Here is a 57,671-nt window from a genome sequence, read left to right on the forward strand (position 1 = left end):
AATTTTCCTTTTCCTGGAGATAGCGAAACCTCGATAGACAGCGTTTCTCCCCCAACCGAAGTGTAAGCAAGTCCAGTTGCTGTACCGATTTGATCCCTCAACTCAGCAACGCCATGCCTAAATATTGGTTTGCCGAGAAAATTCTCTAACGTATTTAACGTTATAGTGACACTTTTCTGTTCACCTGATACAATTCGTTTTGCTGCTTTTCGGCAAATTTTGGCGAGTAAACGATCGAGACTTCTGACTCCTGCTTCTCTTGTATATTGACTTATTAACGTTTTCATGGATTCCGGCTGAATTTTTAACTGACTTTTTTTCAAACCATGTGCCTTTAACTGCCTTGGAAAAAGATGTTCTAACGCAATATGTTGTTTCTCTTCCTCTGTATAGCCAGATATATTGATGATCTCCATCCGATCAAGGAGTGGCCCAGGAATGGTTCCGATATTATTTGCTGTTGTTACGAACATGACGTTGCGTAAATCATAGGGTTCTTCTAAATAGTGATCACTAAAGTTGCCATTTTGTTCAGGGTCCAAAACCTCTAACATCGCCGCAGATGGATCGCCGCGAAAATCATTGGACATTTTATCAATTTCATCCAATAAAAAAACAGGATTAATGGTGCCAGCTTTTTTCATCCCTTGGATAATACGCCCCGGCATCGCTCCTACATACGTGCGCCTATGTCCTCTAATTTCTGCTTCATCTCTCACGCCGCCAAGAGATATTCTGACAAAATGACGATTTAGCGACTTAGCAATAGATTTAGCTAATGATGTTTTACCAACACCTGGAGGACCGGCTAAGCATAAAATAGGTCCTTTTAATGATTGGGTTAACTTTTGTACAGCTAAGTACTCAAGAACACGTTCCTTGACTTTATCCAAACCATAGTGAGCTTCGTCTAGATATTCTTTTGCACGTTCTAAATCAATAACATCTTCTGTTTTTTCGGACCAAGGAAGCTGAAGAAACCAATCTATATAGGTACGTATAATGCCACTTTCTTGTGACGTTGGCGGCAATTTTTCATACCTCGAAATTTCTTTTAATGCCTTTTCTTTAACAGATTCCGGCATTGCAGACTTCTCGATTTGAGATCTTAAGGATTCCACTTCACCTTCGCGTCCTTCTCGCTCACCAAGTTCTTTTTGGATAGCCTTCATTTGTTCACGCAAGTAGTACTCTTTCTGCGTCCGCTCCATGGACTTTTTCACTTGCTGCCCAATTTTTTTCTCGAGACTAAGAATTTCTTGTTCATCGGCAAGCAACGATATTAATTTATTTAATCGTTCTTTAACATCGACAGTTTCTAATAAGGCTTGTTTTTCCTTGATTTTAAGTGATAAATGAGAAGCAACCATATCAGCAAACCGGCCAGGTTCTTCTATATCTGCCACTGCAGCATAAGTTTCTGGTGTTACTTTATTTGAAAGTTGAATATAATCATTAAATTGATCAAGTGTTCTTCGCATTAATGCTTTTGTTTCTATATCTTGTGTATCTTCATCTTCTAAAACGTCCGCACTTACTTCAAAGAAATCATCCGTATCCGTAAATGAAGTAATCCGCGCACGTTTTTCACCTTCAACTAAAATTCGAATGGTTCCATTTGGCAGCTTTAACATCTGCTTAACCAAAGCAATGGTACCCACTTCATAAATATCTGATTGCTCAGGCTCTTCCAGTCCAACATCTTTTTGAGCAGAAAGTAAGATACGATGGTCGTCCTTCATAACTTTCTCAAGAGCTTCTACAGACTTTTCTCGTCCAACATCCAAGTGTAAAACGACTGATGGATATATGAGTAGACCACGCAATGGAAGAAGTGGGAGCATTACATTCTTATTCTCAGTCATAAAACCTTCACCTCCACAACTTAACCTCTGTACAATTCTATCTTAAGTCGTTACATGTGTCTATTCATAAACGACAAGATCTAACAAAATTAGACTGACTGGGATGGAAGTTGACCATCAAATGGTGTTGCCTGAATTGACGGAAGACTCCAATCTACTTTTGGCTGTTCAGTAAATACAGCTCTGAGGACTTCTGTAAAATGACTTACTTGAATAATTTCGATCCCCTCAATACTTTTCAACATATCTTGCATGTTTGCTTTTGGAATAATGACACGTTTTGCCCCAGCTTCTTTAGCCGCTTGGACCTTCGCGACGACACCACCGATGGGTTTTATCAAACCGTGAATACTTAATTCTCCTGTCATGGCAACTTCAGAATCAATTGGCATTCGAGTAATAGCGGAATATACCGCAACAGCCATCGCAATACCAGCAGATGGTCCATCAACTGGTACACCCCCTGGAAAATTAATATGGATATGATAGTGATGAGCATGGGCTCCTAACTGATTAAGTACTGTAAGCACATTGTCAACAGAACTTCTTACCATACTTTTTCTTTTTATCGATTTTTGCTGTGATCCAATGCTTTCTTCCTCGACGATCCCTGTCATAGTAACTGTTCCAACTCGTTTACTTCTTACAGCGGTAGCTTCAATTTCTAATAAAGCTCCTCGATTTGGACCATAAACGGCTAAGCCATTGACGACTCCAATAGCGGACCTGCGAGCTATTTTATTTTTCATTCTTGGAGTAAGCTGGCTAGATTGAATAACCCACTCAATATCGCTTAAAGTTATTGCTTTGTTTTCTTCATTTTTGGCCTTTACAACGCCTACAGCAATTTGCATTAAATTAACGGCTTCTCTTCCACTTCTCGCATATTCGGCAATTTTTTCGATACAGCATTGAGGAACCTCCACACCGATTCGCTTTGCAGCTTTGATGGCAATGGATTCTATATCTGTCTGTTTTAACTCATTAAAAAAGACTTCAAGACATCTGGATCGAATAGCTGGTGGTAATTCTTCCGGTGAACGTGTGGTTGCCCCAATCAAACGAAAATCTGCCGGCAAACCATTTTTAAAAATATCATGTATGTGAGTCGGGATTTGTGTATTCTCTTCACTATAATAAGCACTTTCTAAAAAGACTTTTCGGTCTTCTAATACCTTTAATAATTTATTTATTTGAATGGGATGAAGCTCTCCAATTTCATCAATAAATAATATTCCACCATGGGCATTAGTCACAGCTCCAAATTTCGGTTGTGGGATACCCGCTTGCCCCATTGCTCCTGCTCCTTGATAAATAGGATCATGAACAGAACCAATTAATGGATCAGCAATTCCCCGTTCATCAAATCTTGCTGTTGTTGCATCTAATTCAACAAATGGGGAATTGAGATTAAACGGAGACGACAAATGATTCTTAGCCTCTTCTAATACAAGACGAGCTGCTGCGGTTTTCCCAACTCCAGGAGGACCGTAGATGATAACATGTTGTGGATTTGCACCGCAAATGGCTGCTCTTAGCGCTTGAATACCATCTTGTTGACCAATAATATCCTCCATCTTTTTAGGCCTTATACTTTCTGATAAGGGCTCAGTTAAAGCCACTCTCCTCATATCTTTCAATCGATTCATTTCTTTTTCTGACTCTTTTGCTACATACGTTTTTTGATTACGCTGATTTCTCAATAAGCTCCAAAAATAGAGTCCCACAATCATCCCAAAAAATACTTGAACAACGACTAGTAATGGCATCCAATTCATCTTTTTCTACTAACCTCCCGATTTATCTTCTAAAGACAGTATCTCCGAGGAGACTTATCCCTAAACGATAAAATGGAAAAAGATGCTTAAATTTGGATATCCACTTTTTTGATATAAAAGCCTTACTAGGGATGCTTTCTGGAAGATCATAGGTGGATCTGATCTGAACTTTGAGGCTTGATTGCATTACTTCAGACATTAGTTTTGTTGCTTATAAATGGAGTGTTTTTAATTGCGGGGCTTAATTGCGCCACTTCTAGGCTTAATTGCGCTACTTCTAGGCTTAATTGCGCTACTTCCAGGCTTAATTGCGCCACTTCCAGGCCTAATTGCGCCACTTTGGGGCTTAATTGCGCCACTTCAAGGCTCAATTGCGCCACTTCAAGGCTTAATTGCGCCACTCGACCAACGAATTGAGCTACTTTTGAATTAATTGAGGTACTTCCCTCTGAATTCAGGATTCATCATCAAATTCAAAAACTTTTCCTTTAGTCGACATCAGGCTCCGTATTTTAACCAAAAAAAATCGCGATGATCAAATTTGACCATCGCGACATTATCAATCAGTGTTATGCACTTTCTTTAGGTGTTTCTTGGTTCTTGACGACCGTTCCATCACTCGTAATCAATGTTGGTGGTTCAGTTCCTTTTGTGGTTTCTTCCGTAATGATACATTTTTCTATATCATCACGTGAAGGAAGATCATACATGACATCTAGCATGATGCCTTCGATGATGGATCTTAAACCACGAGCACCCGTTTTTCTTTCAATGGCATGCTGTGCAATGGTTTTAAGTGCTTCATCTGTAAACTCTAACTCAACATTATCAAGTTCGAGTAATTTTTTATATTGTTTAACAAGAGCATTTTTTGGTTTAGTTAGGATTTCAACAAGAGCAGATTCATCCAACTGTTCAAGATTCGTAACAACTGGCAAACGACCAATAAACTCTGGAATCAAACCAAATTTTAATAAATCCTCAGGAAGAACATGTTTAAGATACTCTTCACGTTTCAAATCTTGTACATTTGTTGCAGATGCGCCAAATCCAATGACTTTTTTACCTAAGCGGCGTTTAACAATTTGTTCGATCCCATCAAAGGCACCGCCACAAATAAAGAGGATATTCGTTGTATCAATTTGAATAAATTCTTGATGTGGGTGCTTACGCCCGCCTTGAGGTGGCACGCTTGCAACTGTACCTTCTAAAATTTTGAGCAAGGCTTGTTGCACACCTTCACCAGATACATCTCGTGTAATTGACGGATTTTCTGACTTACGGGCAATTTTATCAATTTCATCGATGTATATAATTCCTTTTTCCGCCTTTTCAACATCATAATCAGCAGATTGAATTAATTTAAGTAAGATATTTTCAACATCTTCGCCTACATACCCAGCTTCAGTCAAACTCGTTGCATCAGCAATGGCAAAAGGTACATTTAAGATTCTAGCCATAGTTTGTGCAAGTAACGTTTTCCCACTACCAGTTGGTCCGATCATGACGATATTACTTTTTGCTAATTCAACATCATCATTTTTTTGGTTCGTATTAATTCTTTTGTAGTGATTATACACCGCTACCGAGAGATTTTTCTTAGCATCGACCTGTCCAATCACGTAGTCTTCTAAGATGGCTCTGATCTCTTGAGGTTTTGGAATATCTTTAAATTCAATTTCTTCTTCTGTTCCTAATTCCTCTTCAACAATTTCCGTACAGAGTTCGATACATTCATCGCAAATATATACACCTGGTCCGGCAACTAATTTACGAACTTGATCCTGTGTCTTTCCACAAAAAGAACATTTTAATTGTCCTTTTTCTTCGTTAAATTTAAACATATATTTTCACCCCTCTAACATTCTGTCTTTCTTCTTAAAAGCAGACATGAGCGAAGCATTTTTAATTAGAAAAACTTAAGCTTAGCCTCAATTTTGCATGGTACAAGCCTTTATCTTTTGTCACTTTTTAAAGTTAATTCATGACAATGGATAGCTTATTCATGATGTCCATGCTCGTTACAATTAATTATAAATTTTATACCCATTTTAGGATATAAAAATCATTTTACCAAAAAGTAACGTCAAATAAATCATATGACTTTTCGTTTATGTACGCATTGTATCATAAAAAATCTCTCGGGGTAAGTTTTAAGCTTTATCGTTATGATATGTATGATAATTGTAGATAAAAAAGAACAACGATCTAAGGAAAAGCTAAGTTGTCATTATTTGTAGAAACAAGGCACGATCTCTCGCGCCTTGTCATTCAAATGTATTAAATACAGTTATACTACAAATTATTCGTGTACTTTGTCGCCTTCTACACCATTCTCAACAAGGAAGTCAACGGCTTTACGAAGTTTGATATCACCTTTAATCACATCTGTACCACCTTGAGCGGCAAGTAATGTTTTGATTTGATCAACTTCCATTTTATATTGTTCTGCCATTTTTTGAAGTTCAGCATTCACTTCTTCTTCACTTGCTTCAATATTTTCAGCTTTAACAATAGCATCTAGAGTAAGGTTAGCACGTACACGTTTTTCGGCGTCAGCTTTCATTTGTTCTCTAAGACCTTCTTTATCAGTTCCTGAGAATTGATAATACATATCAAGCGTTAAACCTTGAGATTGTATGCGTTGTTCAAACTCACGTTCCATCGCGTCAAGCTCATTTGTGATCATAACTTCAGGTAGATCGATTTCAGCATTATTAGTTGCTTGTTCAACTACTGCGTCACGATTATGGCTTTCAGCATGTTCAACTTTGTGATCTTTCAAATGTTTTGCGATTTTTTCTTTAAGTTCAGCTAATGTTTCAACTTCTTCATCGACATCTTTTGCAAATTCATCATCAAGTTCAGGTAACTCTTTCACTTTAATTTCATGAACTTTTACTTTAAATACAGCTGGTTTTCCTTTTAATTCTTCCGCATGATACTCTTCTGGGAAAGTCACGTTAACATCTTTTTCTTCCCCAATGCCCATTCCTATTAGTTGTTCTTCAAAACCAGGAATGAAAGAATTAGAGCCTACTTCTAGAGAATAATTCTCAGCTTTTCCACCTTCGAATGGTTCTCCATCTACAAAACCTTCAAAATCAATAACAACTGTATTTCCTTCTTCAACTGTTCCTTCTTCTTTAACGCTAAGCTCTGCAAAACGTTCTTGACGTTGTTTAAGTTCCGCATTAACCTCTTCCTCGGTGACATCTAGGTTATGTTTTACAAGTTCTAATCCTTTGTATTCACCAAGTTTAACTTCTGGTCTAACGGTAACGTCTGCTTTGAAGATAAATTCGCTTCCTTTTTCCACTTTCTCTACATCAATTTGAGGGCGATCAACAGGAGAAATGTCAGCCTCATCAACAGCTTTTGAATAAGCTTCTGGAAGAACGATATCGATCGCATCTTCATATAAAGCTTCAACTCCAAAACGTTGTTCAAAAATCATACGAGGAACTTTCCCTTTACGAAAACCTGGTACGTTGACTTTCTTTACAACTTTTTTGAAAGCTTGATCTAATGCTGAGTTAAAGCTTTCTGCATCAACCGTTACAGTTAATGTGCCTTCATTTCCCTCTTTTTTCTCCCACTTAACATCTACATTCATTTATTCTTACCTCCAACATGTATCTTCATACAAAGCTTTTTTTGCTCAAACGGTATGGCTTTTTTATTTTAATAGTCCATAAGACAAAATGCGTCCCTCTGAACAATCCTATATGTGAAAGTTATGTGTTTTCACAACGATTCTAGAAAATTTAAGTATAAGCATATCATCCGTTTAGAACATTCCTGATTGCAACCACTCCATTATAGCATAATGAAGAATTATGTAAAAATCAAATAATAATTATATTAATTTTTTGCACTCGATTCTTCTTCTATTTTACGTATAAACTGACTTGGTTCCTTCATTAATGGTGAAGAAACTTGAAACAATCGAGAAATTTCTGTTATATTTTTGTCCAAGCCACTCATCTCTGCCGCATAAAAACAACACGCACTGGCCCATAGTTCAACATGTTCTGGTTTAAGCGGCAAAGGATAAGCAGCAATAACAAAATGTCCCCATACTTGCTCTGCCAAATCGCACAATGTTGGATTATCTGAACCTAGAATTCGTATAAGACATTGTTTAACATCTTCTGCAAAGGCTCCATAGAAAAGTTCTTCTGAATTTAGATTAACTTCGCATGTTTGGCCAAATTTATAAACCTTAATTAGTGAGTTAAATTGTTTTTCCTGCATCACGTTCAGCAGTAAACTTTTGATGAAAGGATCACCATTTTTTGATAGTAAATAATGTTCGACATCTGGTAAGTCTTCTTTAACCATATCTCGTTGTAAATCCTGTATGGCTACCCATTGTTGTTCTGGCGGTTGTTCTTTCAACTCAGATAAATACTTCGACATATCTAAGTTTTGAATTGGCCCATCGTCTAGGTGGCTATCTTTTTCTCTTAATCTTAACCGGCAAAATGCAGCCAAATGATCTATGGTTTGCTGCATGTCTTTTGGAAGTTCCCCATCATTTAAAGCTTGATCCATCACCTCGAGCGCTTTTTTATATTTTCTTTTTTGAATTAGAACCGTTAAATAAAGGCGGAGAACATCAGGTTGATGACCTTCCTTTTCTTCTAGCATGCGTTCTGTTAAATGCTCTGCTCGATCGTAATCTCCGAGCTCAACGTAACATATTGCTAACCCATATTTTGCTTGAGGGTGACTTGATTCAAGGTAGTTTAATTGTTCGAAACACTCACGAGCATTTTCGAAACGCTTTTCCTTTAAAGCTACCACCCCTTTTTCAAGAAGGCGGTCTTCTAAAAAGGGAAAAAGATAAACATTATCTTTTTGACAGATCAGCTTTCGACTTTTCTTCATATAACGCCCACCCTATTATGTATACTTAAATTAAATATTATCAATTGAGGTCACTATAATCAAATATGAAACCATGAATAAATGATCCTTTTAGAGGTTGCTTGAAAAAGTCACCAAATGATAAGCTGCGAATCTCTGCGCCCGCTCGTTTTTCCGGTCCTCATGTATCGAATACAAGAGGATCGCTGGCTAAAACCGCTCACGTCCTGTGGCGGGCGCCTGAAGCTACCACATCCTGCGGAATGCCGGTCCTCAAAACAGCGCCGCTATTCTCCTTCTTGCTTTTAATTTGTCACCTTTTTGAACACGCACTTTTATGTACATTTCTGTTAAAATTATTACAAATAAAATAATTATTTTCATATACCCCTTTTTTTCTTATTAAAACATTAAGACAAACATCTTAAACTCATGAATGAAAACGCTAAGAATATAATTTTTATAGGATATGCGAGTGGGTTTAAGATAAGAATAGAGGTAACTAGCTGGTGCCGGGACTAACTAAAGAAAACTTGCCGATTACGGAGCCTATAAGGCGCTGACATAGGCCTAGCTGCAACTATAAATTTTTAAACTTTCTTAAAGCATGAAAAAACACCGACCATCCATTCATTTGATGATCGGTACATTTTTTGATCAATTAGTTTTTATGATTTATTGTGCTAATTGGATCATTTTTTGATAATCAGCTAACCATTAGTGGGGATGACGCAGGCTAAAAACGCGACGTCCTGTCGCAACGCCTGCACTAGCACATCCTGTGCGTCGAAAAACCCCCACTGATGGAAGCTTTACTTTATCCCACGGGCAGTAAAGTGCCCCACCTCGAGACTTTGAGTATTCAGAGAATCATACATTTATTGGATTCCTCCGTCAAATCAGCCCTGTTTTTTTCAATCGTTTACGTCAAACGATATTCGCTTCTTCGTCAATTAACTATTCTTGAACCAGTTTACAACGAAATTGCACAAAACACTGACGGTAGAATGCTTTGACAACGGAGTTTTGTCCCAGCCTTCTGCTTTTATTCTGCCTGCATTCTAACGATAATCTTTCCACGTACATGACGGGTTTTTACTTTCTTTAAACCGTTAGGCAATTCTTCTCGCGGTAGCACTTCACTTATCATAGGATCCAGTGTACCGTTTTTAATCCGGTCCATTAATTCCTTAGCCATAAAAGACAGGTTTACTCTTGCGCGAATAGAGCCGCTGCTGTGCGCTGCACCCAGTGCTACCTCATGTATAGACGGAGAAAGGGAAAAAGGCTTCACGTTAGACAAATCAGGAGACCCGGCGACATATGCCAAATGACCGGAAAAGGATAACCGTTTTAGGTCTTCTGTTGCTTCACGTGATCCGACAGTATTAACTATCAGATCCACTCCTTCTTGGTTCGTTTCTTCTAAAATTCGTCTTGTTACATCTTCTGTTTTGTAGTCAATGGTTATGTCCACTCCCAGAGACTTAACCCAAGCGTGGTTCTCAAAAGATGCCGTTGTAAACACTTTTAATCCTAGCTCTTTTGCTAATTGAATAGCAAATCCGCCTACTCCACCAGCACCGGCATGAATCAATATGGTTTCTTTTTGAGCATGATTCAGTTTTTGATAAACCGCCTGATAAGCAGTCATTCCAGCACAAAGAATTGCTGCGGCCTGGTCAAAAGAAACACCTTCAGGAATTTTGGCAGCAGTTTCAGCACGAATTACTGCTTTCTCTGCAAACGATCCTCTTTTATTCAAATCAGTATGACAGGCCACCTGGTCGCCAACCTTGAAATCAGTTGCATCTGGTCCTACTTCAATCACCTCTCCAGCCAGATCCACTCCTGTGACATGAGGATAATTCCAGTTTCTGCTTCCGCTTTCAATCATTTTATAATCTACAGGATTTAGAGCTGCGCTAATGACCCTTACTACAAGCTCTCCTCTACCGGCACTGACATCTTCTGTTTCTTTCCAAACAAGATTGTCTATACTGCCAGGCTCGTTAATTAACCATGCTTTCACAATATCTGCAGCTCCTTTTAGAAGTAAAATTAGTTGTAACTAGATTATATTTGAATAAAGAAAGCGGCGCAAAATATCCCGATAGAATATTCTCGCTCCAAGTACCGCGGCGATATTTATTCATTTATTATTCATGTAATAGAGGTTGCTTGAAAAAGTCACCAAATGATAAGCTGCGAATCCTCGACGCCCGCTCGTTTTTCCGGTCCTCATGTAGCAGATATAAGAGGATAGCTGGCTAAAATCGCTCACGCTGGCGCCTGAAGCTACCACAACGCGAGGAAAGCCGGTCCAAAGAAAACAGCGCCGTTCTTAGCCTCCGACGCCCAAGACGGGCTAGTACTGGCGTTTCTTGCAGGATTCTAGCGTACTTAGCCAGTAACCCTTTTCATTTGTCACCATTTTGAACACGCACTAAATAAAACGTCAAGTCAATTTATCTTAAACTCATGAATGAAAACGCTAAGAATATATATTTTTATAGGATATGCGAGGGCATAAGAATAGAGACAATTAATTTAAATAAGGTCGGTGTTTTTATGTTAAAAATGATTTACACTTTAGCGATCTTTTTCTATATCTTATCTTCTTTGTTTCCAGTTGCATTATTTCATAATTTGATGGCTATTTTTGCCTTTCTTTCCGTTTCCTGCAGTTTATTCTATGTAAGGGGTCCGGCCCTTATCTTTGGTCTTCTTTTCTTAATATTGGGTAGTTTTTTACTTATCTTCCATCACATTAATCCCGCATTATTTATTCTAGCATTCGGAGACATGCTGCAAGTTCTTATTGTTTTTGCTTTAGTTCCTATTCTTTCTTTACCTATCCAACTTGGCGGTTATGCCCGCGATATACAAGACATGATTTCTCAAAAACTGAAGCGACCGACACAGTTATATTCATTAACGTCGATTTTATCTTATGTCTTTAGTTCTTTTATGAATCTCGCTGCTCTGCCCATTACATACTATGCGATCGAACCTGCAACGTGCCATTATCCCATCTTGAACAAGTCACGCTTTTTAAATCGGGCCATAACTCACGGATATGCCATGCCGTTATTATGGGCTCCGGTCACACCGATTGTTGGTGTTGTTTTAGAATTAACGAACGCTTCTTATACAAGCGTACTCCCTTACTTAATCACATTAAGTTTTATTGGACTTGGATTAGATCTCGTCATTGGATCGTTTACATCACGCATCCATCAATCAATAAAGTCACAGAGTAAACAATCCCAAAACGAAACTGCGGCAGCCATCGAAAGGAGTGAACAAACATCAAAACGATCCTATCGGTTTTTGCATGTCATTGTGGCTATCTTTATGCTGAATATATGTATCGCTCTATTTGAAAAATGGACTCCTTTAAGCTTTTTATTTTTGGTGAGCCTATTGATTATTCCATTAGCCCTTTGTTGGTGTTTTATACTTGGTCAAACGAGGCCCTTTTTCACGGGTTTAAAAGATCACTTTAATCACCATTTATTCAAAATGAAAAATCAATTTTTTATTTTTCTCTCCGCTGGCTTCTTTATCACAACCCTGCACATGACTCATACCGATCAAGTGATCAGTCATTGGATAAGCGAGATCGTTAATTTTACCGGTGTTACTTACTTTCTTTTGATCCTTCCACTCATTCCTTTAGTTCTTGCCTTTGTTGGATTACATCCAGCCATTAGTCTTGTCCTTATTGCCGAAGCTATCCACACAAATTTGGCACATGTCTCACCTATTATTATGACTTTAACGATGTTAGGTGGAGCTATTCCCGCTTTTCTTATGGGACCATACAACGGCACACTCGGATTAATGTCTACGATTATGAATGAAAAACCAACAACGTTGTCAAACTGGAATTTTATTTATACGATGGTCTATCTCTTTGTTCTTATTGCAGGCATCCAGATTTTACTAATTTTCTAAAATATTATCCGAGACTTTGTCAAGGGTTATTTTCTCGTATGGTTGGCTTAGAATTGGTGACTTGCTCAGGGGGATTAAGACATTTTGATATATAAATAAAACCGTACATGGATATCCCAGTGATCGTCCAACTTAATATTTGCCTTAAAATTAATCCTTTATCAAAAGACTGAATACCATACTTTTGTATTAACCAAATTTTTATGGTAGCTAAAAGAATGTCTCTTAACGCAAACCCATAAGTCATGAGTTTGAAAATAAACAAGATTTTCTTTTGATAAAACACCTTTTTCATATGTTCTCGAGTGTGTCCCTGCATCTCCACAAAATCCAGTGAGAACAACAAGAAAATAGGTTTATTAATAAGAATCGTTACGATAAATATAAGCGCGACAATATAAGAATAAAAGACCTCGTTCCAGAGCATTTGTATCGCCGATCCTGCTAAAACATCAATTAAAATTCCTACAGATAAATTGCTAATCAAAGCGACGCCGAATAAATTTATTTTTTTCAATAAGATAAAACGAATAAAACTATATACGATTCCAGGTACAGAGGAGATCAGCATTGCATAATAATCATCCATATAATTTTTAAAAACATTCCATATGACAAGTGGAAAAATTAAATAAAGAATCAAATCACATATGATAATGTTTTTATTCATTATGTATCACTCCACTCCAAATTTTCGATCACTCATCACGGTAAGTTCACCAACTGGAAATTTATGATAAATAAAGAGTATCATATAAAATGATTTATATTCAATGGCTTTTCTAACTATTTTGAATTTTTTTATCCTAACCGAAAGCAAACAAAAAAAAGTCTCAAAGAAAACTTGCCGATTGCGGGGCCTATACGGTGCAGGCAGAGGCCCAATTGCACTTTATACCTTAAATTTTTTGCTTTCTTAAAGTGTGCATAAAGAACATTAATTCATTCCCATTCTTTTAGAGGTTGTTCAAAAAGTCACCAAATGATAAGCTACGAATCTCGGCGCCCACTTGTTTTTCCGGTCCTCATGTAGTAAAAACCTACATTCCGGTCCTCAAAACGGCGCCGCCTTGATCTTCTTGCTTCTAATTTGTCACCTTTTTGAACACGCACTTTTAAGAAACTTTCTAAAAAAATTCGATTTTTCTTCTTCAAATTCCAGTGGAAAGGCTAAGAAAAAATCGTCTATGCTTTCTATAATATAGGGCAAAGTTTCGATGTCTAAGTTTATGGATATTTTCAACGAATCATCATTATTTAAATTGTTATAGCCAACACTCAGTATTAATTCCTTATTTTTATGAGCTCGAAAAACAAACTTTAATTCACATGTATCTGATTCTAATGTAAATAAAATCGAATTAGGCTGATGATTTTTTTCTGACCTATAATATTCTTTCATACTTTTATAAAAGCCGTATACCGATCGACTAGTAAAATAAAATGAATTTATCTCGGTATTAAATCCATTACGCTTTATTTTTAAAGCCGTTTCGAATTCATATCCTAAATCATAACCTTCTGCCTCTGTAAAATCGATGAATTCCAAATTTAAAATCCAATCCTGCTTTGAAATAGTCAATACATCCATATCGTCCTTCTCCTAACGATTCAATTGTAACTTATGTCATTTTTCATCAATGATATATATTCTGACATATGTTTTCGACCCTTACTCTTATATGTTTTACAAATAATGATGCTGGGTAGTGACCTATATGTAACAGTTTAATTTACTTTACCAGTATATCTAGACACTTGTGTTCTGATTACATTTATTGCATTGACTTGGAATATTCCATACTGAAATACGGAACTCGGAAGCTTAATATACATACTTAATAAGGAAGGTGATTTGATGCCGTTCATTAAAACAAACGACGGTACGAAAATTTATTATGAAGAGCAAGGAAGCGGTCAGCCCCTAGTTATGATTCATGGTTGGTGCTTCTCCGGACGATTTTTTCACAGAAATATACAGGCTCTGGCTGAACATGCACGTGTGATTACCATTGATCTTCGTGGTCATGGAAACTCTGATAAACCATCACACGGATATCGAGTTCCGCGATTAGCAAGAGATCTGTACGACGTTCTTGTTCATCTAAATTTACAAAACGTGACGGTTCTTGGTTGGTCGCTAGGATGCCCTGTCATATGGAGTTATCTCGAAATATTTGGAAGAGAAAGACTTCATCAAGCCATTTTCGTTGAGCAATCGCCTAGACAATATTATGCACTCGATTGGAAGTATGCACATGCTACATGCTATGACGACGCAACACTCGCTTATACTCAAGCTCAAGTTGAACTTGACACTTCTAATTTTGATAAAAATCAGATTAAGACCATCATGGCGACCATGCCAACCATCATGGAGCGAGAATTATTCCTATCCGAAATGGCAAAAGCGCCTGCTTTTGCTAGGAACGCTATAATGGCCGACCATACCCGTTATGACTGGCGTGATCTATTGCCAAGAATTGACCTACCAAGTTTGGTGCTTGTCGCTTGTCAAGATAAGGTATTCCCTTGGCAAGGACCTGCTTATGTTGGTGAACACATTCCAAACGCTCAGACGGTATTTTTCGAGAATAGTAGTCACGCCTTGTTCCTTGATGAACCAGAAAAATTCAATGGATCGGTTATTCGTTTTATATCTAATAAAACAGGAGGTGTACGATGATTCCATCAACTTTCCCTTTTTCATATGGTGTTAATGAGTTCACTACACAGCCTTGGTCTTTTGAACAAGATATTGTAAATTATAAGAGTCTTGGCGTTGATACTATCGAGTTATGCGAAATCAAACTCGACCCTGCTCGTATGACCAGTCAGTTAGAATTCTTAAGGAATTCGGGTTTGAAAGTTAGTTCCGTTCAACCACAAGTGCGAACAGCGGTGCCAAGTATGGGTCAGCCTCATCCAGAAAGAATAGAGGATCGTATTAAACGTTTTCGTCAGTCGATTGAACGACTTGCGCCCTATACACCCGGTGCAGTGTTCGTCACCAATACTGGCCCTGCACCTAAAGGCAATATGGTAGAATCAATCCAGGAAGTCGTCAAATATCATCAGGAACTTTCCAGTATTGCCGATTACCATGGAGTAAAACTTGCCCTTGAACCATTGAATCCGATATTACTCAATCTGGAAACTGCGATTTGGACTTACAAGCAAACTCTGAATTTGGTTCAAATGATAAATCGGGATAATGTCGGTATTTGCCTTGATTTGTGGAACCTTTGGCAGGATGCTCATCTTATTCGAGGAATAAATTCATCACCAGAGCAAATTTTCTTACTGCAAGTGAGCGATTGGAGGACCCCAATGTCTAGCGCCGACCGTCGTAGTGTCGGTACCGGCGAGATACCTACCGATGAGTTATTACATGCTGTGTACAATGCAGGTTACCGTGGTCCGTGTATTCTTGAAATTTTCTCTCAGAATGTACCTGATTCCCTTTACAACACAGATCTAAATAAATTAATCCTAGATAACCGTGAAGCTCTTGAGCAGGCATGGAAATCTCGCTTAAAAGTATAATACCAGAATGGAAACATTCCGATAAAGTAAAACTTCCATCAGTGGGGGTTTTTCGACGCACAGGATGTGCTAGTGCAGGCGTTGCGACAGCACGTCGCGTTTTTAGCTGCGTTATTACCCACTGATGGTTAGCTGAACCAATCGGACCTTTACGGGCAGTTGATCACCCACCTATCTTCTTTGAATACTCAGAATCTTGAGGTGGGGGTCGCTACTAGCCGTTAAGGCAGATAAAAAATTAAATTTTAATTCACGAAAAAAGCTTTAGAGACATTTTCGCTCTAGAGCCTTTATGTATAACTATTTATCTGATCTAAGCTAGCGCTTGAATTACTTGGCCTGAGTCCATAACTTGTCCAAAAAAGAGGTCAATATTTTCAAGTGTCATGTGGTGAGCTTTTTCGGAGAAAGCCGCTGTACAGTCAGATAGGAGAATAATATCGTAATCTAACATGAATCCATCTCGGGCCGTGGACTCCACACACACATTAGTACTGACACCTGTCATGAGGAGTGTTCTGATTTTAAGCGTACGAAGAATTGAATCAAGTCGTGTATTTATGAACGCACTGTATCGATGCTTGATGACGATAATATCATCTGGCGTTGGCGTTAGTTCAAAGAATTCACTGCCCCATGTATTTTTGCGGCAAACATTGGCATGGCTTTTATCTTTCAGCCGCCTAATCCAAGTTTCCGAATCCGTACTCTTTTCATGAATGGTCTGAATGAAAATAATAGGAACATGGTAATCTCTTGCTTGTTGAATTAATTGTTTCAATTGCGGTATCATTCCTCTGGCCATACTTGTATCTAAACCTTGTTTTGCCATACTTCCTTCCTCATGGCAAAAATCATTTTGGACATCAACGATAACTAGGGCCGTATGGGCTGGATCTAAAATATCTTGAGAAGTCATTTTAATGCATCCCTTCATTGGCTTTTAAAAAAGGCTTCTCAATCAAGTGAAGATCTCCTCCACTTGATTGAAGGCAAGCCATCCTAATTGTTTACTTTTTTGCTTTTTCAAAAAAAGACATGTTAACTAATTGGTTATACTTATAGTCTTTTGTATAGATACCCGTTTTATTCACCACATCCATCGGTTTTGCGAGAGCTTCTTTTGAAATGTATCCGTCTTTACTCCATAAATGATCTTTGTAGGCGCGGTCCATAGAAGCTTGGAGGTTTTCTTCCGGTGTGCTTGGAAATTCTTTTTTCAAGACTTCCATAGCGAGTTTTTTATCATTTTGGACTTTATCAAGGGCTTTGATCATGGCATTAACGACTTTTTGGACCGTTTTTGGATCATCTTTAATTGTGGACTGTTTGGTACTAATAACAGAGTAAGCATAATCACCTAAGCTTGTGAAACTGTAAAAGGGTTCATTCCAAATACCTTTTTTGATCCCATCATTAATTTGTGGCTCAGCTCCATTAGCCATATCGGCTTTCCCGCTTTGAACAAGAGAAACAACCGCTGCCGCATCTGCGGGTTCATCGAGTTTGACATCTGTTTTTGGATTTAAGCCGACATCCATCAAAAGCCAGCGTGTTAAAAGATTTGGACTTCCACCATAACGACCTGCGGCGATCGTTTTACCTTTTAAAAATTTGGCTAACCCTTCTTTGCTTGTATCCGTTAATTTGAGTTTTTTATTCGCCATCAGATAGACATTAGCACGGTTAACCACATTCACGACCGACTGAATCGGATCCTGACTTTGGGCACTCCCAATCGCATTAGATTCAGGACCGCCAATATTTCCCCAAACATCACCGCTAACAACAGAGGTGACATGAGCACCACCCGTGGCTGTCGTTACCTTAACATCTAGACCTTCATCTTTAAAATAGCCTTCATCAATCGCAACATATAACGGAAGGTAAGCGATTAAATGCACGGGTTCCGCAATTACTATTTTTTTCAAACCGCCTTTAGCTTTTTTCTCTTCATTAGATGAACCACACGCAGAAAGCAGAGAGATAACTAAACATGCCATAATAAAACATCCGACCCATTTTAATTTCCTCATGAATGAATCCCCCTTATTCTTCTGACACTGCCTGTTTTAACCAATTAAATAAAAGACTCCCATTGATCAACTTTCTTGTAAAAGGATGACAAATAAATAAGATGGTTCCAATGACTCTAGTGTCCTTTTAATAACCATTTTTCAAGGTAGAGTGTCCCAAAATACATCACAATCGATAAAATGGATAAGACAACAACACCGACCCAAACGAGGTTGATATTCATCACCTGGCCTGCATATAAAATCATGCGCCCAATCCCATGTTGTGCACTAATAAATTCACCAACGATCGTCCCAGCAAGAGATAAAGCAATGTTAATTTTTAAGCTGCTAACAATCCATGGCATCGATGTTGGAACGACGACTTTTGAAAAGACATGATAACGTTTGGCACCCAATGAATATAATAATCTTTCAAGATCTTGATCAACAGCCTTGACACCACTATAGGCTGCAAGAGCTGTCACAATAATAGTCATCATAAAAGCAAGAACGACCTTTGAATTAAATCCAATTCCAAAAAGAATCACGAGAACCGGGGCTAAAGCAAGTTTGGGTATGGCATTAAAAGCAACCATATAAGGTTCAGTGATACGTGAATAGAGAGAGGACCACCAAAAGGATAACCCTAAGATAGCTCCCCCAATGGTACCTAGGATGAATCCCAATATAGTAGCTCCAGCTGTATATAAGAGGTCAGTGTAGAGACTCCCTTCTTTCAGTACTTGAAGACCGGTCTGAACAATGAGACTCGGACTGCTCCAATAATAAGGATCAATGACTTTCAGCCTTGTTAAAATCTCCCAAAGAGCGATGATGACAATTCCTAAAACAATTTGACCAAATAAGGCAACACGTTTTGTTTTTCTAGACTTTTTCGTTTCATCTTCGATTTCGAGTTCTGTTTCAATTTCTTTATCTGGCTTAGATATAAATTCAATCTTGGACTGTGTTAAGTCAACATGTTCATCATTTCCATCCACTTCTTTAACCTCCTTTCATGTAAATCAACTTAATTTAAATGTTGGAAACTAAGTTTTAATAGGCTCATTTCATGCACAAAGTGATCCATTAGGTGACTTGTTCTTCCTTCAACATAGCTAACAAATCTTGTTTTAATTGGATAAAGGAGTCATGAGATAGCGTTAATTCATTTCGAGGTCTTGGTAAATTAACCGTGACTTTAGCTTTCATTCGGCCCGGTCGATGGGACATGACATAGATTTCATCTGATAAATAGATCGCTTCGTCAATATCATGTGTGACAAATAGAATCGTCTTTTTAAAATCTTCCCATATTTTCAATAGCCAAGTTTGCATCAATAATCGGGTTTGTGCATCTAATGCACCAAAAGGTTCATCCAGTAAAATAACATCTTTATCATAAAGTAGCGTTCGTAATAGGGCAGCTCTTTGTCTCATTCCACCAGATAATTCATTTGGATAATGACTTTCAAAGCCTTTCAACCCATATTTTTGTAACATCGGTAAGGCCCGTTTCCTTCCGTCCTTCTTTGAAACACCTTTGACTTCAAGCCCAAGGATAATATTGTCTAAGATTGTGCGCCATGGGAGAAGTAAATCCTTTTGCAACATATAGCCAACATAACCACTTTTTCCGACAATATCATGACCATCCAAAAGCACATGACCCGTCGATGGTTTAAGTAATCCTGCAATAATGTTAAATAAGGTCGATTTTCCACATCCACTTGGGCCAATAATACTGACAAACTTCTTATCTTCGATTTGCATATTCGTTTCCTGCAAAGCATAAATGGTTTGCCCATCTTTTTTAAAAACTTTACTACCCTTTCTCACCTCGAGTTTGGCCATCCAATTCCCCCTTTTTTATTTATATATATGAATCAAAAAACAACCGTTAGAATAAAATCAAAGAATTTTTCTCGAATCATATTCTAACGGTTGTCCTGATCTCATATAATGTAAGCTCATTTTCCACAAGCTATATCGTCTTTCACATTTCTATTTGCATGATCGCTTGTTTGAATTTGCCTAATGATTGTGGCACTTGTTGGGTATTAGATATTAATCCCATTCACCTCATACACTGGTGATTAAACACCCTTCTTTTTTTCTAATGTATATTCAACTCTTAGTATTATGAATGATAATTTTTTCACTTATCATGAATAGACAAGCTTTACATAAATTTTACCAAAGTCGCATACGCCATTTATATTCTTTTTTTAAAATAATAATAGGTTGGGTAGCACGAGGGGCTATCATGGTATTGGCGATGGCGGGGCCAATGCTTTTTTACATTTTAAGAAAAATTTAAGATATAAAGTATCAGTGCGGGCTAAGGGACCTGTCTACGCCATAAAGGCCCCTCAATTGGCAAGTTTTTTATCTTAAATATTTTCCCATTCTCTGGTGATGACGACATTTTGATCAGTAATAGTAATAAGAAAAACATCTGGATTGCTTAAATTCAACCATCCTTCGAATCCAAAGTCACGTTGAAAATAACGAATGATAAGAGCCATTAAGTTTCCGTGAGTAACCACAATGGTTGATTGATAAGATTCTTTCAAAATGTCATTAATGACTCCCATACCACGATTCATGGCTTCTCTACTTGATTCACCACCGCTATAATACACATTCATGTTGTTAAACGAAGCTTCTAATTTTTCCAACCAATCAGGTAAGTCTTGATTACTGAGCTTTCTCTCTACTAACCGATTATCTATGTTTATTTTAAGAGATTTTCTTTCCGCTAATGGCTCAATCGATTGAAGGGCTCGTTTATAAGGGCTCGTTATCACATGATCTATTTTCTTTTTAGGAAATAAATCGGCTAATCTTCTCGCTTGTTGCCGGCCCAAAGTAGTTGCGGACACTCAGCACCTTGCCCTTCTGCAGCACAATGCCTGACTAAATAGATTAATTTATTCATCTCGATTCTCCTCCTTTATTTATTGGATCACTTAATTCTAAAATACACGATTGATCCTAAATAAGGAATCTTCTGAGTTCAGTTCTTTACAGACTACTGATCAGCAAAATAACTATAAAAAAAATAGACCTCATATGAGATCTGTTTAAAAATTGGATATAAAGGGAGTGAAATAGGAAACTTTAATTGAGGGTATCTTTATATTAGCAATGAATTATTAAGATACTATTAATAGAAAGTAAATTTTTATGTTAAATGAACTAGAAATATAGGGTTTGAGAAACATGATTACCAATACTTTTATCTTGTCTAAAATTGAAAAGATAATCCAATAACAACAATAATATAATATAAATCAATATTTATTTATTGCAAAACGATAATGATGTGTTAAATTCAAATTGAATTAAATAAGTGAGGTGCTTTTTATGAAACATGGTTCAACACTCTTTTTAAAGATCGCTGTTTTTCTTATTGGAACTCCAGTTCTTGCTTTGTGTATATTCGGGTTGATTAAATTAGCTAATAATCCAGTAAATCCAAATTATGCCCATATACTCTATCCCATTTTGATCGGTATGTATGTATCAGCGGTACCGTTTTACATGGCATTGTATCAAGCTTTTAAACTTTTAAGCTATATTGACAAGAACAAAGCTTTCTCTGAATTGTCTGTTAAAGCTCTAAAGAATATCAAATTCTGTGCAATGACAATCAGTGGTTTGTATGTGGTCATGATGCCATTTGTTTATCTCGTAGCAGATCTAGACGATGCACCAGGTCTCATCATAATCGGAATGGTCCCTATCTTTGCTTCAATGGTCATCGCCGTATTCGCTGCTGTTCTTCAAAGGCTTTTAAAAGAGGCGATAGATATAAAATCAGAAAATGATTTAACGGTCTGAGGTGAAAAAAATGGCAATTATAATCAATATTGACGTGATGCTGGCTAAAAGGAAAATGAGCGTAACAGAACTTTCTGAGAGGGTTGGAATAACAATGGCTAACCTTTCTATATTGAAAAATGGAAAGGCAAAAGCGATTCGATTATCCACTTTAGAGGCAATTTGTAAGGCCTTAGAATGTCAGCCTGGAGATATTTTAGAATACCGAAGTGATGAAGACACTCAAGGGCAATAAAGTAGGAATATATAACATTGAAAGGAAAAGAAGGATTTTTTTCCTTTCAATGAATCAAATTCATAAAAGGGGAGCGACTTATGAATTTAAACCATTCAAAAATGGAGACACAAACCATGAGAGCACTAAAACAACTCGTTCGTTTTGGCTATGAGCAGGCCCTGTCATGTTTGTTTCCTGTCGTTATTTTTTCCTCTTTGGCTTTTACACAAATCATGCCACTTCCCTTCCTACCACGGTATGACTGGCTGCTCATCATCTGCCTTCTTATGCAGTGGTGGATGGTGCATTCTGGGCTTGAAACACGAGATGAACTAAAGGTTATCACATTGTTCCACCTTATTGGACTTGCTCTTGAACTTTTCAAGGTACATATGGGTTCCTGGTCTTACCCAGAGGAAGGAATTTTTAAAGTTTTTGGCGTACCTTTGTATAGCGGATTTATGTATGCGAGTGTCGCGAGTTATCTTTGCCAGGCGTGGAGGAGGTTTAAGATTGGATTGATTAAGTGGCCACCATTTTCGGTCGTTGTATCTCTTGCAGCTGCGATTTATTTGAATTTTTTCACCCACCATTATTGGATTGACGTCCGCCTGTGGTTATCTGGACTTGTCATTATCGTCTTTTGGCAATCGTGGGTCACATACGAGGTTGGTGGAACTCGTTACCGTATGCCACTCGCACTTTCTTTTGTGCTCATCGGATTTTTTATATGGATAGCCGAAAATATCGCAACATTCTTTGGAGCTTGGGAATATCCAAATCAAACCGATGGATGGAGTCTCGTTCATCTAGGAAAGGTGAGTTCATGGCTCTTATTAGTGATTGTTAGCTTTCTTATAGTAGCGACGTTAAAGCAGGTTAAGGAAAAAACTCCGCTTGGTAAAAGGACGGATTTCAATTTTTTTTAAAGCACTCCATTTTGTAACATGTTTGAAAAAATCATTTAATCTTCTGATGCGTTGGATATTTGTTTATTAAAAAAAGTAGCGGGAATAAAAGATGACAAGAACAATATTTCTAAACAATCCAAGGAGGAAGATGTATATGACTAAAAGTGTTATAGGTGTCTATGATACTCCAGAAGAAACGGTTTCGGCTATTGAAAAATTGACAAACAGAGGACTTGATTCAGATGACATATCTGTTGTTACAAATAGGTCAGATACGAACTATTTAGAATCCCAGACAAATACTAATGTCAATCAAACCACGGATGCAACGGATCGTTCATCTGAGTCTTTCTTGGATAAATTAAAGAATTACTTCACAATGGATGATCTCTATACCAATGACAACAGGTTAGCTAATTTAGATATACCAAATGATCAGTTAGACTTATATAATGCCCAATTGAATGATGGAAAAATTTTATTAGCTGTCGATACAAAGGCTGATTTAGATCACTTAAATGGTATTGACAATAAAAGTATTCAATCAGATTATGTGACAAAAGAAGAAACGGCCATGCCGATTCGAGAAGAAGAATTGAACGTCAATAAGGAAGATGTTCAAACTGGCGAAGTCGAACTTGGTAAAGAAATCAAAACCGAAGAAAAAAATATCGATACACCAGTTAAACATGATGAAATATATGTGGAACGTCGTCCAGTGAACGAGCATACAAGTGAAGCGTCTCCTGTGGATGATTCTGAAACCGTCAGAGTTCCTATAGTGGAAGAGCAAGTAAAAGTGACGAAAAAACCAGTCGTTACTGATGAAATTGTTGTTGGAAAACGAACTGTGGAAGAAAATGAACATGTATCTGAAACGGTTAAGAAAGAGGAACCCCGACTCAATAAAAAAGGAAATACCAAAGATGTGGATGATGATGGTACAATCTAAAAAATAGCTACTAGAAAGCCTGACCTAAATGAACATTTAGGTCAGGCTTTCTATATAAAGTCCAAATCCCTAAAAGCTCGTCCTAACCAGCTTATCTAAACCTCTAAATTTCCATCAACGTAATTTTATTACTTTTTCTTTGATATCAAAAGAGATTCTTACATTATAAAATATTTTTTTATCATAATAGAATCTTTTTCTAACTCAATTTCACTTATAACTTTAAGATCATCATAAATTAATATGACTTTACTCTGAGTTAATATGGATTTGAAATGATCCTCATTAATTTTTATAGTCCAGCCATTTTTTAATGTTATTTCTTTCATGATTAATCTCCAAGAAAAACATTAATTGACTTATCGAGATAATTTATTTTTAATTCTATATCTGAATCTATATTCTGAATTGAAATGTTGTTGTCTTTATCTAATTCTGCTAGAAACATATAATACTTTTCCGAATTTAATAAAATACAACGATTTTTGTCTTGAACAAAATCTACCTCTTCAGAACCTACTACAATTGTCCATACTCCAAACTGAGTTGTTTTCATTTTATTTCTCCTCTCTATTTGCCAACGACAGTACCGTCATCTTTCAAGGATGCTTTAAGCTTAACACAGGTTAAAGTTTCACATTATTCATTTCATATTCTTTTAATCGTAATTCCTCGATCTGTAGAAGCAATAAGGAATATTAAACTCATTTTAAATCAAAAAATTAGAAAGCAACATATCAAATGCCCGTTAGATTAAGGTATGATATAAAAGAAGTGAGGTGAGGAGATGAAATTAAGTGATAATTCGATGTGGGAAGCAGTCAAACAAAACGATAAAAGATATGATCATCGGTTTTACTATGCTGTAAAAACAACAAAAATTGTCTGCAATCCCTCCTGTACATCTAAAACACCAAAACGTGATAATGTAAGGTATTATCCCACTCTTTCTCAAGCCATACATGATGGATTTCGGCCTTGTAAACGGTGCCGTCCTGATCTAGTGGATCATTCCGATTACTATTTTGTGGAGCAAGTGTCATCGATCTTCGAGAAAAAGTATATGTTGCCCCTAACATTGGATCAAATTGCCCATCAAATTGGTTACAGTAAGTATCACTTATTGCGCCTATACAAAAAAGTCACCGGAAAAAGTCTAATGACAGATTTAACATTAATAAGAATTCAAAAGTCTATCGAACTACTCCTTTCATCTTCATTAACAATTACCCAGATTGCCTATGACGTAGGCTATCAAAGCACCTCACAATATAATGTCGTATTTAAGAGAAAAATGGGCTGTACGCCCTCCATTTATCGAAAGAGAGAAAGGATTTGAATTATGAAAATAAGAGACCTTTGCGCCATGTTTGGACTAGCTGCCTTATGGGGAGCTTCGTTTTTGTTTATGCGTATCGCAGCTCCTGTTCTTGGCCCCATCCTCACCATAGAAAGTCGTGTTTCTATCGCTGCTATAGCTTTGATTATCTATATCATATTCATACATCATTCGATTCAACTAAAGAAATGGTGGAAAGAATACCTTATTATCGGCACATTAAATGCAGCATTACCTTTTACCTTAATTGCAACAGCCGAATTACATTTAAACGCCTCCATGAGTTCTATTCTAAATTCCTTGACACCTTTATGTACTGCTTTAGTGGTATGGATCTGGTTAAAAGAAAAATTAACCTTAAAAAAGTGGTCCGGCATATTTGTTGGTATAATCGGAGTAATCATCTTGGTAGGGTTTAGTCCGATTGAATTTACTAAGATCAATATTCTATCCATTGGTTTATCTGTTTTATCCACCGTTTGTTATGGTATCTCAGGAGTTTATGCTAAGAAAACATTCACTCATGTTCCTCCGCTCTCTTTAGCGATAGGTCAACAGCTCGGCGCTGCTATTGTGATGATACCATTCAGCTTAATTTTTGTTCCTGAATCAACTAGAGCAATTTCAACAGTTATTGTGTTTTCTATTATAGGTCTTGCTATTTTTTGTACATCCATTGCCTATCTGTTATATTTTTATTTACTGAATCGTGTCGGACCTACCAATACTCTGAGCGTAACTTTCCTCATTCCTGTCTTTGGAATGATTTGGGGTTCTCTATTTCTTCATGAAATCATCACACTCAATATGATAATTGGTCTTCTTATTATTTTAGCTAGTATTCTTTTAATCTACGAAGTACCATTGAAAATAACTCGAACACAGAAACATATCCATCACTAAGTCCACTCGTTTCTGAAAACTTAAACCTTGGGAATCCTATCAACACTTTTCTTGATGCAACATTCTATCTTTAGAACATTTTTATCATGATTAAAATTGAAGATAAGGCTTTTTTATTAAGATATTTATACCTTTCCAAAAATGAATTGACTCATAAGATAATTTGACTAAGTAACAAAGGAGGTGCTGCGAGATGGGATACGAAGGTTACAATGACTCTTACGGAGGCAGTTATAAGAACAATTTCGCCTTAATCGTTGTTTTATTCATATTGTTAATCATCGTCGGTACGGCTTTCTACTATTAAATTCCACCATCTCATGGACACCATAAAAAGGTGTCCTTTTTAATTCTATCGTACATTTGAAATTCACTCTGGAATTATGCGAATTATCTATATCTTTTTTATAGTGTAACTTTCTCTCATATAATTTATTTCAAAGAATATAAATTAATGTTTCTTAAAGTGCGTGTTCAAAAAGGTGACAAATTAGAAGCAAGAAGATCAAGGCGGCGCCGTTTTGAGGACCGGAAAAACAAGTGGGCGCCGAGATTCGCCGCTTATCATTAGTTGACTTTTTGAACAACCTCTTAAAATGATTATAAGGAGCTAATGAGATGGAGATCCCTATTTCTGGTTTCATGTATCACTCTGATGACTCAGGTACACATCATTCTCATCAACTTTTTATCACTTCTTGGGATGGTCGCCCTGTTCATGTTCACCAAATTAGTGGTATTACTTCATTTGATGCGGGACACGATCATCATTACGCTGGAACAACCGAGCCCGCTCCAACTGGTGTTCCACATACTCATCGGTATTTTACCTTTACAACGGTTAACGATGGACACAATCATCGAATTTCAGGTGTAACAGGACCAGCTATTCCCATTCCAAACGGAGGGCACTATCATGAGTTTAGAGGTGTTACCTCTGTAAATGGTGTTCATCCTCATACCCATAGGTATAGCGGTAGAACAAGTCCATAATTTTCTTCTTTTGGTTAGTATAAACATAAAGAAATGAAATATGTTAATAAAAAACGCCAAATCAAATAGCCTTTTTTTGGGCTATTTGATTTCTTTTAGTGCGTGTTCAAAAAGGTGACAAATTAGAAGCAAGAAGGCAAAGAGCGGGCAGTTCCTGAGGACCGGCATTCCGCAGGATGTGGTAGCTTCAACGTTGCTCACAGGACGTGAGCGATTTTAGTTGAAGATCCTCTTGTATCCGATAAAAACGAGCGGGCGCCAAGATTCGCAGCTTATCATTTGGTGACTTTTTGAACAACTTCTTTTAGATATCGATTTTTCCTTATTTTGTTGTTCATAATATTAAAAGCAAAATAAATCCATATTAATTAAAGAAAGCAGTGTTTAACATATGAAAAATATGAATATAACTGGTGCAGTTCTTCCTGTATTAGATGCCGTGGGTACTGGATAGTTGCAAATATGTACTTAGAAAATATGCAAAATGGTACACAACCTCTGCAACAATTTGGAGACATGGTTCAAGATATTAGCCAGCAGGTTGGACAAGCCGTTCAAAAACCATTTCAACAAGCGAGTAGCGCTGTACAAGAAGCAACAAGAAATATGACTCAATAATCCTTTAATGAAATGTGGTTAATAAAAATAGCCCTCTTCCAACGTGGTTGAGGGCTAATATCAATTAATAGCAAGTGAACGATTGAATTTGTCGTAAACTTATTCCGAAATAAACCCATCTAAATCCAGTCCAACGATACCCTGTGACTGAATGTCGCCCAACAAATATTGGATAAAACCAAAATTGTTCAAAACCTCTTAACCATACATACGTGTATCTAAATAAACATCTGGCAATACCACCTGGATCAACTGCATAAGTTTCTGGTTGTTGTTGTGGAGTAAAAGAAGGCGGTGGTGCAGTTGGTGGTCCAGCCGCTGGACCTTGGCCAGGAGGGGCAAACGGAGGAAATCCTCCCATCGAACCTTGGCCAGGAGGGGTAAATGGAGGCGGAAATCCTCCCATCTGTCTTTCATCAATCGGAGCTTGATAATAATTCTCCTCTTGAAACGAGGTTGGAAATGAATAATCTTCATGATGATATGGATCGTAATAAAACATATCATGATAGTTCTCATACATAGAAATGACACTTCCTTTACTTTTTATTCTCACAACATCATATTCTTGAGGCATTAACCTATCAACTTGTACCCACAAAATGTGCATCTGCCCATAAGTCCTTATTAATGTATTTCAACTAACTGGGTTAATCAGTAATGGCAAAATAGAAAAGAAGCACTTAACTTAGATATAAAATTTTCTACTCAAAATACTGCGTGCTTAAATCTATACTTCTGTTCCGACAAACTACTAATTAACCCTATAATAAAAATCTTGTGTAAAATTTGTGTAGAAAAATTTTAAAATAATTATCCACAATGATTACAAAAAACAAAAAAACGCTTGAAGATGTTGATATATCAACATCTTCAAGCATTAAGGGTATTTCAATAAAGTTCAAATTACTAGAGAACGTCCCAGGAGAGATTCGAACTCCCGACCGTACGCTTAGAAGGCGTATGCTCTATCCAGCTGAGCTACTGGGACATATACATATATAATTATTTTATTATGGAGCGGGTGATGAGAATCGAACTCACGACCAGAGCTTGGAAGGCTCTTGTTTTACCACTAAACTACACCCGCATATCTTGATGTTTCTTAACGACATATATAAATATAAATGATTATTAACAATATGTCAATATTTTTTTTGGTAATTTATTTAATAATACTAGTTTTCCATATGTACTGTTCTCATTACTTTAAATATAACATATTTTAATCATAGAATGCCACTAGATTCCTCCTATCAATAAAAAGCTGAGCAGTACCGCCCAGCTTTTTAAGGTAGTCTATTCCAGTATCAACTTTACTCCAACGTAAAACTATTAGAAAATTCATCAACAGGCTGCCCATGGATGTCCATATATTGCACGTTGATTTCTTTGTGATCCGGGCTGACATCACAAACGACATAGGTGCGGTAGGCACTGTTTCTTGGAAGAAGGAGACTTCCCGGATTAATAAAAACGCAGTTTCCCTCTTTAAAAGCTACTGCAACATGCGTGTGTCCAAAACATGCAATTTGAGCTTCTTGTTCCAGAGCTTTATAGATTAAATTCATAGGTGACTGTTTGACACCCACAAGATGACCATGAGTGACAAATACGTTTAAACCTTCCAATGATTTTACAACAAACTCCGGAAAATCCCCGCGAAAATCACAGTTCCCTTTCACTGCGATGTATGGTGCCATCTGACTACTATCTGGAGTAAGTTCTGAATCACCACAATGAATAAAAGCATCCGCATCTTGATGACGTTTGACAAGATCCATTAATTCATCGGTCAACCCATGGCTGTCACTTGTGATGATGAGTTTCATTTAGAAACCCCCTCTCCATTCTTTCCAATAGGTTTTTAACTGTTCTAAAGCATGACCTCGGTGACTGATTTTATTTTTCTCAGGTTGAGACAGTTCTGCTAGAGTTTTCCCTTTTTGTGGAAAATAAAAGATCGGATCATAGCCAAATCCACCTTCGCCAATCGGCGCTTCCGTAATTTTCCCTTCACAAATCCCTCTGAAAAATTCAGTTTGTTTCCCAGGAATGGCTAAGGCAAGAACACAAACAAATCGAGCTGTCCGTTCGTCCTCTGGAACCTCTTTAAGTTCTGAGAGGACTTTTTCCGTATTGTGTTGATCGTTTTTATCCAATCCCGCATATCTTGCAGAATAAACACCAGGTCTGCCATCCAAAGCATCAACCACGAGACCTGAATCATCTGCTATCGTGATCATATTCGTCCTTGCACATATTTCTTCGGCTTTTAGAGCTGCATTTTCTTCAAATGTCTCGCCGGTTTCCTCGACATCAATGGGCTCATCTAGATCAGATAACGAGAGAACCTTGACATCAAATGATGACAATAACGCCTTGAATTCTTTTACTTTTCCTTGATTATTTGAAGCAATCATGATTTGTTGCATGAAACCCCTCCAAAATTTTTAAGCGCAATGTTATACATATGGCACATTCCTTGAGTCAATACTAAATAATTCAAGAAATGGATAAACGCAAGTTGTTACTCAAAATTTTCGTCACCTAAAATGGTCTTTTGTACACTAATCAATTCCCTTATCCCTTTTTTTGCTAAACCTATTAATGTTGCCAAATGTTCTTCAGAGAACGTCGCTTCTTCCCCAGTGCCTTGAATCTCGACAAATTCGCCTTTTCCTGTCATCACAATGTTCATATCCACGTCTGCACTAGAATCTTCTTGATAACATAAATCAAGTATCGGTCCAGCGGTTGGATGAATACCAACAGAGGTGGCTGCAAGGTATGTTTTCACCGGCATCGCTTTAATTTGTTTTTGATTAACAGCCTTTCTAAAAGCAAGAACCATAGCAACAAACGCTCCTGTTATGGAGGCTGTTCGTGTCCCTCCATCAGCTTGAATAACATCACAATCTAACCAAAGCGTTTTCTCACCCATCTTATCCAATTCAACGACTGAACGAAGGGCACGGCCAATCAAACGTTGAATTTCCATTGTACGACCTGTAACTTTTCCTTTACTGGATTCTCGGATCGTTCTTTGCGCTGTTGCTCGTGGTAACATCGCATATTCTGCTGTGATCCATCCTTTGCCTTGACCTCTCATGAAAGGAGGAACACGATCTTCTATGGTTGCTGTACAGATCACCTTTGTATTCCCTACTGTGATAAGAACTGATCCTTCTGGATGTATTGTATAATTCGGTTCAATATGTATGGGTCTTAATTCATTATTTTCTCTTCCGTCTTGTCTCATGATAATCCTCCAAATAGGTATGATTTCATTAAAGAAAACTTGCCGATTGGCCAGCCTGTAAGGCGCAGACAGAGGCCTAAGCCCGCACTTATACTTTATACCTTAAATTTTTTTACTTTCTTAAAGTGTAAAAATAGAGGCAACAAGTCGTCGCCCCCTTAACTATAACATATTTACAGTCAACGATTAAAAGGTAACAGTTGTATCTTATTAAATGTGGTTTGTCAACGAAAGCTTTCGTCACTATAAAGGTATTAGTCCTTCCCGGTGTAATGCCCTTCATTGCCTTTTTTCTGATGCTATCCTTTTCCCTTAATACAAATTATGATGGTCCTACACCCCCGTCTTATTTACAACCGGACGACTCACGGGCACGGTTATTGGTTCACCGGATTCCAGCATAACGCTCTTAGATCCTTCAACATTAATCTTGACTTTTTTAATATTCGGTTGAGCCGTTAAGGTTAAAGCTAAACAATTAATAGCTTCCCTACTGACGGATTTTTTCTTATTACTTGAGAAAAGGGCTTTGTTAAAGTTTAAAATAGCGACGCCATTTTTTATCACGGGTGCTTTTGTTAAAGCGACATCAACGCCGAGTGTTGATGTTAAATCATCATCTGGCGGCCCTTCAATCAAGGCATTAACAGCAGCCGCCGCAGCTCCGCCTTTCGACAATGGAACACGGGTTGTCACTGGAACATAGTAATGCTCACCATGATGATTAGCAAGATAGTAGACTGTTACACTTTGACTTCTTGTCATATCAAAGGCTTGGCCAAGTTCTGAATTGATCCCATCTTTTCGAATTAAACCACGGCCAATCCGTTTACCGCTATATTTTAACTGATTTTGTAGTTTCCCATCCACTTTAAACTGAACACGTTTGATCTCTTTAAACTGCGTTAAGGTCCACGTGATCGATTGAAAAATAGCGGCCTCATCACTTGGCTTATATGACAACAGATCCTTTGAAAAATCAGCAACAAAGGTCCCATCTTTTTTCAAAGACGTCTTATTAACCATTGTTCCCGCAGGCAAAACAGCCATAAAACCATTAGGTAAAATATTACTAACAGGTCCGTCTTTTACAAGATAGTTAAGCGTATCTTTAGCAGATGATGTTGACTTCGGCAAGTTGACCACTTGTGGAGACAAATGACCTGATTCATCTAATAAGTACAATTCACGAGGAACCGTTCCTGCTTTATTATCATTATTTTTTACATAGTCAATTTTATCGGGTTTTGGATTAATATCCCCTTCTGCTTTCAAGTTTAATCCGCATCCAGAAAGCAGGATTGATAATGATAAGACTATTGAAAGTAGAATGATCCTCTTTCGCATGGCGTACCCTCCTAAAATAGGTTTGTACTACCATGTATACGAGCTGTCTATGAAAATAGACCATATACTCTATCCAATCATCTCTATTTCTTCAAGAGACACCGTATTAACTTCAGGAAAGAGAGCTAGCCAGTTTTGAACCATCATACCCAAAATACTTGGAGAACCAGTGGTATAAAAGATATGATGTGGCTTTGTTTCTGACTTACGTTTGATATTTTTGTGATAGAGAATGGTACTGACTTCTCTTGCTGTCTCTTCTCCAGAATCAATGAGTTGAATCTTATCTCCTACAACTTCTTTTATCACCTCTCTTAGTAATGGATAATGCGTGCACCCTAAGATGAGCGTATCCATTTTCGGATCATGTTTTATTAATTTTAATCGTTCTCTGATGACTTCTCTTGTATGGTGACTATTTAAATCTCCTGACTCAACGAGAGGGACAAATTCTGGACAGGCAAGGTCCGCCACGACAACATTTTTATCTATATCATGAAGGGCATAAACATAAGCTTTACTGTTGATCGTTCCTATGGTTCCAATGACACCAACATGTCTTGTGTGACTCACCTTTAATGCTGACCGAGCGCCAGGATGGATGACACCAATCACCGGAATAGGTAGCGCCTCTTTTATTTGTTCATAAACAGCTGCTGTGGCTGTATTACATGCGATAACTAGCATTTTTATGTCGTGATGTCTCAATAAATAATGAACCATTTGCCAAGTATATGTTTGAACTTCTGTAAAAGGTCTTGGTCCATAGGGGCATCGTAAATTATCCCCAAAGTAGACAATTTCCTCATTAGGTAATTGTCTCATAATCTCTTTTGCTACAGTTAACCCTCCAACACCTGAATCAATAACACCTATTGGCTGATTCACATTCATCGCCTCATTTATCTCTTATTCTTGATGTCCATTCAAATCATGCTATTATACATTTTTTTCTTATAAGTGCGTGTTCAGAAAGGTGACAAATTAGAAGCAAAAAGATCAAGGCGGCGCAGTTCCTTAGGACCGGAATGTAGGTTTTTACTACAAGAGGACCGGAATAAACGAGCGGGCGCCGAGATTCGCAGCTTATCATTTGGTAACTTTTTGAACAACCTCTATAAAATTTGAACAACTTCTTACCCATTTTATCACATTAATCAAGTAGATAAATAGGCTTTAGGCCCTCCAACCATTATAAGAAAACTTGCGGGTTGATGTATCCATATGCTAATTAAAAACAATCTGTTAGAATGAGTTTAACTTTGATTGCTAATAACCAAAAATGGGTATATATCATGTATCTAAAGAAAACTTGCCGATTGCGGGGCCTTAAGGAGCAGATAGAGGTTACCTTAAATTTTTCTTTCTTAAAGTGCAAAGAAAAAACATCGGCTTCTAAAAAAGAAGCCGATTCTTATTAAAGTTCTAATTCTCCGAGCCTAAGTAATTCAACTACTGCTTGAGAGCGTCCCTTTACTCCCAATTTTTGCATTGTGTTAGAGATATGATTTCGAACGGTTTTTTCACTAATGAATAATTCTTGAGCAATATCCCTAGTCGTTTTATCTTGAACTAACAACTCGAAAACTTCTCTTTCCCTTTTGGTTAACAAAGGCTTCGGACGTTGGATATCTTCTTTCAATAAGTTCCCCTCCCTGCTCGTCAAAAAAGAACTATTGTGGAAGGTATTTAGTCAAGATATCATATGATTTAAACACTTTTCTGGTGAGGGAAATGCTGTATATTGTTAAAAATGGGCAAGCCTCTTGTCTATTTAAAAAAATTTACATAAAAGATTGTTAAATAACATGATATTATTATATAAGTGCGTGTTCAAAAAGGCGACAAATTAGAAGCAAGAAGATCAAGGCGGCGCTGTTTTGAGGACCGGAATGTAGGTTTTTGCTACATGAGGACCGGAAAAACAAGCCAACGCCGAGATTCGTAGCTTATCATTTGGTGACTTTTTGAACATCCTCTATAAAGATTAACTTATCCATTGTGACCTTTTTAAGTATAATTAAAGGTGGAGGAGAGATTAAGATGAAAAAAAAATACAGTCAGCCAAAACCCGAGCATTATAGTAATACCCAGATCCCTGCCTTTGGATATGAATTATTACGAAGTGCCTTACTGCCTGAAATTTTAGGAGAAGAAATGACTATGATCCTTTATTGGTCAGGTCGAAATTTAGCTCGTAGATATCCATTAAGCACCATCGATGAATTAATCCATTTTTTTGACCAGGCTGGCTGGGGACGTCTTGAACTGATCGAAAAGGCCAAGAGCAAGATGACTTTCCACTTACAATCCGCTCTTATTCAATCAAGAATTAAAGATAACCCAGAAATACCATTCACATTAGAATCGGGATTTTTAGCCGAACAAATTCAAACACAACAGGGATTTATAACTGAAACTTATTCAGAAATCAAAAATGGAAAAGATAAAAAAGTGATCTTTCTCGTTAGATGGGACAATAAGGATCGTATCGTACCAACAGACGATTAATAGTATAAATACATAATCTACTTCGCCTACATGACGAATCATAGTTTCCATTACCTCTATTTAAGTAGACCTAAAAAAAGCGAAATAACGTTTTATACGTTATTTCGCTTTTTTATATTATTTAAATTCGTTATTAACCTAGCTGGCCCATTTTGTTTAATAGACTTTCGATACTTCATCTGATAATTTGAAACCAGCATGCAAGACATCAAGGGCTTTTAATAAATCTTTTTCATCAATGATGGTTGAAACTTTAATTTCAGATGTACTTACCATTTTTACTTTAATTGAATTCTCCGCAAGTTGGTGGAACATTGATGCAGCCACACCAGGATTAGAAACCATACCCGAACCGACGATCGAAACTTTCGCAAGTTGTGATTCTATCTTTAAATCCTGATATTCTAAACTCTCTTTGTTGTTTTCAAGTACATTTAACGTTTCCTCAATCGATGTATTAATAATAGTAAATGATAGACTAACATTTTCTTCATCTAATACATTTTGTACAATAACATCAATATTGATATGATGTGCTGCTAATAAGTCAAATACTTGAGATAAGGAAACGAGGTTATTAGGTAATCCCAGTAAAGTTACTCGAGTCACATCTTTTTCAAATGCAAGTCCTCTTACCGCTCTTTCTTTCTCCAACGAAACTTCCTCCTTAATGACTGTACCTTCTTCGTTTTCAAATGATGATCGAACCACTAATGTAATGTCGTTGTTTTTGGCACATTCAACAGCTCTTGGGTGCAAAACACCAGCGCCTAAATAAGCGAGTTCAAGCATTTCATCATAGTTTATTTCTTTTAATTTCCGGGCCTTGTTTACAAAGCGAGGATCTACAGTGAACACACCTGTTACATCTGTATAAATTTCACAAACAGAAGCATTAAATGCTGATGCCAACGCAACGGCCGATGTATCAGATCCTCCTCTGCCTAGTGTCGTGATGTTGCCATTTGCCACCCCTTGGAATCCCGCTACAATGACGATATGACCTTGATTCAAATATCGAAGTATCACAGGTGTTTTGATATTTTCAATTCGTGCCGTTCCGTGGATGGCTTCTGTTTGAATACCTGCTTGCCATCCCGTTAAAGAAATCGATTTGTGACCGCGTTCTTGCAAGACCATTGAAAGCAATGAGATGGTTACTTGTTCTCCAGTTGATAAAAGCATATCCATTTCACGTTTCGATGGTTGGCTTGTAATTTCATTTGCCATTGAAACCAATTGGTCTGTTGTTTTTCCCATGGCTGAAACAACTACGATAACTTGCTCCCCAGCATTTTTTTTGCTAATGATTCTGTCCGCTACTCGCTTTAATCTCTCCACCGAGCCAACGGATGTTCCACCAAACTTCATGACTGAAATTGACATGTTATGTCTCCCCTTCGGCATCATCAGTGTGAAAAACGTCAGGCACCTTGAGGAATGGGTTTAAGTTTGACTTACAATAAAGATAACTAACTTATAGAGGTTGTTCAAAAAGTCACCAAATGATAGTGCGAATCCTCGGCGCCCGCTTGTTTTTCCGGTCCTCATGTAGTAAAATCCTACATTCCGGTCCTCAAAACTACGCCGCCTTGATCTTCTTGCTTCTAATTTGTCGCCTTTTTGAACACGCATTTATAGAGGTTGTTCAAAAAGTCACCAAATGATAGTGTGAATCCTCGGCGCCCGCTTGTTTTTCCGGTCCTCATGTAGCGATACAAGAGGATCGTTGGATAAAATCGCTCACATCCTGTGGCTGGCGCCTGAAGCTACCACATCCTGTGGAATGCTGGTCTTCAAAACTACGCCGCTCTTAGCCTCCGACGCCCAGGACGGGCAAGTAACTAGCGTTTCTTGCAGGATGCCAGCGTACTTAGCCAGTAACCTTTTTCATTTGTTACCTTTTTGAACACGCACTTATAAGTAAATCTATAACAAACCGAATTTAATCATCACGCTCATTAAGTATTTTTTATTTCTAATTGTTATTAGTATATTAGTATAAAAAAAAACAGCGATATCTTCGCTGTTGTTGCTTGAACATAATAGACCCAGTTCCTCAACATGCTAAAGATAGTTCTCCACACTATTAAAGTGTGACAGCCTCGTACTTATTCAGGTACGAGTCCAGCATAACCTTGTTTGAGTAAGGTTAAACTTCGGCATGTTTTCCTTTCAATGATCGTCATCGAACCCCAAACGTCCTCTTATCATCTAGTAATAAAACACGCACCTCTATCACTCATTGTTTTCATTTAAGATTAAATAGAAGTATAACAAAACCCTTACAATAGAACAACCGTTTATTTCAGATTTTCAAAATAAGTTCTTATTTGTGTTGCCAAGTTTTTCGGAATACCAGATTTTCTAAGCTCATCTAAATCAGCTTCGCGTATTTTTTTAATTGAACCAAAGTAACGGATCAACGCTTGCTTTCGTTTAGGACCAACGCCTGGAATATCATCTAAAACGGATTTGGTCAATGCTTTATCTCGAGTTTGTCTATGAAATGTAATAGCAAAGCGGTGGACTTCATCTTGAATTCTTTGCAGTAAATAAAAGGCTTGGCTCCTGCGATCCAAAGGAATCACTTCTGCAGGATCTCCCATCATGAGCTGAGAGGTACGGTGTTTACTATCTTTGACCAACCCACAAACAGGAATGGATAAACCGAGTTCATTCTCTAATACATCGATGGCGACAGACATCTGACCTTTTCCACCATCAATAACAATAAGATCTGGTAGACTGCCTTTCTCTTTTAAAATACGAGAATAACGTCGTCTAATAACCTCCCGCATGGTTGCATAATCATCGGGGCCTGCAACAGTTTTAATATGGTACTTTCGGTAATCTTTCTTTTTTGGTTTGCCATCTTCAAAAACGACCATCGCTGAGACAGGATTAACACCTTGGATATTTGAGTTATCAAACGTTTCAATTCGATGAGGCACCCCGATGCCAAGATGTTGACCGAGTTGTTCAACAGCCTTAATGGTTCGTTCTTCATCGCGTTCAATGAGTAAGAATTTTTCTTTCAAAGCGATTCCTGCATTTTTCTTTGCCAGCTCTACCAATTCTTTCTTTCGACCTCGCTTTGGCTGGAGAACTGGAACTTGTAAGATTTCAGAGGCTAATTCAGCATTGATATCACGCTGAATCAAAATTTCTTTTGGCATAAGATGATTGTTATTAAGATAGAATTGACCCAAGTATGTTAAAAAGTCCTCCTCCGGTTCCTGATAAAAAGGAAAAATAGAGACATCTCTCTCAATAAGTTTACCTTGACGCATGAAAAAGACTTGAACGCACATCCATCCTTTATCATACGTGTAGCCAAACACATCACGATCATCTAAGTCATCAAACATGACTTTCTGTTTTTCCATCACTGTTTCAATATGTTGTATCTGGTCACGAAGATCTTTTGCCCTTTCAAAATTTAATTGTTCAGAGGCCTCAAGCATCTTTTCTTTTAGTTCACGTTTGATATCCTGATGACCGCCATTAAGAAATCGGACAATTTCGCTCGTCATGTCTTTGTATTGTTCCTTCGTGACTTCATTGACACAAGGAGCTAGACACTGACCAATGTGATAATATAGACAAACTCGATTTGGCATTGTCTTACATTTTCTTAAAGGATACAATCGATCAAGAAGACGTTTTGTCTCTTGTGCGGCGGTGGCATTTGGATAGGGTCCGAAATATTTGCCGCTCTTGCGATTCACTTTTCTCGTAATTAGGAGTCTAGGATGTCTTTCATTCGTCAATTTTATATAGGGGTAACTCTTATCGTCTTTTAACATAATATTATATTTGGGATCATGTTTTTTAATCAGATTGATCTCCAATAATAATGATTCAATCTCTGATGAAACAACAATATATTCAAAGTCAACGATTTCACTCACTAGACGTTGAGTCTTGCCATCATGCGTGCCGGAGAAATAGGATCGGACACGATTGCGTAAATTTTTCGCTTTACCGACATAAATGATGACATTATCTTTATTTTTCATTAAATAACAGCCTGGTTGATCAGGCAATAAGCTTAATTTTTCTTTTAATGAAGCCATAATATTTCAGCCCTTTTTCGTTCATTCCTAGTTGTCTTGAATCATATTTTACATGGTTGCAAGAGGTCACATCAACTAAATACGATCACATGCGATGCAAAAAAAGAATCTAACTCGATACAATGAAAAGAGATCCTCTTTTAAAAGAGGATCTCAAACGTTTACCTTTAACACTTAAGCATATTGGTTGATACGTTCAACTAATGCTTCTTTGGGTTGGAAACCAATAATTTTATCCGCAATTTCTCCATCTTTGAAAAGGATAAGTGTTGGAATACTCATCACACCATATTTACTTGCTGTAGCTTGGTTTTGATCAACATCTAATTTAACGATTTTTACTTTATCAGCTAGTTCAGAATCCACTTCTTCAAGTACAGGTGCAATCATTTTACAAGGTCCGCACCAAGTAGCCCAGAAATCAGCAAGGACAAGACCTTTTGAAGTTTCGTCTGCAAAATTTGCATCAGTTACATGTGAAATTGCCATAAATTTATGACCTCCTAAATTCTCTGTTATGTGAATGAGTATATCATCTTATAGAATGTGATGCCATTGATTCAACTTATAATCATTCTAATCTTGCGTTTAACTATTCTCAGGTTACGTCTTTTACCTTTAGATATCTCTTCATTACTTTTCCCAAATGTGATTTTGGTAATTCATCGATCTTTTCATAATAGCAAGGTACCTTATAAGATGATAGAAATTTTCGGCAATAATGATCATAGGCCGCTGGATCAAAAAGGGACTCTCTTTTCAGAACTAGATAGGCTTTAATGGTTTCTCCTCGATACTCATCAGGGATCCCAACAACACAAGCCTCCTCTACATCTGGATGCCTTACAAGTATAGATTCAATTTCATTCGGATAAATGTTAAAACCAGAAGCAATAATGACATCTTTTTTTCGACCAACAAGGATATAGTTCCCATCATGAGTTTGATAAGCGATGTCCCCGGTATGGAGCCACCCATTTACAATGGTTCGTTGAGTAAGATTCTCCTGATTCCAGTATCCCTTCATGACCTGTGGGCCTTTAATTAATAATTCACCTGCTTCACCCTGATTGACATCTTCGCCTGTACGAAGAGAAATAATTCGACACTTTGTATCTGGATAGGGTGTCCCAATGCCAAATGTCTGATCATTATTTTTTGAAAGAGATTGGCAATGGGTAATAGGTGAAGCTTCGCTTAGCCCATAACCCTGAATCAGACGTCCTTTTGAAAGGGATTCAAAAGCGAGTCGAGTTGATTCTGAAAGTGGTGAGGAGCCACTAATACATAATTTTAATGATGAGTAATCCACTGGGTGATGTTTGGCATATTCAACTAACGCCTTGAACATGGTTGGCACACCTGGAAACAGGGTTGGCCTAATCGAATGGATGAGATGCACAACTTGATCAACTTGAAAATTTGGGATCACAATCATTTTTAATCGGCACCGCACGGCGACATGAATGCCAACACTTAAACCATAGACATGATAAAAAGGACACACACATAAAATGGATTGATGAGATTCAAGTTGTTTCATCATCCAATATTCTGATTGAATCGCGTTCGCCATAAGGTTAAAATGCGTGAGCATAACCCCTTTCATTCGTCCTTCTGTTCCCCCTGTATATTGGATCAGGGCCGTATCTTCTTTTGCATTTATTGTCGGTGGCTTAAAGGCTCTTTTTGTACGAAGACACTGACCAAAATGAAAAAGTTGGCCCCTTCTTCTAGCTTGATGGATATTGAAATGAGTGCTTTGGGTATTTTTTATTGAGAAAGGCCTATCAATAAGAATCATGAACTTGACTTCGGTTTTTTTAAAAATAAAATGAGCCACATCTAGTCTTTGGTTCGGACTAATGATTAATTTTGCTCCAGAATCGCTGGCTAAATAAGATGCCTCATAAGCCGTAGAAAGTGGATTGATCATGACGACAATGGCGCCAGATAAGAGTGTCCCATAATAGCTAATGACAGCCTCCAAACAATTAGGAAGCATCATCATCACTCGGTCACCTTTCTTAATTCCTATTTTCTTTAAGTGTGAAGCAAATGTTAGAGCCTTTTCGTATAATTCTTGATACGTTACCTCTTTACCTAAATAAGACATGGCAGGATGATTCGAATAGTTTAGTGCTGCTACCTTTAAATCATCATAAATAGGACACTCCGAATAAATACATTTAGCGCGCTCGGAGTTGGATAACCGATTTTGAGCCATTTATGTACCCCCTTATGTAATGATAGCGGAGTTAAAAACAGTTTATTCATCTGCAGAGTAATTGTTCTAGATAATGAACCAGTCTTTAAAAACTTGAATAAACTAAAGTAGGCAAATGATGATAAAAAAAGGGGGGGCATCATGAATTCTCAAAACTCTAGACATGGAGGAACAAAACCCAACATGCAGTCAAAATTTTATTCATCACCACATTTTCAGACTAATTCATCTAAAAATTCAAATACGTTGCGACTCGTAGCTATAGCCGGCTTTATTGCTATGACAGGCTCCACACTTTCATTAATAGCTGTCACAGTCAATGCCATAATCGCCTATTTTGCATATAAAAAATCATTTGGGGGGGACGGCCTCAAGTCGAGAATATCGTTGTTTAAGCGTCACAGCATATAGCCTGTCATCTTTTCTAAAAAGGACTATTCATTTATTGCATATGAATTGTCCTTTAAATTTTATCCCACTTAACGGCTAGTAAAGAACCCCACCTCAAAACTTTGAGTATTGAAAGAAGATAGATGGGGGATCAACTACCCGTAAAGGTCCGATTGCTTCAACTTACTGATGAAAGTTTTCACTTTAGGCTGTATGGATTAATCTGTATTATTTAGTGATGACGACCATTGTTGATTTTGTCAGTCATATCTTTTTACATATATTCCGTTTATTAAAAAGCGTAAAAAAATATGGAACAAAAAAGTCTTAGAAGGAATATGATACATTAGCCTACGAACTATAGGGGGGAATAATAATGGTCGTAGCATCGACATTACCAGTGCCACAACCTGACCAAGGCTATGGAGTCCGGGGAGGGGGTCCATCACCAGTCTATCAACCGTATCAAACAAATCAGACCTATCAACAAAATCAATTCCGACAAATCAGTCAATCCAGCCAGATAGGTCAAGCGAGTCAATCAAATCAGATCAGTCAAAAAGATTTAGCTAATTTAAGTAACTTAAAATTTATCATCCGAATTAATACCATCTCTTTAATTGGCTCTACACTATTTATAATCGCCGCCATCTCAAATGTTATCGCAGCCACTCGTGCTTACCGAATTGCACGTAGCGATCTTGGTGGACAAGTCAATATGTTTGACGATTATGCTGACTATAGTATTTAAAATGAATTATTAAAAAACGTTTCTAACGGTTGATTAGAAACGTTTTTTTGAGATGTTATTTACAAACTTGCACCAATGACAAACGATAAACCAATCGAGATCGTCATTGAGATAAACCCAACTGCCTTATTTCCCTTTTGAATTTCTAAATCAATACTAAATGTAGGCGTTAAGAATTCGAAAATAAAGTAACCAACAAGTAAAAGAAGAAATCCAAAAAAGCCTTGGATAATCATTGGAATTATCAACGCATGTTGTTCGATTGAGTAACGAAATATGTTGGCTATACCAAATATTTTTCCTCCTGTTGCTAATGCCACAGCAAGATTTCCTTCTTTTATTTCTTTCCAATTATGATACTTTGTGACTAATTCGAATATCGCAAGAAAGACAATGGTACTAAGAACGACCACACTAAAGTAGGCAATGGTGTGTACATAGACATTTTTTTCAAGAAGCAGATTTGACAAAGCTGTCACTCCTTATTTTAATTCCACGACGGTAACGCCGCTGCCCCCTTCACCTGCTCCTCCTAATCTAGAACTTTTTACACGGGGATGTGATTTCAGTAAAGATTGAACCCCATTCCTCAGAGCTCCTGTACCTTTTCCATGAATGATAGAAACTTGATGATAACCTGCAAGTAAAGCATCGTCTAAATATTTTTCAACTTTTTGCATGGCATCTTCATAACGATCCCCGCGAAGATCACATTCCGTTTTTGTGACATGCCCTGATGTTCGAACATTCACAACAGGCTTGACTTCTTTATCCACTTTAATTGGCTTAATATCCTGTGCAGAGACATTCATTTTTAGAATACCAATTTGAACACGATATTCATGGTCATTAATTTTCTCTAGAACGTGTCCCTTCTGACCAAAGCTTATTACTTTTATCTCTTGACCAGGCGAGAAGGTCTTTGTTTCTTTTTTATACGTAGGGGAAGGGCGTTTAGTTTCATTTTGTGATAAGGAATCTAAAGCATGATCTAGTCTTGTTTTTGCATCAATTAATTGATGCTCTTTAACCTTGCCGGATTGTGCTTTTAATGATCTCAGCTCTTTTATAATTTCTTCTGCTTCTTTTTTTGCTTCATTTACGGCTTCTTCAGCTTTAGAACGAGCTTCTTTAATCAGCCGATTCCTTTTTTCTTCAATTTGATTCATCTCTTTTGTTAATTCGATTTGCCGCTTTTTGACTTCTTCTTTGATTGTTCTTGCTTCGATTTCTGCTTTTTCTGCTTCTTTCCTATTTTTTTCTAGAGACGCAATCATTCGATCAACTTGATTCGTTTCAGTACTAATTTGTTTTCTAGCTTCTTCAATAATCCTTTCATCTAAACCAAGTTTACGAGAAATTTCAAAGGCATTACTTCGCCCTGGCACACCGAGAAGCAATCGATAAGTTGGTCTTAATGTTTCCACGTCAAATTCGACACTTGCATTAAGAACACCGCTGCGATCAAAGGCATAAGCTTTCAATTCACTGTAGTGAGTTGTACAGACCACAGTGGCTCCTCTTTCAAAAACTGTATCAAGAATAGCAATGGATAACGCTGCACCTTCCTGAGGATCTGTACCAGCACCGAGTTCATCGAATAAAACAAGACTTTGAAAGTCAACTTCATTCAAAATACGAACAATATTGGTCATGTGAGACGAAAAAGTACTTAAACTTTGCTCAATAGACTGTTCATCCCCAATATCCGCAAACACCTTCTTAAAAACATTCACCGTCGAATCTTCGTCTACTGGTATCTGTAAACCGGCTTGTGTCATTAACGTAAGAAGCCCTATTGTCTTTAGTGTGACCGTCTTTCCCCCGGTGTTAGGTCCGGTGATGATCATGGCGTGGTGATGATCACCTAAACGGATATCGATGGGTACAACTTGATCAGGGTCAATGAGGGGATGCCGAGCCCGTTTCATATTAATGACGCCTTTATCGTTGAGATGAGGACGAGTGGCTTTCATTTGATGCCCCAATTTAGCCTTTGCATAAATGAGATCTAATTTGGCTAATTGATCAACATTATGATAAAGCTCGCTAGCAACAAAGGATGTTTCTTCACTTAATAAACGTAATATCCGTTCTATTTCATACCGTTCTCGTGCTCTTGCTTCACTAAGTTTGTTATTTATTTCGACAACCGATTGTGGCTCAATAAAAAATGTAGCACCTGATGCTGATTGATCATGAACAATTCCGCCGAATTTGTGGCGATAATCAGGTTTTACTGGTACGACTTGTCTTCCGTTACGAATGGTAATGATAGCTTCTGTTAACATTTTTTGTGTATTTGGGGATCTAACAATTGATTCTAATTTTTCCTTTACACGACTATCGTAAGTTCTTATTTGCGTTCTAACGGTGCGAAGTGTTTCACTTGCTGTGTCTAATACTTCACCATTATCACCAATACAAAGGCGGATTTTTTTTTCAAGTTCAACTTGTGGATTAATTTCATCTACAATACTCAGCAAGATAGGGATATTAACCTCTTCTTCTACAAGTTCTTGAATAAATCGCTTAATCACTCGTGATCCTCGAATTGTATCGGCAATATCACTTAATTCCTTACTACTCAGCATTCCACCAATTTCAGAACGCTTTAGGTGCTGCCTAATATCCGATATTCCGCCAAAAGGAATGTGCCCTTTTAAACGAAGGACAGTAGCCCCTTCATCGGTTTCTTCTTGTAATCTTTCTACTGTTTTCAAGTCCGTACTTGGGCTTAATTCTTCAATCTTTTGCTGACCAAGTGAACAAGCCGCCTGTTTCATCAGTCTTTCTTTCATTTTATTAAATTCTAATCTATTTAAAACTCGTGGAGTCACTTTTTTTCCTCCTTCACCTTTCAAAAACGTCCTTATTTCACTTCTATTTGACTTTTTCCTTTTTTAAGAGGTTGTTCAAAAAGTCACCAAATAATAAGCTACGAATCCTCGGCGCCCGCTCGTTTTTCCAGTCCTCATGTAGCGGATACAAGAGGGTCGCTGGCTAAAGTCGCTCACGTCCTGTGGCTGGCGTGAAGCTACCACAACGCGAGGAATGCCGGTCCTAAGGAACTCTGCGGACGCTCTGACGCTCTTAGCCTTCCGGCGCCCAGGACGGGCTAGTACTGGCGTTTCTTGCAGGATGCCAGCGTACTTAGCCAGTAACCCTTTTCATTTGTCACCTTTTTGAACTTTTAATAAAGTCTTCAAATTCTGCTCTTGTCATCGTATTTAATATAGAGGATGATTTGATCAACCCTTTATTGGCTGTTGCAACACCTATAGACATATCATCTAACATTTTTATGGAATGAGCGTCGGTGTTGATCGCGACTTTAACACCCATTTCTTCAGCTTTTCGAATCCAAGTTGATGATAAATCTAATCGGTTCGGATTGCTATTAAGTTCGAGTGCCGTTCCAGTACTTTTAGAAAGGAGCATTAACTCTTCAATATTAACAGGATAACCGGCACGTCTGCCAATAATGCGTCCTGTTGGATGCGCAATTAAACGAACAAATGGATTCATCGCTGCTTGCTTTAAACGATGCATAATTTTCTCTTCGCTTTGGTTAAATGAAGAATGGATAGCCGCAATGACAAAGTCCAAAGATTTTAATGTTTCGTTATCATAATCTAAAGAACCATCGGGTAAAATATCCATTTCTACCCCTGCAAATATTTTAAACCCTTTAGAAATAAAGTGTGCATTTAAGCGGTCAATCTCCAGTCGCTGCCTTTTTAAACGCTCCCTAGATAGTCCATTCGCTACTCGAAGTGATTGGGAATGATCCGTAATACAAATATACTCATATCCCTTTTTTTGTGCTGCCGTAGCCATTTCTTCAATGGTAAAGGCCCCATCGCTATACGTCGTATGCATGTGTAAGTCTGCCCGAATGTCGTTTAATTTTAGGGGTTTAAATTCTTGATCTACGAAGTCAAACTCACCTTTTCCCAGACGCATCGCTGGCGGAATATACGGAAGATCAAAATGCTCGAAGAAAGTTTCTTCTGTATCGAATGTTAATCGTTTTCCCGTTACTTCTTGTTCGACATGATATTCACTAATCTTTTCATTTCTTTTCTTGGCAAGTTGCCGCATTCTAACGTTATGTTCTTTTGATCCGGTAAAATGATGCAAAGTCGTGATAAAAGACTCTGGCGTTACAAAACGAAAATCAACGGATACATGATAATCGTCTGTTAATAAGACCGTCATCTTTGTCTCTCCCCGGCCAACAACTTCATGCGTTGCCACTTTTTCTAAAATCTCTTGACTAACCGCTTTGGAATCATGGGTGGCAATAACAAAATCCAGATCTTTCACCATCTCCTCACACCGTCTAAGACTTCCTGCTCTAGCTACTCGGAGGATGGATGGAATCGTTGTTAATATCCTTTCTATTGATTCAGATAAAGACAGCATGTAGGCAAGAGGTAATCTTTCAGGCTTTACTCGCTGCTCTTCGATGGCCTTAATTAATTTCTCTTCTGTTTTCTTACCAAAGCCCGGTAGTTTTTGTACCTGTTCAGATTGACAAGCTTTATATAATGATTCTAGATCGACCACGTTAAGTTCCTGGTACAGTTTCGCTATCTTCTTTCCGCCAACGCCTGGCAGTTTCAACAGTTGAAGGAGACTAGAGGGAATGGACGATTGTAATTCTCTAAGTAATGATGATTCACCTGTCTTCTGAAGTTCTAAAATTACTTGAGCTGTACCTTTACCGATGCCTGCGATCTTTGTCACATCATCAATTAATGCCATAGATCGATCATCATTTTCTAGGGCTTGTGCTGCTTTTCGATAAGCAGCTATTTTGAAGGAGTTTTCCCCCTTAATTTCTAAATAAGTCGCAATTAATTCTAAATGTTGGATTATGGCTTTTTTATGCAAAGACGTCATCCTTTCTATTTAGGTGGAGCTTGTACATATTTTAACATGACTTTTCTTCAAACTCTTCTTTAACGGTATCATACAAAAAGCCTCTCTACCTTAAGAGAAGCTTTTTATTTCGCGTCTATTTACACGAAACGAAGACTCATTTAAATTATTTGATATAAGCAAGCCACATGGCTTTTAGTTTATCAGACATGACTGGCGTGTGTTCAATCATGGCCTCAGCGATGGAAGAATGACTAATGATTGAATCTAATCCCCAAAACGGTGTTAATGCACCGATGTAGAGCAAAATAAAGACAATTAAGTAGATCTCTACAAATCCTAAAACGCCACCCAAAAGTCGGTTCACTGTGTGAATGATTGGTAAATGAGCTAGAAAATCCAACATGGATCCAATTATTTGCATCACAATTTTCACCGCGATAAAAATGATGACAAAGGCAATAGCGCGATAATAAGCGGTTTCTAAATTCATATTACCGAATATCTCAAACATAGATTGATGCTCTATAGCTGATGGATAAGGAATCCAAAATTTTAGTTTTGGGGCAAGATCTCCATAATAGATGAAGGCAATAACGTAAGCTAAGATAAAACCAGTCAAATGAACCAGTTGTAAAATAAGGCCTCTTCTCAAACCGATAAAGAAACCTGCTATTAACAGTAAAACAATAATTAAACTTAACATAATGATAACGTACCCTCATCTTTCCTTTAAAATGGGTGTTTAACACCTCAAAAATAACCTATTATAATTCTATATCCATATTATCATATCAAAAAGTGCTATTCATGAAAAATAGAAAAAGAGAGTCTCTTTAAATTTTTAATGGAAAGTCCCACTTACCAATATAAATAAAATATTCGTACGACTAAAGAATCTTTGTTACCATTGGAAGACCATATTTTGAATTTACAAAATCCGCCTTATTATAACTAAAAAAATGCAGAGTAGAAGTCACGCACTACCCTGCATTTTTCCTATTGATCATAAGTTACAAAAACCTAAAACTTACGAGCGTAATACAGCATCAAATTTTTCTTTAACAGAAGTTAATACACGATCGTGTGCACGGCTAACTTCTTCATCAGTGAGTGTTCGTTCTGGATCTAAATAGGTAATAGAAAAGGCAATGGATTTCTTACCTTCTTCAACGTGCTCTCCTTCATAGACGTCAAAGATCATCACATCTGATAAAAGTTTTCCTCCAGCTTCTTGTATCGATTGTTTAATATCATCAGCAAAAATAGCTTGATCAACCACGAGGGCAATATCACGTGTAATCGACGGAAAACGTGGAAGACTATGATACGTAATTTCGGGTTGAGCTTGTTCCCGTAAATGAGCAAGATTAATTTCAAACACATACGTTTCATTCAGATCGTGATCATTTTGTACGTTAGGATGTAATTGACCAATATAGCCAATACATTCATCCTTTAAGTGAATTGCCGCTGTTCTACCCGGATGAAGATCCGAACGTTTAGCAGGTCGATAACTGATGATATTTGAAACACCCATTAAATCAAATAGCCCTTCTAGTACACCTTTTACATAGAAAAAGTCTACCGCCATAGGAGCACTATTCCAAGATTTATCGTGAACGTGACCTGTAATGAGTCCACTAATATGTTCAGCTTCATTTGGCAATTGGTCTTTGCTTTCTTGAGCTTTAAACACTTTACCTATTTCATAAATGGCGACATTTGGCATTTGCCGATTGATGTGATACTCAGCAACATCAATTAACCCTGGAACGATACTCATTCGGAGAGTTTCGTGCTCCTCACTCATTGGCATTTTCAATTTCACAACATCTTTAAGTGTAGATTCATCAATGGTTAATTGTGTCGCTTTTTCATTTGTTGTTAAAGAATAAGTGACGGTTTCATATAAACCTTTACCTTCAAAATAACGTCGTAATTTACGTCTAAGCTTCTGATAGGGCGTTAATTCAGCTTTGCTTGTTGTTCCTTCTGGCAAAGTTGCAGGCAAGTGATCATAACCATAAATACGACCAACCTCTTCTACAAGATCTTCGGGGATCGATACATCCGGTCGTCTAGTAGGAACGAGAACATGCATCCACTCATTTTCAATCTTCACATCAAAGCCAAGTCTAATGAGAATATCACGAATTTCTTCTGAAGTAAGCGTTGTTCCCAACTTATCATTAATGACTTGCCAAGGCATATTGATGGTTTCTGGTTCAATCACTCTTTCTCCACTTTCCGCAAAGCCGCTTAAGACTTTTCCACCCGCAATCTCAGAAATAAGACTTGCCGCACGGTTTGATGCTGCAGTGACTCGATTATAGTCAAGTCCCTTTTCATAACGACTGCTTGCATCTGTACGTAAGTTGAGACGAGAGGCTGTGCGCCTGATCGAACGTGCGTCAAAAAGTGCTGATTCTAGAAGAATCGTCTTTGTATTTGACGTGACTTCGGTATCAAAGCCTCCCATGACTCCAGCAATAGCGACCGCTTTTTGTCCATTTGTTATCACTATATCAGAAGATAAAAGGGTACGTTCTGTGCCATCAAGTGTCGTTATTCTTTCTTTATCATTAGCCAATCTCACTTCAACTTGATCACTGTTAAACGTATCAAAATCAAACGTATGAAGCGGTTGACCATACTCTATCATGACATAATTCGATATATCAACAATATTATTGATCGGTCTAATGCCTGCTGCTATAAGTCTATTTTGCATCCAAGCAGGGGACGGAGCGATCGTAATGTCTGTCATAATCCTTGCGCCATAATATGGTACGACTTCCTCTGCTCCGCTCGTGATTTTAACGTCTAGTTTGGATAAAACGGAAGCTGCCTCTTCCTGTAAATCAACATTCGGATACTTGACTTCTCGATCAAGGATCGCCGCAACTTCATGGGCCACTCCAATCATATTTAAACAATGGGCACTATTTGGGAGAATATCAAGTTCAAGGATGTAATCATTTAGATTAAGATACGGAAGGGCATCTTCACCTACGACCACCTCATCTTTGAATACATAGATGCCCTCTGCAAATTCCTTTGGAACAAATTTTGGATCTACCCCGAGCTCACTTAGTGAACAAATCATGCCGCTCGATACTTCGCCTCTAAGTTTAGCACGTTTAATCTTAACGCCTCCAGGAAGTCTTGCACCTACTTTAGCAACCGGAACATATTGCCCAGCATCAACATTTGGAGCTCCGCAGACAATCTGAACGACTTCATCACCTAAATTAACTTGACATAGATTTAACTTATCAGCCTCAGGATGTGGTTTTCTTGATTCAACATATCCGACAACCACTTTTGTGATCCCTTCGCCAACAAAATTTAGATGTTCAACTTCAATACCCGCATTCGTAATTTTATTTTCGAGATCTTCCGGCGTCACTCCAGTTAGATCTACATATTCTTTTAACCAATTATACGATACTAACATCTCTATTATTCACTCCTTATGCTCGCTTGAATTGTTCTAAGAACCTAACATCATCCGTATAGAAATGGCGAATATCATCAATTCCATATTTCAACATGGCGATACGCTCAGGTCCCATTCCAAAAGCAAATCCTGAATAAACAGTTGAATCAAATCCAGCCATTTCTAGAACGTTTGGATGAACCATTCCAGAACCTAATATTTCAATCCATCCAGTGTGCTTACATACTGAGCATCCATGTCCTCCACATTTAAAACATGAAATATCCATCTCTACCGATGGTTCTGTGAATGGGAAGAAACTTGGTCTTAGTCTGATATCACGATCTTCACCAAACATTTTTTTCGCAAAAACAGTCAATATTCCTTTCAAGTCACTTAGGCGTACCTTTTTATCAACATATAATCCTTCAATTTGCATAAATTGATGTGAATGCGTTGCATCATCTGTGTCTCGTCGATATACTTTCCCTGGACAAATAATTTTAACAGGACCTTCCCCTTGATGTTTTTTCATCGTTCTTACTTGAACAGGGGATGTATGTGTACGCATAAGAATTTCATTCGTAATGTAGAAAGAATCCTGCATATCACGTGCGGGATGATCCTTTGGTAAATTAAGAGCTTCAAAGTTGTAATAATCTTGTTCGACTTCAGGTCCTTCAGCTATTGAGAAACCTAGGCCGATGAAAAGGTCTTCGATTTCTTCAATAATACTTGTTAATGGATGCGCATTCCCAGTCTTAATCGATTTTCCTGGTAAAGTAACATCGATCGTCTCAGATTCAAGTTGAGCTTGGATGAGTTCTTCTTGAAGTTTTGTTTGTTTCTGTTCAATGACTAATTCAATGGCTTGTCTGATCTCATTAGCTAGTGCACCAATCACAGGACGTTCCTCTTTTGAAAGTTTACCCATCCCTCTAAGGACTTCTGTAATCGGACCTTTTTTTCCAAGATATTTGACTTTTACATCTTGTAAACCCTTTTTGTCACTTGTATTTTCAATAAGGGCAAATGCCTCTTCTTTTAAGGCGAGCAGCTTCTCTTTCATGCTATTTTCCTCCTTTGAACTTACCTTCAAATTAACCGTTTTTTAAATAAAAAATGCTCCATCCCCAAAAAGGGACGAAGCATCACGCGGTACCACCCTCGTTAGCAATTAAATTCTCAATTGCTCACTTAATATCATAACGGTTTTCACCGGTTCATCCTTAATCAAATTGATGTTCAGATGACAGCTCCAGAGTGAATTCCTAAAGGCCAATACATAAATACGCTCCCAGTCAAATTGACGTATTCTCCCTAAATGCTGTACCAATAGTACTACTTTCTTTCATCGCGATCACATTATTCCATTTTTTGTTGTTTCATCATACATGAATCAGTCATGATCATTTGTTTATGCTTATAGACTGCGCCGCTCTTATCCTTCCGACGCCCAGGACGGGCTAGTACTGGCGTTTCTTGCAGGATGCCAGCGTACTTAGCCAGTAACCCTTTTCATTTGTCACCTTTTTGAACGCGCACTTATAGTATATCAAATTCCATTCACTTCGCAAGCCCCTTCATACGAAACCAATATAGAATAATACCCGTCGCAACAGCGACATTCAATGATTCAGCCTGACCAAACATCGGTATTTTCACTTTGAAATCGGCTTGTTGTTGGATATCATCCGTAACACCATTTCCTTCATTCCCAACTATCACGGCAAAGGATGATTCCATCGTCGCTTGGGCCTGTAAATTCACACCATCTAATGATGTTGCGTAAACAGGCACTTTTAATTCTTGCAGATGATTGATGGTTTGAACTAAATCATTTGAAATAACGGGCAAGTGAAAGTGTGAACCCTGCGCCGATCTTAATGTTTTATCGTTAAATTGATCTACGGTTCCTTTACCAAGAATCACCGCATCTAGACCACAGGCATCAGCTGTTCGAATCATGGTACCTAAATTTCCCGGATCTTGTACACGATCTACTAAGAGATATCTGCCCTTTTTTAAATCAACTTTTTCATTGAACATTTTACAAACAGCGATGACACCTTGAGAAGTCTCTGTTTGTGCGATTTGATCAAACAGTTCATGAGTTAAACGGTATTCATCAATACCTAGACTCTTCCACTCCTCAGATTTTCCATAGGAAACATCATAAATAATAGCTTCAATTTCATGTGATGATTGAAGGGCTTCTTGAACAAGATGAGGGCCTTCTATAAGGTATTTGTGAGCCTTATCCCTACCTTTACGTTTATGTAACTTTTTCCATTCTTTATATGTTTGGTTTTGCATTGACTCTATTTTTTTCAAAACTTCGTCTCCTTTTTATGGCAACATCTCTTTTCAAAAAGCTTACATAATTTTCATCAGATTATCAATACTAGTACTGAAAAGGTGAACTATGATTAATTATTTACGTTTAAAGGAGCGATCAAGTTGGATTTAGATATTCGGAAAGCCGTTAAGTTCAATATCAAAAATAATGATGACAACCAACTCAAAAGTACAATTGTTGATGCGATTCAAGATGGTCAGGAAAAAATGCTACCCGGTCTTGGTGTATTATTTGAAATCATATGGAATGAATCTGATGAATCACTAAAAGAACAAATGGTGGATAATCTAGCCAAGGGAGTATGAGCTTGCCTACCTTTGAGGTCCAGCTATTATAGCAGGGCTTCTTTTTTTAATTGTTCATTTTAATCCAATATAGCAAAAAACGAGGTCACCAAATAAAAAAGGCAACCCCGTTATTGTAAAAAATCATATTGTTATTTAACAGCTTCTTTAGCTTTTGTAGCAAGTGCTGCGAATGCTTTTTCATCAGTCACAGCAAGATCAGCTAACATTTTACGGTTAACATCAATTCCAGCTACTTTTAATCCGTGGATTAAACGGCTATATGAAAGACCGTTAATGCGTGCTGCTGCATTAATACGTGCAATCCATAATTTACGGAAATCACGTTTTTTCTGACGACGATCTCTGTAAGCATATTGTAATGATTTGAAGACTTGTTGTTGTGCAACTTTGAATAATTTATGTTTTGCACCAAAATAACCTTTTGCAAGTTTTAATACTTTTTTACGTCTGCGACGTGTTACATATCCGCCTTTTACTCTTGGCATGATCCTAACCTCCTAGATTATCAATCCATTTATATATCCGTTCTTAGATGAGTTTACTAATACGTTTTTGATCTGCGCTAGATACGACAGCAGATTTACGAAGATTCCGTTTTTGTTTTTGAGATTTATGGCTCATCATGTGGCTTGTATAAGCATGATTACGTTTTAATTTTCCGCTGCCTGTTTTTTTGAAACGTTTAGCAGCACCTTTGTGAGTTTTCATTTTAGGCATGAATAATGTCCTCCTATTGGCTTTTTTACTTTTCGACTTTAGGGGCAAGGACTAAGAACATGCTACGTCCTTCCATTTTCGGTTTCGCCTCAATGACACTAATTTCTTTACAATCTTCAGCTAAGCGTTCCAAAACCTTCTTGCCAAGTTCTGAGTGTGTAATCGCACGCCCTCTAAATCGGATTGAAGCTTTGACTTTATCGCCATTTTGGAGAAATTTCTTAGCATTACGAAGTTTTGTATTGAAATCATGTTCTTCAATGCTTGGGCTTAAACGAATTTCTTTGATGTTAATAATTTTTTGATTTTTACGTGCTTCTTTTTCTTTCTTCTGTTGCTCATAACGATATTTTCCGTAATCCATAATACGGCAAACAGGGGGTTTAGCATTGGGCGCTACCATCACTAAATCAAGATTGACATTTCTCGCCATGGATAACGCTTCTTGCTTGGATTTAATTCCAAGTTGTTCACCATTTTGATCAATTAAACGAACCTGACTTGCACGAATCCCCTCGTTAACAATCATATCTTTGCTAATATTGAGCCACCTCCAAATATTTGCGCTAGCTAGCTATTTTGAAAAGAATGAGCAAAATCCACACAAACAAAAAATGTGAGCGCACCTATGCACCCACATGTATATCTCAACATCACAAACCTGGCAACTGCTCATAAGGATGCTAAAAAGATTCAAGTAGATTCCTTTTAGTCATGCACTCTTAACGTCGATCAGGTGAGAAGCGGGTGCTTCTTCTTTTGCTCGATATCTTCTATTCACTTTTCCTAGTGTATCACGTTTTATTCGTACAATCAAGTATAAAATCGTTAGTGAATTTGCAACCTAAATTAGTTTATCAGAAAAGTACTTGTTAGGCAAGAAAATAATTAAAAAAGACCTATCATTTAGGATTTAATACTTTTTCAGTTGAAATTTTTTTCTGTCTAGGAAAAAATTGAACACGCTCTTCAAATACATGTTTTAAAGTTCGCATCATGCCAGTATCTGGTCTATCTGTATAGACATTGACATATTGTGGAGCTAAACCAATTAAAGTTAGTAATATTGAAGGTTCAGCATCGATTCCCCACTGCTTTAATAACGGATAAAACGATCGAATGGAGTGTGTATTTTGAATGAGCTTATGATTCTCATCGAAGAGTCGAAATGGCTTATCATCTAGTACATAAATAGTATGGTGCAAAGAACGATAGCTACGTATAATCCGGCGTAATTTATCAACAAAGGTAAGATATTCCTGCTGTAACTTATACTCATCAATGGCGAGTTCAACGTACCTTCTTAGGCAAGCTCGATATTTTGATAGGCGAAACGTTTTTAATGATTCAAATGAAAATGTAGAGGAATGAAGAAAGATTTCGTCAAGATCCCGAGCAATAATTTCTCTACGATTCGGAAGATGTTCGACATCTGGTAAATCCTCTTTTTCTCCATCAAATATGGCATATACAATATCTAAAATTTCTTCTTTTTCTTCTGGATATTTGAAATAAAATTGATTCTCTAGTATATCTACTAGCCATTTCTTCTCAAACATGTCCATAATAAAATCGATAAAAAGTTTAATAAGTTCCGTTCGGCAAGTCCGTTCTTTGATCGTGGCCTCTATCTTTAGCGTCTGATCCTTTAATTCCATATGGAGTGATTTCATTTTTGCTAATGATAGTTTTTTATGTAAAGACATGACTTCCTGCCGGGATGAAAACGTAATTGTGATCAACATGGTCCCCCCCATCTTTCCTTAATACACTATATGGGACCAAGCTTTAAAACATGCTTAAACTTTAGAAAAATTCGGCTGATCGTCAAGTCTTTAACGAGGAAATGAAATTCGACTCTGTCCATCCATACTTAAAGTGCGTGTTCAAAAAGGTGACAAATTAGAAGCAAGAAGATCAAGGCGGCGCTGTTTTGAGGACCGGCATTCCACATGATGTGGTAGCTTCAACGTTGCTCACAGGACGTGAGTGATTTTAGTTGAAGGTCCTCTTGTATTCACTACATGAGGACCGGAAAAACGAGCCAACGCCGAGATTCGCAGCTTATCATTTGGTGACTTTTTGAACAACCTCTTAAAGAAAACTTACCGATTGCGGGGCATATAAAGCGTAAAAGTGGCCTAGTTCACTTTTTTTCCTTCTTAAAGTGTAAAAAAAGAGATAACCGTTAGGATCCTCTCCGGTTATCTCCTTCCATTTGTACAAATGTCGTATAGTAACGAATACGTTCCATGATTCGTTTGGCTTTAAGTGTTTCTTCCCCACTCTTATCTGAATAGGAAAGATGAGCTTCTAAATCATCAAAATCTTTATTCGAGGTGTAAATAGTCGGTAAACTTTCCATCATGCGGTACTGAAGGATACTACCCAAAATGTCATCTCGTATCCATGGTGTCATCGTTTCTGCTCCTATATCGTCTAAAACAAGGACAGGGACTTCTTTAACCGTTTCTAGTTTTTCATCAACCGTTCCATCTTGAATCGATTGTCTCATTTCCCGGAAAAAGTCCGGTGTGTACACGAGCATCGAAGAGATGCCTTTCCTCTTGGCAAGCTCATTGACAATAGCCCCAGCTAAATAGGTTTTTCCAACACCAAATTTTCCGTATAGATACAAACCTTTAACATCTTTCGGTGAATCGAGATATCCTTTGATAAACTCTCCAGCGGCAAGAATAGAATCCTTTCGTTTAATATCTGGAATAAAGGATTGGAAATCAGCTTTTAAAATATCCTTGGGAACATAAAAACTTTTTATTAAGCTCCTTTGTTTTTGTTTCATGTCTTCTGCTATTTTTAACGAACAAGGAGAAAAGGTGAGATTTAACGATTCTTTATCATTCACAAGATCCGGTCTAAACCCTTGCATCATATTTGGACAATTTTTCAAACCCGGGCATTCACGACAATGATGCCGTTCATTTGCAAATTGATAAAGTTTAGGAACATTTTTTAATAATTCGCTGCGTGTGATGCCTTGACCTTCTTTAGATTTTAAGAATTCAAGCACATGTTCGTCCTCTAGCAGTTCTTTGAGCATCTGTTCAGATTGACCAAGTGGAGACTTTCCACCCGATATCTTTCGAATAACGTCTTTTATCGATTCCATTAACTTTCAAACCTCCTCTCATACACTTATTTCACATCATCATTCTATAAATTCATTAGATGTCATTTAAGTAATTTCGTAGCCACTCTTCCTGTTTAGCAGCTTCTTCTTTAGATAATGTCGAATGCTGCCCACCATCTTCTTTTTTATCCATCCATTTAGGTAATTTTTCTTTACGGTTATTCTTCCTAGATGTATTTTTAGTCTTTGTTTGATTCGTTTTCCATTCATCGTATTTTTCTTGTTCATGTTTGGCTAAATCCATCGCCTGTCTGACAGTCTTTACTTGTTTTCTTGCCCATTGAGCCGCAATTTTCAGCACATGATTTTTAATCAATTTATAATCACTCGTTATCATAACATAGTGAATCAACACATTAACAACACCCGCATTTAATTTCTGGTCCAGCATAATTTCCTCGATTAATCGTAAATCTGGTGCG

The 57,671-nt window shown here is 37.5% G+C and carries 55 protein-coding genes, 2 tRNA genes, 1 riboswitch and 1 other annotated feature (2 of these 59 only partly in view); of the genes, 15 read left to right on the forward strand and 42 right to left on the reverse strand.

Features of this window, described 5'->3' with window-relative positions:
- The 7 genes from lon to FG390_RS05795 form a co-directional block, all read right to left on the reverse strand.
- Window positions 1-1,865, reverse strand: the 5' portion of a protein-coding gene (gene lon, locus FG390_RS05765) for an endopeptidase La (protein WP_141190088.1). Its footprint begins 466 nt before the window's first position; only the first 1,865 of its 2,331 coding nucleotides appear in the window; the start codon lies at window positions 1,863-1,865; its stop codon lies beyond the left edge, outside the window.
- 89 nt (window positions 1,866-1,954) lie between these two features.
- Window positions 1,955-3,643 carry an ATP-dependent protease LonB gene (gene lonB, locus FG390_RS05770; RefSeq protein ID WP_141190089.1) on the reverse strand — a complete coding sequence of 563 codons (1,689 nt, stop codon included), beginning with the start codon at window positions 3,641-3,643 and terminating at the stop codon, window positions 1,955-1,957.
- 191 nt (window positions 3,644-3,834) lie between these two features.
- Window positions 3,835-4,044 carry a hypothetical protein gene (locus tag FG390_RS05775; RefSeq protein WP_141190090.1) on the reverse strand — a complete coding sequence of 70 codons (210 nt, stop codon included), beginning with the start codon at window positions 4,042-4,044 and terminating at the stop codon, window positions 3,835-3,837.
- A 168-nt stretch (window positions 4,045-4,212) separates the two neighbouring features.
- Window positions 4,213-5,487, reverse strand: a complete 1,275-nt coding sequence (clpX, locus tag FG390_RS05780; RefSeq protein ID WP_141190091.1) for an ATP-dependent protease ATP-binding subunit ClpX — start codon at window positions 5,485-5,487, stop codon at window positions 4,213-4,215.
- 458 nt (window positions 5,488-5,945) lie between these two features.
- Window positions 5,946-7,259 (reverse strand): trigger factor, encoded by a 1,314-nt coding sequence (tig, locus tag FG390_RS05785; protein ID WP_141190092.1) that lies wholly within the window; start codon window positions 7,257-7,259, stop codon window positions 5,946-5,948.
- 248 nt (window positions 7,260-7,507) lie between these two features.
- Window positions 7,508-8,536, reverse strand: a complete 1,029-nt coding sequence (locus tag FG390_RS05790; protein ID WP_141190093.1) for a tetratricopeptide repeat protein — start codon at window positions 8,534-8,536, stop codon at window positions 7,508-7,510.
- Window positions 8,537-9,560: 1,024 nt separating this feature from the next.
- Window positions 9,561-10,547 (reverse strand): zinc-binding dehydrogenase, encoded by a 987-nt coding sequence (locus tag FG390_RS05795; protein ID WP_141190094.1) that lies wholly within the window; start codon window positions 10,545-10,547, stop codon window positions 9,561-9,563.
- A gap of 539 nt (window positions 10,548-11,086) precedes the next feature.
- On the opposite strand from FG390_RS05795, the gene FG390_RS05800 reads away from it, so the two are divergent.
- The gene (locus FG390_RS05800; RefSeq protein WP_141190095.1) at window positions 11,087-12,475 is read left to right on the forward strand and encodes a hypothetical protein; all 1,389 of its coding nucleotides are present in this window, start codon (window positions 11,087-11,089) and stop codon (window positions 12,473-12,475) included.
- Between the two features lie 19 nt (window positions 12,476-12,494).
- On the opposite strand, the gene FG390_RS05805 is transcribed toward FG390_RS05800, so the two are convergent.
- Window positions 12,495-13,145 (reverse strand): VC0807 family protein, encoded by a 651-nt coding sequence (locus FG390_RS05805; protein WP_141190096.1) that lies wholly within the window; start codon window positions 13,143-13,145, stop codon window positions 12,495-12,497.
- A gap of 423 nt (window positions 13,146-13,568) precedes the next feature.
- A complete protein-coding gene (locus tag FG390_RS05810; RefSeq protein ID WP_141190097.1) occupies window positions 13,569-14,066 on the reverse strand; it encodes a hypothetical protein in 498 nt (165 codons plus the stop codon).
- 267 nt (window positions 14,067-14,333) lie between these two features.
- Here FG390_RS05810 and FG390_RS05815 point away from each other — a divergent pair, with 267 nt between their 5' ends.
- Complete coding sequence (locus tag FG390_RS05815; RefSeq protein WP_141190098.1) at window positions 14,334-15,161, forward strand: alpha/beta fold hydrolase; 828 nt, start codon at window positions 14,334-14,336, stop codon at window positions 15,159-15,161.
- Window positions 15,158-16,021: a sugar phosphate isomerase/epimerase family protein gene (locus FG390_RS05820; RefSeq protein WP_141190099.1), complete on the forward strand. Its 864-nt coding sequence runs from the start codon at window positions 15,158-15,160 to the stop codon at window positions 16,019-16,021. Before FG390_RS05815 ends, FG390_RS05820 begins: the two co-directional genes overlap by 4 nt.
- Before the next feature lie 313 nt (window positions 16,022-16,334).
- Here FG390_RS05820 and FG390_RS05825 read toward each other — a convergent pair whose 3' ends face one another.
- The 5 genes from FG390_RS05825 to FG390_RS05845 all read right to left on the reverse strand — a co-directional run bounded on the left by FG390_RS05825 (window position 16,335) and on the right by FG390_RS05845 (window position 20,924).
- Window positions 16,335-16,940 (reverse strand): cysteine hydrolase family protein, encoded by a 606-nt coding sequence (locus tag FG390_RS05825; RefSeq protein ID WP_141603907.1) that lies wholly within the window; start codon window positions 16,938-16,940, stop codon window positions 16,335-16,337.
- Between the two features lie 91 nt (window positions 16,941-17,031).
- Window positions 17,032-18,057: an ABC transporter substrate-binding protein gene (locus tag FG390_RS05830; RefSeq protein WP_141190100.1), complete on the reverse strand. Its 1,026-nt coding sequence runs from the start codon at window positions 18,055-18,057 to the stop codon at window positions 17,032-17,034.
- Window positions 18,058-18,173: 116 nt separating this feature from the next.
- Entirely contained in the window at window positions 18,174-18,989 is an 816-nt protein-coding gene (locus tag FG390_RS05835; RefSeq protein WP_141190216.1) for an ABC transporter permease, read from the reverse strand.
- A gap of 139 nt (window positions 18,990-19,128) precedes the next feature.
- Complete coding sequence (locus FG390_RS05840) at window positions 19,129-19,893, reverse strand: ABC transporter ATP-binding protein (RefSeq protein ID WP_141190101.1); 765 nt, start codon at window positions 19,891-19,893, stop codon at window positions 19,129-19,131.
- Between the two features lie 539 nt (window positions 19,894-20,432).
- Window positions 20,433-20,924 carry a histidine phosphatase family protein gene (locus tag FG390_RS05845; RefSeq protein ID WP_258311586.1) on the reverse strand — a complete coding sequence of 164 codons (492 nt, stop codon included), beginning with the start codon at window positions 20,922-20,924 and terminating at the stop codon, window positions 20,433-20,435.
- Between the two features lie 484 nt (window positions 20,925-21,408).
- Here FG390_RS05845 and FG390_RS05850 point away from each other — a divergent pair, with 484 nt between their 5' ends.
- The 4 genes from FG390_RS05850 (at window position 21,409) to FG390_RS05865 (ending at window position 23,965) form a co-directional block, all read left to right on the forward strand.
- Complete coding sequence (locus FG390_RS05850) at window positions 21,409-21,885, forward strand: DUF2975 domain-containing protein (protein WP_141190102.1); 477 nt, start codon at window positions 21,409-21,411, stop codon at window positions 21,883-21,885.
- A gap of 10 nt (window positions 21,886-21,895) precedes the next feature.
- The gene (locus tag FG390_RS05855) at window positions 21,896-22,120 is read left to right on the forward strand and encodes a helix-turn-helix domain-containing protein (RefSeq protein WP_141190103.1); all 225 of its coding nucleotides are present in this window, start codon (window positions 21,896-21,898) and stop codon (window positions 22,118-22,120) included.
- A gap of 116 nt (window positions 22,121-22,236) precedes the next feature.
- Window positions 22,237-23,031, forward strand: coding sequence for a DUF817 domain-containing protein (locus tag FG390_RS05860; protein ID WP_141190217.1), 795 nt, complete (start codon window positions 22,237-22,239; stop codon window positions 23,029-23,031).
- A gap of 136 nt (window positions 23,032-23,167) precedes the next feature.
- Window positions 23,168-23,965 carry a YsnF/AvaK domain-containing protein gene (locus tag FG390_RS05865; protein WP_141190104.1) on the forward strand — a complete coding sequence of 266 codons (798 nt, stop codon included), beginning with the start codon at window positions 23,168-23,170 and terminating at the stop codon, window positions 23,963-23,965.
- 158 nt (window positions 23,966-24,123) lie between these two features.
- Here FG390_RS05865 and FG390_RS15735 read toward each other — a convergent pair whose 3' ends face one another.
- A complete protein-coding gene (locus FG390_RS15735) occupies window positions 24,124-24,294 on the reverse strand; it encodes a hypothetical protein (protein WP_181406394.1) in 171 nt (56 codons plus the stop codon).
- A gap of 2 nt (window positions 24,295-24,296) precedes the next feature.
- Window positions 24,297-24,521, reverse strand: coding sequence for a hypothetical protein (locus FG390_RS05870; RefSeq protein ID WP_141190105.1), 225 nt, complete (start codon window positions 24,519-24,521; stop codon window positions 24,297-24,299).
- Window positions 24,522-24,752: 231 nt separating this feature from the next.
- On the opposite strand from FG390_RS05870, the gene FG390_RS05875 reads away from it, so the two are divergent.
- From FG390_RS05875 to FG390_RS15740, 5 genes are all read left to right on the forward strand, one after another.
- Window positions 24,753-25,304 (forward strand): bifunctional transcriptional activator/DNA repair enzyme AdaA, encoded by a 552-nt coding sequence (locus FG390_RS05875; RefSeq protein WP_141190106.1) that lies wholly within the window; start codon window positions 24,753-24,755, stop codon window positions 25,302-25,304.
- A gap of 3 nt (window positions 25,305-25,307) precedes the next feature.
- Entirely contained in the window at window positions 25,308-26,207 is a 900-nt protein-coding gene (locus tag FG390_RS05880) for a DMT family transporter (protein ID WP_141190107.1), read from the forward strand.
- Window positions 26,208-26,400: 193 nt separating this feature from the next.
- Window positions 26,401-26,514 (forward strand): YjcZ family sporulation protein, encoded by a 114-nt coding sequence (locus FG390_RS05885; protein ID WP_141190108.1) that lies wholly within the window; start codon window positions 26,401-26,403, stop codon window positions 26,512-26,514.
- Window positions 26,515-26,825: 311 nt separating this feature from the next.
- Window positions 26,826-27,200 (forward strand): YmaF family protein, encoded by a 375-nt coding sequence (locus FG390_RS05890; RefSeq protein WP_141190109.1) that lies wholly within the window; start codon window positions 26,826-26,828, stop codon window positions 27,198-27,200.
- 462 nt (window positions 27,201-27,662) lie between these two features.
- Window positions 27,663-27,818: a hypothetical protein gene (locus FG390_RS15740; RefSeq protein WP_181406395.1), complete on the forward strand. Its 156-nt coding sequence runs from the start codon at window positions 27,663-27,665 to the stop codon at window positions 27,816-27,818.
- 64 nt (window positions 27,819-27,882) lie between these two features.
- Here the strand turns inward: FG390_RS15740 and FG390_RS05895 are convergent, their stop codons facing one another.
- The 9 genes from FG390_RS05895 to FG390_RS05935 all read right to left on the reverse strand — a co-directional run bounded on the left by FG390_RS05895 (window position 27,883) and on the right by FG390_RS05935 (window position 34,069).
- On the reverse strand, window positions 27,883-28,320 hold the full coding sequence (locus FG390_RS05895) for a hypothetical protein (RefSeq protein WP_373681538.1): 438 nt from the start codon (window positions 28,318-28,320) through the stop codon (window positions 27,883-27,885).
- Window positions 28,321-28,735: 415 nt separating this feature from the next.
- Window positions 28,736-28,809 (reverse strand) — tRNA-Arg (locus FG390_RS05900).
- Window positions 28,810-28,834: 25 nt separating this feature from the next.
- A tRNA-Gly gene (locus FG390_RS05905) sits at window positions 28,835-28,908 on the reverse strand.
- Window positions 28,909-29,134: 226 nt separating this feature from the next.
- Window positions 29,135-29,650 carry a metallophosphoesterase family protein gene (locus FG390_RS05910; protein WP_141190110.1) on the reverse strand — a complete coding sequence of 172 codons (516 nt, stop codon included), beginning with the start codon at window positions 29,648-29,650 and terminating at the stop codon, window positions 29,135-29,137.
- Entirely contained in the window at window positions 29,651-30,253 is a 603-nt protein-coding gene (locus FG390_RS05915) for an XTP/dITP diphosphatase (protein WP_141190111.1), read from the reverse strand.
- A gap of 95 nt (window positions 30,254-30,348) precedes the next feature.
- A complete protein-coding gene (gene rph, locus FG390_RS05920) occupies window positions 30,349-31,080 on the reverse strand; it encodes a ribonuclease PH (protein ID WP_141190112.1) in 732 nt (243 codons plus the stop codon).
- A gap of 333 nt (window positions 31,081-31,413) precedes the next feature.
- Window positions 31,414-32,427, reverse strand: a complete 1,014-nt coding sequence (locus FG390_RS05925; RefSeq protein WP_141190113.1) for a GerMN domain-containing protein — start codon at window positions 32,425-32,427, stop codon at window positions 31,414-31,416.
- 69 nt (window positions 32,428-32,496) lie between these two features.
- Entirely contained in the window at window positions 32,497-33,321 is an 825-nt protein-coding gene (gene racE / locus FG390_RS05930; protein WP_141190114.1) for a glutamate racemase, read from the reverse strand.
- Window positions 33,322-33,844: 523 nt separating this feature from the next.
- Window positions 33,845-34,069, reverse strand: a complete 225-nt coding sequence (locus FG390_RS05935; RefSeq protein ID WP_141190115.1) for a helix-turn-helix domain-containing protein — start codon at window positions 34,067-34,069, stop codon at window positions 33,845-33,847.
- Between the two features lie 401 nt (window positions 34,070-34,470).
- Between FG390_RS05935 and FG390_RS05940 the strand changes: the two genes are divergently transcribed.
- Window positions 34,471-34,938 (forward strand): YslB family protein, encoded by a 468-nt coding sequence (locus tag FG390_RS05940; protein WP_141190116.1) that lies wholly within the window; start codon window positions 34,471-34,473, stop codon window positions 34,936-34,938.
- A gap of 156 nt (window positions 34,939-35,094) precedes the next feature.
- On the opposite strand, the gene FG390_RS05945 is transcribed toward FG390_RS05940, so the two are convergent.
- From FG390_RS05945 to FG390_RS05960, 4 genes are all read right to left on the reverse strand, one after another.
- On the reverse strand, window positions 35,095-36,324 hold the full coding sequence (locus FG390_RS05945; protein WP_141190117.1) for an aspartate kinase: 1,230 nt from the start codon (window positions 36,322-36,324) through the stop codon (window positions 35,095-35,097).
- A gap of 680 nt (window positions 36,325-37,004) precedes the next feature.
- A riboswitch (Lysine riboswitch) is annotated at window positions 37,005-37,184 on the reverse strand.
- A gap of 57 nt (window positions 37,185-37,241) precedes the next feature.
- A complete protein-coding gene (gene uvrC, locus FG390_RS05950; protein ID WP_373681535.1) occupies window positions 37,242-39,017 on the reverse strand; it encodes an excinuclease ABC subunit UvrC in 1,776 nt (591 codons plus the stop codon).
- 174 nt (window positions 39,018-39,191) lie between these two features.
- Window positions 39,192-39,506, reverse strand: a complete 315-nt coding sequence (trxA, locus tag FG390_RS05955) for a thioredoxin (RefSeq protein WP_141190119.1) — start codon at window positions 39,504-39,506, stop codon at window positions 39,192-39,194.
- A gap of 109 nt (window positions 39,507-39,615) precedes the next feature.
- The gene (locus FG390_RS05960) at window positions 39,616-41,244 is read right to left on the reverse strand and encodes an AMP-binding protein (protein WP_141190120.1); all 1,629 of its coding nucleotides are present in this window, start codon (window positions 41,242-41,244) and stop codon (window positions 39,616-39,618) included.
- A 766-nt stretch (window positions 41,245-42,010) separates the two neighbouring features.
- On the opposite strand from FG390_RS05960, the gene FG390_RS05965 reads away from it, so the two are divergent.
- Window positions 42,011-42,385 (forward strand): hypothetical protein, encoded by a 375-nt coding sequence (locus tag FG390_RS05965; protein WP_141190121.1) that lies wholly within the window; start codon window positions 42,011-42,013, stop codon window positions 42,383-42,385.
- A 59-nt stretch (window positions 42,386-42,444) separates the two neighbouring features.
- Here the strand turns inward: FG390_RS05965 and FG390_RS05970 are convergent, their stop codons facing one another.
- The 7 genes from FG390_RS05970 to FG390_RS06000 form a co-directional block, all read right to left on the reverse strand.
- Window positions 42,445-42,855, reverse strand: a complete 411-nt coding sequence (locus tag FG390_RS05970; protein ID WP_373681536.1) for a DUF350 domain-containing protein — start codon at window positions 42,853-42,855, stop codon at window positions 42,445-42,447.
- Window positions 42,856-42,867: 12 nt separating this feature from the next.
- Window positions 42,868-45,225, reverse strand: a complete 2,358-nt coding sequence (locus FG390_RS05975; protein WP_141190122.1) for an endonuclease MutS2 — start codon at window positions 45,223-45,225, stop codon at window positions 42,868-42,870.
- 337 nt (window positions 45,226-45,562) lie between these two features.
- Complete coding sequence (polX, locus tag FG390_RS05980) at window positions 45,563-47,293, reverse strand: DNA polymerase/3'-5' exonuclease PolX (protein WP_141190123.1); 1,731 nt, start codon at window positions 47,291-47,293, stop codon at window positions 45,563-45,565.
- 145 nt (window positions 47,294-47,438) lie between these two features.
- Window positions 47,439-47,978 carry a CvpA family protein gene (locus tag FG390_RS05985; protein ID WP_141190124.1) on the reverse strand — a complete coding sequence of 180 codons (540 nt, stop codon included), beginning with the start codon at window positions 47,976-47,978 and terminating at the stop codon, window positions 47,439-47,441.
- Between the two features lie 324 nt (window positions 47,979-48,302).
- Entirely contained in the window at window positions 48,303-50,732 is a 2,430-nt protein-coding gene (gene pheT, locus FG390_RS05990) for a phenylalanine--tRNA ligase subunit beta (protein WP_141190125.1), read from the reverse strand.
- 16 nt (window positions 50,733-50,748) lie between these two features.
- Window positions 50,749-51,783 (reverse strand): phenylalanine--tRNA ligase subunit alpha, encoded by a 1,035-nt coding sequence (gene pheS, locus FG390_RS05995; RefSeq protein WP_141190126.1) that lies wholly within the window; start codon window positions 51,781-51,783, stop codon window positions 50,749-50,751.
- A gap of 67 nt (window positions 51,784-51,850) precedes the next feature.
- Window positions 51,851-52,078: a binding site (T-box leader), on the reverse strand.
- 202 nt (window positions 52,079-52,280) lie between these two features.
- Window positions 52,281-53,048: a TrmH family RNA methyltransferase gene (locus tag FG390_RS06000; protein WP_181406396.1), complete on the reverse strand. Its 768-nt coding sequence runs from the start codon at window positions 53,046-53,048 to the stop codon at window positions 52,281-52,283.
- 126 nt (window positions 53,049-53,174) lie between these two features.
- Between FG390_RS06000 and sspI the strand changes: the two genes are divergently transcribed.
- Window positions 53,175-53,378 carry a small acid-soluble spore protein SspI gene (gene sspI / locus FG390_RS06005; RefSeq protein ID WP_141190127.1) on the forward strand — a complete coding sequence of 68 codons (204 nt, stop codon included), beginning with the start codon at window positions 53,175-53,177 and terminating at the stop codon, window positions 53,376-53,378.
- Window positions 53,379-53,509: 131 nt separating this feature from the next.
- On the opposite strand, the gene rplT is transcribed toward sspI, so the two are convergent.
- The 6 genes from rplT to FG390_RS06035 form a co-directional block, all read right to left on the reverse strand.
- A complete protein-coding gene (gene rplT, locus FG390_RS06010) occupies window positions 53,510-53,866 on the reverse strand; it encodes a 50S ribosomal protein L20 (RefSeq protein WP_141190128.1) in 357 nt (118 codons plus the stop codon).
- A gap of 43 nt (window positions 53,867-53,909) precedes the next feature.
- Entirely contained in the window at window positions 53,910-54,098 is a 189-nt protein-coding gene (rpmI, locus tag FG390_RS06015) for a 50S ribosomal protein L35 (RefSeq protein WP_141190129.1), read from the reverse strand.
- 25 nt (window positions 54,099-54,123) lie between these two features.
- Window positions 54,124-54,627 carry a translation initiation factor IF-3 gene (gene infC, locus FG390_RS06020; RefSeq protein WP_141190130.1) on the reverse strand — a complete coding sequence of 168 codons (504 nt, stop codon included), beginning with the start codon at window positions 54,625-54,627 and terminating at the stop codon, window positions 54,124-54,126.
- A gap of 373 nt (window positions 54,628-55,000) precedes the next feature.
- Window positions 55,001-55,843, reverse strand: coding sequence for a putative sporulation protein YtxC (locus tag FG390_RS06025; protein WP_258311588.1), 843 nt, complete (start codon window positions 55,841-55,843; stop codon window positions 55,001-55,003).
- 443 nt (window positions 55,844-56,286) lie between these two features.
- Window positions 56,287-57,228 (reverse strand): primosomal protein DnaI, encoded by a 942-nt coding sequence (dnaI, locus tag FG390_RS06030; protein ID WP_141190131.1) that lies wholly within the window; start codon window positions 57,226-57,228, stop codon window positions 56,287-56,289.
- 55 nt (window positions 57,229-57,283) lie between these two features.
- On the reverse strand, window positions 57,284-57,671 hold the final stretch of the coding sequence (locus tag FG390_RS06035; RefSeq protein WP_141190132.1) for a replication initiation and membrane attachment family protein. 989 nt of this gene lie beyond the right edge of the window; 388 of the gene's 1,377 nt are visible here — the last part of the coding sequence; its start codon lies beyond the right edge, outside the window; it ends in the stop codon at window positions 57,284-57,286.

The organism is Terrilactibacillus laevilacticus (assembly GCF_006517395.1).
GTDB lineage: Bacteria > Bacillota > Bacilli > Bacillales > Sporolactobacillaceae > Terrilactibacillus > Terrilactibacillus laevilacticus.

Coding starts and splice junctions, on each gene's coding strand:
- dnaI (WP_141190131.1), bottom strand. CDS start 57,228: ATGGAATCGATAAAAGACGTTATTCGAAAGATATCGGGTGGAAAGTCT.
- FG390_RS05820 (WP_141190099.1), top strand. CDS start 15,158: ATGATTCCATCAACTTTCCCTTTTTCATATGGTGTTAATGAGTTCACT.
- FG390_RS05985 (WP_141190124.1), bottom strand. CDS start 47,978: ATGTTAAGTTTAATTATTGTTTTACTGTTAATAGCAGGTTTCTTTATC.
- FG390_RS15740 (WP_181406395.1), top strand. CDS start 27,663: ATGTACTTAGAAAATATGCAAAATGGTACACAACCTCTGCAACAATTT.
- racE (WP_141190114.1), bottom strand. CDS start 33,321: ATGAATGTGAATCAGCCAATAGGTGTTATTGATTCAGGTGTTGGAGGG.
- FG390_RS05940 (WP_141190116.1), top strand. CDS start 34,471: ATGAAAAAAAAATACAGTCAGCCAAAACCCGAGCATTATAGTAATACC.
- FG390_RS05945 (WP_141190117.1), bottom strand. CDS start 36,324: ATGTCAATTTCAGTCATGAAGTTTGGTGGAACATCCGTTGGCTCGGTG.
- polX (WP_141190123.1), bottom strand. CDS start 47,293: ATGACGTCTTTGCATAAAAAAGCCATAATCCAACATTTAGAATTAATT.
- FG390_RS05925 (WP_141190113.1), bottom strand. CDS start 32,427: ATGCGAAAGAGGATCATTCTACTTTCAATAGTCTTATCATTATCAATC.
- FG390_RS05965 (WP_141190121.1), top strand. CDS start 42,011: ATGGTCGTAGCATCGACATTACCAGTGCCACAACCTGACCAAGGCTAT.
- FG390_RS05890 (WP_141190109.1), top strand. CDS start 26,826: ATGGAGATCCCTATTTCTGGTTTCATGTATCACTCTGATGACTCAGGT.
- infC (WP_141190130.1), bottom strand. CDS start 54,627: ATGATTGTTAACGAGGGGATTCGTGCAAGTCAGGTTCGTTTAATTGAT.
- rph (WP_141190112.1), bottom strand. CDS start 31,080: ATGAGACAAGACGGAAGAGAAAATAATGAATTAAGACCCATACATATT.
- uvrC (WP_373681535.1), bottom strand. CDS start 39,017: ATGGCTTCATTAAAAGAAAAATTAAGCTTATTGCCTGATCAACCAGGC.
- FG390_RS05870 (WP_141190105.1), bottom strand. CDS start 24,521: ATGAAAACAACTCAGTTTGGAGTATGGACAATTGTAGTAGGTTCTGAA.
- FG390_RS05875 (WP_141190106.1), top strand. CDS start 24,753: ATGAAATTAAGTGATAATTCGATGTGGGAAGCAGTCAAACAAAACGAT.
- rplT (WP_141190128.1), bottom strand. CDS start 53,866: ATGCCAAGAGTAAAAGGCGGATATGTAACACGTCGCAGACGTAAAAAA.
- lonB (WP_141190089.1), bottom strand. CDS start 3,643: ATGAATTGGATGCCATTACTAGTCGTTGTTCAAGTATTTTTTGGGATG.
- FG390_RS05885 (WP_141190108.1), top strand. CDS start 26,401: ATGGGATACGAAGGTTACAATGACTCTTACGGAGGCAGTTATAAGAAC.
- FG390_RS05880 (WP_141190107.1), top strand. CDS start 25,308: ATGAAAATAAGAGACCTTTGCGCCATGTTTGGACTAGCTGCCTTATGG.
- FG390_RS05825 (WP_141603907.1), bottom strand. CDS start 16,940: ATGACTTCTCAAGATATTTTAGATCCAGCCCATACGGCCCTAGTTATC.
- FG390_RS05850 (WP_141190102.1), top strand. CDS start 21,409: ATGAAACATGGTTCAACACTCTTTTTAAAGATCGCTGTTTTTCTTATT.
- FG390_RS06025 (WP_258311588.1), bottom strand. CDS start 55,843: ATGTTGATCACAATTACGTTTTCATCCCGGCAGGAAGTCATGTCTTTA.
- FG390_RS05805 (WP_141190096.1), bottom strand. CDS start 13,145: ATGAATAAAAACATTATCATATGTGATTTGATTCTTTATTTAATTTTT.
- FG390_RS05840 (WP_141190101.1), bottom strand. CDS start 19,893: ATGGCCAAACTCGAGGTGAGAAAGGGTAGTAAAGTTTTTAAAAAAGAT.
- FG390_RS15735 (WP_181406394.1), bottom strand. CDS start 24,294: ATGAAAGAAATAACATTAAAAAATGGCTGGACTATAAAAATTAATGAG.
- FG390_RS05915 (WP_141190111.1), bottom strand. CDS start 30,253: ATGCAACAAATCATGATTGCTTCAAATAATCAAGGAAAAGTAAAAGAA.
- FG390_RS05790 (WP_141190093.1), bottom strand. CDS start 8,536: ATGAAGAAAAGTCGAAAGCTGATCTGTCAAAAAGATAATGTTTATCTT.
- trxA (WP_141190119.1), bottom strand. CDS start 39,506: ATGGCAATTTCACATGTAACTGATGCAAATTTTGCAGACGAAACTTCA.
- pheS (WP_141190126.1), bottom strand. CDS start 51,783: ATGAAAGAGAAGCTGCTCGCCTTAAAAGAAGAGGCATTTGCCCTTATT.
- FG390_RS05860 (WP_141190217.1), top strand. CDS start 22,237: ATGAGAGCACTAAAACAACTCGTTCGTTTTGGCTATGAGCAGGCCCTG.
- FG390_RS05800 (WP_141190095.1), top strand. CDS start 11,087: ATGTTAAAAATGATTTACACTTTAGCGATCTTTTTCTATATCTTATCT.
- FG390_RS05810 (WP_141190097.1), bottom strand. CDS start 14,066: ATGGATGTATTGACTATTTCAAAGCAGGATTGGATTTTAAATTTGGAA.
- pheT (WP_141190125.1), bottom strand. CDS start 50,732: ATGTTAGTATCGTATAATTGGTTAAAAGAATATGTAGATCTAACTGGA.
- FG390_RS05830 (WP_141190100.1), bottom strand. CDS start 18,057: ATGAGGAAATTAAAATGGGTCGGATGTTTTATTATGGCATGTTTAGTT.
- FG390_RS05960 (WP_141190120.1), bottom strand. CDS start 41,244: ATGGCTCAAAATCGGTTATCCAACTCCGAGCGCGCTAAATGTATTTAT.
- clpX (WP_141190091.1), bottom strand. CDS start 5,487: ATGTTTAAATTTAACGAAGAAAAAGGACAATTAAAATGTTCTTTTTGT.
- FG390_RS05895 (WP_373681538.1), bottom strand. CDS start 28,320: ATGTTTTATTACGATCCATATCATCATGAAGATTATTCATTTCCAACC.
- FG390_RS05910 (WP_141190110.1), bottom strand. CDS start 29,650: ATGAAACTCATCATCACAAGTGACAGCCATGGGTTGACCGATGAATTA.
- tig (WP_141190092.1), bottom strand. CDS start 7,259: ATGAATGTAGATGTTAAGTGGGAGAAAAAAGAGGGAAATGAAGGCACA.
- FG390_RS05815 (WP_141190098.1), top strand. CDS start 14,334: ATGCCGTTCATTAAAACAAACGACGGTACGAAAATTTATTATGAAGAG.
- FG390_RS05855 (WP_141190103.1), top strand. CDS start 21,896: ATGGCAATTATAATCAATATTGACGTGATGCTGGCTAAAAGGAAAATG.
- FG390_RS05865 (WP_141190104.1), top strand. CDS start 23,168: ATGACTAAAAGTGTTATAGGTGTCTATGATACTCCAGAAGAAACGGTT.
- rpmI (WP_141190129.1), bottom strand. CDS start 54,098: ATGCCTAAAATGAAAACTCACAAAGGTGCTGCTAAACGTTTCAAAAAA.